This is a genomic window from Streptomyces sp. NBC_00425 (assembly GCF_036030735.1).
GTDB lineage: Bacteria > Actinomycetota > Actinomycetes > Streptomycetales > Streptomycetaceae > Streptomyces.
In genome coordinates this window covers 229,290-285,511 of sequence record NZ_CP107928.1, presented here as the reverse complement: position 1 = coordinate 285,511, position 56,222 = coordinate 229,290, and the positions used below count along the sequence as shown (strand labels likewise).

The 56,222-nt window shown below is 69.0% G+C and carries 50 protein-coding genes and 11 pseudogenes (2 of these 61 cut by a window edge); 30 read left to right on the top strand and 31 right to left on the bottom strand.

Translation table 11 applies throughout. The features are described 5' to 3' along the window. Window positions 1-303: the 5' portion of a WapI family immunity protein gene (locus OHS82_RS01205; protein WP_057575190.1), read on the bottom strand. It extends 183 nt beyond the left edge of the window; only the first 303 of its 486 coding nucleotides appear in the window; its start codon is at window positions 301-303; the stop codon falls past the left edge of the window. A gap of 241 nt (window positions 304-544) precedes the next feature. Between OHS82_RS01205 and OHS82_RS01200 the strand changes: the two genes are divergently transcribed. Next, window positions 545-1,264 carry an IS6 family transposase gene (locus OHS82_RS01200; protein WP_328433032.1) on the top strand — a complete coding sequence of 240 codons (720 nt, stop codon included), beginning with the start codon at window positions 545-547 and terminating at the stop codon, window positions 1,262-1,264. 202 nt (window positions 1,265-1,466) lie between these two features. On the opposite strand, the gene OHS82_RS01195 is transcribed toward OHS82_RS01200, so the two are convergent. Further along, window positions 1,467-4,436, bottom strand: a complete 2,970-nt coding sequence (locus OHS82_RS01195; RefSeq protein ID WP_328433031.1) for a tetratricopeptide repeat protein — start codon at window positions 4,434-4,436, stop codon at window positions 1,467-1,469. A gap of 212 nt (window positions 4,437-4,648) precedes the next feature. Here OHS82_RS01195 and OHS82_RS01190 point away from each other — a divergent pair, with 212 nt between their 5' ends. Continuing rightward, window positions 4,649-4,867: a hypothetical protein gene (locus tag OHS82_RS01190; RefSeq protein ID WP_157876285.1), complete on the top strand. Its 219-nt coding sequence runs from the start codon at window positions 4,649-4,651 to the stop codon at window positions 4,865-4,867. Between the two features lie 276 nt (window positions 4,868-5,143). After that, on the top strand, window positions 5,144-5,773 hold the full coding sequence (locus OHS82_RS01185) for a TetR/AcrR family transcriptional regulator (RefSeq protein WP_328433030.1): 630 nt from the start codon (window positions 5,144-5,146) through the stop codon (window positions 5,771-5,773). A gap of 715 nt (window positions 5,774-6,488) precedes the next feature. On the opposite strand, the gene OHS82_RS01175 is transcribed toward OHS82_RS01185, so the two are convergent. The 4 genes from OHS82_RS01175 to OHS82_RS01160 all read right to left on the bottom strand — a co-directional run bounded on the left by OHS82_RS01175 (window position 6,489) and on the right by OHS82_RS01160 (window position 11,777). Beyond that, window positions 6,489-7,985, bottom strand: coding sequence for a cellulase family glycosylhydrolase (locus OHS82_RS01175; protein WP_107105109.1), 1,497 nt, complete (start codon window positions 7,983-7,985; stop codon window positions 6,489-6,491). 191 nt (window positions 7,986-8,176) lie between these two features. Next, entirely contained in the window at window positions 8,177-9,337 is a 1,161-nt protein-coding gene (locus OHS82_RS01170; protein WP_328433029.1) for a cellulose-binding domain-containing protein, read from the bottom strand. Window positions 9,338-9,363: 26 nt separating this feature from the next. Continuing rightward, entirely contained in the window at window positions 9,364-10,536 is a 1,173-nt protein-coding gene (locus OHS82_RS01165) for a cellulose binding domain-containing protein (RefSeq protein ID WP_328433028.1), read from the bottom strand. A 737-nt stretch (window positions 10,537-11,273) separates the two neighbouring features. Further along, window positions 11,274-11,777 (bottom strand): N-acetyltransferase, encoded by a 504-nt coding sequence (locus OHS82_RS01160; RefSeq protein WP_328433027.1) that lies wholly within the window; start codon window positions 11,775-11,777, stop codon window positions 11,274-11,276. 361 nt (window positions 11,778-12,138) lie between these two features. Between OHS82_RS01160 and OHS82_RS01155 the strand changes: the two genes are divergently transcribed. Then, on the top strand, window positions 12,139-12,852 hold the full coding sequence (locus OHS82_RS01155; RefSeq protein WP_328433026.1) for a hypothetical protein: 714 nt from the start codon (window positions 12,139-12,141) through the stop codon (window positions 12,850-12,852). An 841-nt stretch (window positions 12,853-13,693) separates the two neighbouring features. Here OHS82_RS01155 and OHS82_RS01150 read toward each other — a convergent pair. The 8 genes from OHS82_RS01150 to OHS82_RS01115 all read right to left on the bottom strand — a co-directional run bounded on the left by OHS82_RS01150 (window position 13,694) and on the right by OHS82_RS01115 (window position 19,995). Next, window positions 13,694-14,431 (bottom strand): phosphatase PAP2 family protein, encoded by a 738-nt coding sequence (locus OHS82_RS01150; RefSeq protein ID WP_443061762.1) that lies wholly within the window; start codon window positions 14,429-14,431, stop codon window positions 13,694-13,696. Between the two features lie 13 nt (window positions 14,432-14,444). Continuing rightward, window positions 14,445-15,401, bottom strand: a complete 957-nt coding sequence (locus OHS82_RS01145) for a hypothetical protein (protein WP_328433025.1) — start codon at window positions 15,399-15,401, stop codon at window positions 14,445-14,447. Next, window positions 15,398-15,739: a PadR family transcriptional regulator gene (locus OHS82_RS01140; protein WP_057582360.1), complete on the bottom strand. Its 342-nt coding sequence runs from the start codon at window positions 15,737-15,739 to the stop codon at window positions 15,398-15,400. Before OHS82_RS01140 ends, OHS82_RS01145 begins: the two co-directional genes overlap by 4 nt. Before the next feature lie 577 nt (window positions 15,740-16,316). After that, window positions 16,317-16,793 (bottom strand): S26 family signal peptidase, encoded by a 477-nt coding sequence (locus tag OHS82_RS01135; protein WP_328433024.1) that lies wholly within the window; start codon window positions 16,791-16,793, stop codon window positions 16,317-16,319. Continuing rightward, entirely contained in the window at window positions 16,793-18,601 is a 1,809-nt protein-coding gene (locus OHS82_RS01130; protein ID WP_328433023.1) for an ABC transporter ATP-binding protein, read from the bottom strand. The genes OHS82_RS01135 and OHS82_RS01130 overlap by 1 nt, the downstream gene beginning before the upstream one ends. Before the next feature lie 4 nt (window positions 18,602-18,605). Further along, window positions 18,606-19,160: a TlpA family protein disulfide reductase gene (locus OHS82_RS01125; RefSeq protein WP_328433022.1), complete on the bottom strand. Its 555-nt coding sequence runs from the start codon at window positions 19,158-19,160 to the stop codon at window positions 18,606-18,608. Window positions 19,161-19,171: 11 nt separating this feature from the next. After that, entirely contained in the window at window positions 19,172-19,693 is a 522-nt protein-coding gene (locus OHS82_RS01120) for a MauE/DoxX family redox-associated membrane protein (protein WP_328433021.1), read from the bottom strand. A gap of 80 nt (window positions 19,694-19,773) precedes the next feature. Then, on the bottom strand, window positions 19,774-19,995 hold the full coding sequence (locus OHS82_RS01115) for a hypothetical protein (RefSeq protein WP_328433020.1): 222 nt from the start codon (window positions 19,993-19,995) through the stop codon (window positions 19,774-19,776). Between the two features lie 227 nt (window positions 19,996-20,222). Between OHS82_RS01115 and OHS82_RS01110 the strand changes: the two genes are divergently transcribed. Beyond that, window positions 20,223-24,053, top strand: coding sequence for an NACHT and WD repeat domain-containing protein (locus tag OHS82_RS01110; RefSeq protein ID WP_328433019.1), 3,831 nt, complete (start codon window positions 20,223-20,225; stop codon window positions 24,051-24,053). A 186-nt stretch (window positions 24,054-24,239) separates the two neighbouring features. On the opposite strand, the gene OHS82_RS01105 is transcribed toward OHS82_RS01110, so the two are convergent. Next, window positions 24,240-24,500, bottom strand: coding sequence for a hypothetical protein (locus tag OHS82_RS01105; protein WP_328433018.1), 261 nt, complete (start codon window positions 24,498-24,500; stop codon window positions 24,240-24,242). A 357-nt stretch (window positions 24,501-24,857) separates the two neighbouring features. Between OHS82_RS01105 and OHS82_RS01100 the strand changes: the two genes are divergently transcribed. Both OHS82_RS01100 and OHS82_RS01095 read left to right on the top strand, forming a co-directional pair. After that, the gene (locus tag OHS82_RS01100; protein WP_328433017.1) at window positions 24,858-25,577 is read left to right on the top strand and encodes a carbon-nitrogen hydrolase family protein; all 720 of its coding nucleotides are present in this window, start codon (window positions 24,858-24,860) and stop codon (window positions 25,575-25,577) included. A 60-nt stretch (window positions 25,578-25,637) separates the two neighbouring features. Continuing rightward, a pseudogene (locus tag OHS82_RS01095) lies at window positions 25,638-25,883 on the top strand (IS982 family transposase); the annotation flags it as partial. Between the two features lie 29 nt (window positions 25,884-25,912). On the opposite strand, the gene OHS82_RS01090 reads toward OHS82_RS01095, so the two are convergent. Next, window positions 25,913-26,557 carry a hypothetical protein gene (locus OHS82_RS01090; RefSeq protein WP_328433016.1) on the bottom strand — a complete coding sequence of 215 codons (645 nt, stop codon included), beginning with the start codon at window positions 26,555-26,557 and terminating at the stop codon, window positions 25,913-25,915. 503 nt (window positions 26,558-27,060) lie between these two features. Continuing rightward, window positions 27,061-27,264, bottom strand: a pseudogene (locus tag OHS82_RS43350) (IS982 family transposase); the annotation flags it as partial. A gap of 293 nt (window positions 27,265-27,557) precedes the next feature. Here OHS82_RS43350 and OHS82_RS43345 point away from each other — a divergent pair. After that, window positions 27,558-28,009, top strand: a pseudogene (locus tag OHS82_RS43345) (transposase); the annotation flags it as partial. A 182-nt stretch (window positions 28,010-28,191) separates the two neighbouring features. Here the strand turns inward: OHS82_RS43345 and OHS82_RS01080 are convergent. After that, window positions 28,192-29,061 (bottom strand): annotated as a pseudogene (locus OHS82_RS01080) (LysR family transcriptional regulator); the annotation flags it as partial. 98 nt (window positions 29,062-29,159) lie between these two features. Here OHS82_RS01080 and OHS82_RS01075 point away from each other — a divergent pair. Both OHS82_RS01075 and OHS82_RS43340 read left to right on the top strand, forming a co-directional pair. Further along, window positions 29,160-29,525 (top strand): YybH family protein, encoded by a 366-nt coding sequence (locus OHS82_RS01075; RefSeq protein WP_328433015.1) that lies wholly within the window; start codon window positions 29,160-29,162, stop codon window positions 29,523-29,525. 300 nt (window positions 29,526-29,825) lie between these two features. Continuing rightward, a pseudogene (locus OHS82_RS43340) lies at window positions 29,826-30,126 on the top strand (transposase); the annotation flags it as partial. Window positions 30,127-30,147: 21 nt separating this feature from the next. On the opposite strand, the gene OHS82_RS01065 reads toward OHS82_RS43340, so the two are convergent. Next, a complete protein-coding gene (locus OHS82_RS01065) occupies window positions 30,148-31,113 on the bottom strand; it encodes an NAD(P)-dependent alcohol dehydrogenase (protein ID WP_328433013.1) in 966 nt (321 codons plus the stop codon). A gap of 108 nt (window positions 31,114-31,221) precedes the next feature. Here OHS82_RS01065 and OHS82_RS01060 point away from each other — a divergent pair, with 108 nt between their 5' ends. Next, the gene (locus OHS82_RS01060; protein ID WP_328433012.1) at window positions 31,222-31,902 is read left to right on the top strand and encodes a TetR/AcrR family transcriptional regulator; all 681 of its coding nucleotides are present in this window, start codon (window positions 31,222-31,224) and stop codon (window positions 31,900-31,902) included. 77 nt (window positions 31,903-31,979) lie between these two features. After that, window positions 31,980-32,364, top strand: a pseudogene (locus tag OHS82_RS01055) (IS5 family transposase); the annotation flags it as partial. Between the two features lie 314 nt (window positions 32,365-32,678). Here the strand turns inward: OHS82_RS01055 and OHS82_RS01050 are convergent. Both OHS82_RS01050 and OHS82_RS01045 read right to left on the bottom strand, forming a co-directional pair. After that, window positions 32,679-32,864: a hypothetical protein gene (locus OHS82_RS01050; RefSeq protein WP_328433011.1), complete on the bottom strand. Its 186-nt coding sequence runs from the start codon at window positions 32,862-32,864 to the stop codon at window positions 32,679-32,681. A 276-nt stretch (window positions 32,865-33,140) separates the two neighbouring features. Further along, the gene (locus tag OHS82_RS01045) at window positions 33,141-33,716 is read right to left on the bottom strand and encodes a DUF4232 domain-containing protein (RefSeq protein ID WP_328433010.1); all 576 of its coding nucleotides are present in this window, start codon (window positions 33,714-33,716) and stop codon (window positions 33,141-33,143) included. A gap of 359 nt (window positions 33,717-34,075) precedes the next feature. Between OHS82_RS01045 and OHS82_RS01040 the strand changes: the two genes are divergently transcribed. Both OHS82_RS01040 and OHS82_RS43335 read left to right on the top strand, forming a co-directional pair. Further along, window positions 34,076-34,711 (top strand): hypothetical protein, encoded by a 636-nt coding sequence (locus OHS82_RS01040; protein ID WP_328433009.1) that lies wholly within the window; start codon window positions 34,076-34,078, stop codon window positions 34,709-34,711. Window positions 34,712-34,734: 23 nt separating this feature from the next. Next, entirely contained in the window at window positions 34,735-35,037 is a 303-nt protein-coding gene (locus tag OHS82_RS43335; RefSeq protein WP_443041117.1) for a hypothetical protein, read from the top strand. Between the two features lie 15 nt (window positions 35,038-35,052). On the opposite strand, the gene OHS82_RS01030 is transcribed toward OHS82_RS43335, so the two are convergent. Beyond that, window positions 35,053-35,448: a hypothetical protein gene (locus tag OHS82_RS01030; protein ID WP_328433008.1), complete on the bottom strand. Its 396-nt coding sequence runs from the start codon at window positions 35,446-35,448 to the stop codon at window positions 35,053-35,055. A 211-nt stretch (window positions 35,449-35,659) separates the two neighbouring features. Here OHS82_RS01030 and OHS82_RS01025 point away from each other — a divergent pair, with 211 nt between their 5' ends. Both OHS82_RS01025 and OHS82_RS01020 read left to right on the top strand, forming a co-directional pair. Continuing rightward, entirely contained in the window at window positions 35,660-36,547 is an 888-nt protein-coding gene (locus tag OHS82_RS01025) for a helix-turn-helix domain-containing protein (protein WP_328433007.1), read from the top strand. Window positions 36,548-36,637: 90 nt separating this feature from the next. Next, window positions 36,638-36,904: pseudogene (locus OHS82_RS01020) on the top strand (TSUP family transporter); the annotation flags it as partial. Window positions 36,905-37,091: 187 nt separating this feature from the next. Here OHS82_RS01020 and OHS82_RS01010 read toward each other — a convergent pair. The 3 genes and pseudogenes from OHS82_RS01010 to OHS82_RS01000 all read right to left on the bottom strand — a co-directional run bounded on the left by OHS82_RS01010 (window position 37,092) and on the right by OHS82_RS01000 (window position 39,369). Continuing rightward, window positions 37,092-38,023 (bottom strand): IS5 family transposase gene (locus tag OHS82_RS01010; RefSeq protein WP_328433006.1). Its coding sequence is split into 2 segments (ribosomal slippage): window positions 37,092-37,673 and window positions 37,676-38,023, totalling 930 coding nucleotides; the frame shifts between segments, so codons are not numbered across the junction. 131 nt (window positions 38,024-38,154) lie between these two features. After that, window positions 38,155-38,791 (bottom strand): annotated as a pseudogene (locus OHS82_RS01005) (transposase family protein); the annotation flags it as partial. Window positions 38,792-38,904: 113 nt separating this feature from the next. Beyond that, window positions 38,905-39,369 carry a hypothetical protein gene (locus OHS82_RS01000; RefSeq protein ID WP_328433005.1) on the bottom strand — a complete coding sequence of 155 codons (465 nt, stop codon included), beginning with the start codon at window positions 39,367-39,369 and terminating at the stop codon, window positions 38,905-38,907. 224 nt (window positions 39,370-39,593) lie between these two features. Here OHS82_RS01000 and OHS82_RS43330 point away from each other — a divergent pair. The 6 genes and pseudogenes from OHS82_RS43330 (at window position 39,594) to OHS82_RS00965 (ending at window position 43,449) form a co-directional block, all read left to right on the top strand. Continuing rightward, window positions 39,594-40,678, top strand: a protein-coding gene (locus OHS82_RS43330) for an IS630 family transposase (protein ID WP_443061761.1) whose coding sequence is annotated in 2 segments (ribosomal slippage) — window positions 39,594-40,119 and window positions 40,119-40,678 — 1,086 coding nt in all. Because the reading frame shifts where the segments join, the coding sequence is not laid out codon by codon here. Continuing rightward, window positions 40,679-40,972, top strand: a pseudogene (locus tag OHS82_RS00985) (IS5 family transposase); the annotation flags it as partial. A gap of 83 nt (window positions 40,973-41,055) precedes the next feature. Next, window positions 41,056-41,668, top strand: a pseudogene (locus OHS82_RS00980) (TetR/AcrR family transcriptional regulator). Window positions 41,669-41,715: 47 nt separating this feature from the next. Beyond that, window positions 41,716-42,132: a hypothetical protein gene (locus OHS82_RS00975; protein WP_328433003.1), complete on the top strand. Its 417-nt coding sequence runs from the start codon at window positions 41,716-41,718 to the stop codon at window positions 42,130-42,132. Then, on the top strand, window positions 42,129-42,620 hold the full coding sequence (locus OHS82_RS00970) for a MaoC family dehydratase (protein ID WP_328433002.1): 492 nt from the start codon (window positions 42,129-42,131) through the stop codon (window positions 42,618-42,620). The genes OHS82_RS00975 and OHS82_RS00970 overlap by 4 nt, the downstream gene beginning before the upstream one ends. Window positions 42,621-42,780: 160 nt before the next feature. Next, a complete protein-coding gene (locus OHS82_RS00965; protein WP_328433001.1) occupies window positions 42,781-43,449 on the top strand; it encodes a lysophospholipid acyltransferase family protein in 669 nt (222 codons plus the stop codon). A gap of 265 nt (window positions 43,450-43,714) precedes the next feature. Here the strand turns inward: OHS82_RS00965 and OHS82_RS00960 are convergent, their stop codons facing one another. From OHS82_RS00960 to OHS82_RS00950, 3 genes are all read right to left on the bottom strand, one after another. Continuing rightward, window positions 43,715-44,404, bottom strand: a complete 690-nt coding sequence (locus tag OHS82_RS00960) for a response regulator transcription factor (protein WP_328433000.1) — start codon at window positions 44,402-44,404, stop codon at window positions 43,715-43,717. Then, window positions 44,401-45,513, bottom strand: a complete 1,113-nt coding sequence (locus OHS82_RS00955; protein WP_328432999.1) for a sensor histidine kinase — start codon at window positions 45,511-45,513, stop codon at window positions 44,401-44,403. The genes OHS82_RS00960 and OHS82_RS00955 overlap by 4 nt, the downstream gene beginning before the upstream one ends. Before the next feature lie 178 nt (window positions 45,514-45,691). After that, window positions 45,692-46,285: a hypothetical protein gene (locus OHS82_RS00950; RefSeq protein ID WP_328432998.1), complete on the bottom strand. Its 594-nt coding sequence runs from the start codon at window positions 46,283-46,285 to the stop codon at window positions 45,692-45,694. A gap of 387 nt (window positions 46,286-46,672) precedes the next feature. On the opposite strand from OHS82_RS00950, the gene OHS82_RS00945 reads away from it, so the two are divergent. The 4 genes from OHS82_RS00945 (at window position 46,673) to OHS82_RS00930 (ending at window position 49,937) form a co-directional block, all read left to right on the top strand. Beyond that, the gene (locus tag OHS82_RS00945) at window positions 46,673-47,125 is read left to right on the top strand and encodes a GntR family transcriptional regulator (protein WP_328432997.1); all 453 of its coding nucleotides are present in this window, start codon (window positions 46,673-46,675) and stop codon (window positions 47,123-47,125) included. 4 nt (window positions 47,126-47,129) lie between these two features. Next, a complete protein-coding gene (locus OHS82_RS00940) occupies window positions 47,130-48,062 on the top strand; it encodes an ABC transporter ATP-binding protein (RefSeq protein ID WP_328436006.1) in 933 nt (310 codons plus the stop codon). Continuing rightward, entirely contained in the window at window positions 48,059-49,114 is a 1,056-nt protein-coding gene (locus OHS82_RS00935; RefSeq protein ID WP_328432996.1) for an ABC transporter permease, read from the top strand. Before OHS82_RS00940 ends, OHS82_RS00935 begins: the two co-directional genes overlap by 4 nt. A 364-nt stretch (window positions 49,115-49,478) precedes the next feature. Beyond that, on the top strand, window positions 49,479-49,937 hold the full coding sequence (locus OHS82_RS00930) for a S8 family serine peptidase (RefSeq protein WP_443061760.1): 459 nt from the start codon (window positions 49,479-49,481) through the stop codon (window positions 49,935-49,937). A gap of 157 nt (window positions 49,938-50,094) precedes the next feature. Here OHS82_RS00930 and OHS82_RS00925 read toward each other — a convergent pair whose 3' ends face one another. Beyond that, complete coding sequence (locus tag OHS82_RS00925) at window positions 50,095-50,460, bottom strand: STAS domain-containing protein (RefSeq protein WP_328432995.1); 366 nt, start codon at window positions 50,458-50,460, stop codon at window positions 50,095-50,097. A gap of 151 nt (window positions 50,461-50,611) precedes the next feature. Here OHS82_RS00925 and OHS82_RS00920 point away from each other — a divergent pair, with 151 nt between their 5' ends. Both OHS82_RS00920 and OHS82_RS00915 read left to right on the top strand, forming a co-directional pair. Further along, window positions 50,612-51,088 carry an ATP-binding protein gene (locus OHS82_RS00920; RefSeq protein ID WP_328432994.1) on the top strand — a complete coding sequence of 159 codons (477 nt, stop codon included), beginning with the start codon at window positions 50,612-50,614 and terminating at the stop codon, window positions 51,086-51,088. 246 nt (window positions 51,089-51,334) lie between these two features. Further along, window positions 51,335-51,647: pseudogene (locus OHS82_RS00915) on the top strand (membrane-associated oxidoreductase); the annotation flags it as partial. A gap of 70 nt (window positions 51,648-51,717) precedes the next feature. Here OHS82_RS00915 and OHS82_RS00910 read toward each other — a convergent pair. Next, window positions 51,718-53,535 carry a bifunctional sugar phosphate isomerase/epimerase/4-hydroxyphenylpyruvate dioxygenase family protein gene (locus OHS82_RS00910; RefSeq protein ID WP_328432993.1) on the bottom strand — a complete coding sequence of 606 codons (1,818 nt, stop codon included), beginning with the start codon at window positions 53,533-53,535 and terminating at the stop codon, window positions 51,718-51,720. A 98-nt stretch (window positions 53,536-53,633) separates the two neighbouring features. Beyond that, window positions 53,634-54,512, bottom strand: a complete 879-nt coding sequence (locus OHS82_RS00905) for a shikimate dehydrogenase (RefSeq protein WP_328436005.1) — start codon at window positions 54,510-54,512, stop codon at window positions 53,634-53,636. Between the two features lie 161 nt (window positions 54,513-54,673). Here OHS82_RS00905 and OHS82_RS00900 point away from each other — a divergent pair, with 161 nt between their 5' ends. Both OHS82_RS00900 and OHS82_RS00895 read left to right on the top strand, forming a co-directional pair. Further along, on the top strand, window positions 54,674-55,339 hold the full coding sequence (locus OHS82_RS00900; protein WP_328432992.1) for a TetR/AcrR family transcriptional regulator: 666 nt from the start codon (window positions 54,674-54,676) through the stop codon (window positions 55,337-55,339). 382 nt (window positions 55,340-55,721) lie between these two features. Continuing rightward, window positions 55,722-56,222, top strand: partial view of an MFS transporter gene (locus OHS82_RS00895; RefSeq protein WP_328432991.1) — the beginning only. The gene runs 843 nt beyond the window's last position; only the first 501 of its 1,344 coding nucleotides appear in the window; the start codon lies at window positions 55,722-55,724; its stop codon lies beyond the right edge, outside the window.

The following is a 56,222-nucleotide window of genomic DNA, read 5'->3' as shown; positions in this document are numbered from 1 at the left end:
TCGATCGGCGAGGCTGAAAGCCGCAACCGGCTCGATGAACCACGTGTCCGGCGACAACTCACCTCCGGCATCAGGTTCGGTGACAGGCACCGTCCCCGCGGCCACCGCGCGCAGCCACTCAGACACCTGGCGGGCCTCACTGGTGAGCAAACACGGATCGGCGAAAGACCAGCTTCCCTCAGGGGTCGTCACCGTGCCATCGATGACCAGCCAGTTGTCGTCGTACGAATCGCCCCGGACAGAGGCGAACTGATAACGCACCGGCCGGAGATCGACACTGCTGACGTGATCGTTCAGGAGCACCGGGACAGGATGCCACGCGCCGGCCGGCAGGACGGCTTGCGCCCTCCATCCCAGGCGCAGGCCAGTGCCGCCACGGGCTGCCCGCCGTTTCGGAGCCAAACCCGACCCCTGACAGACGATCTTCTCCATGGACTCCCGCCCGCAAGCAGCGTGAGCACCGCGAGAACGGATTCTCAGGCACTGTCACGTTGGCTGGCTGGTGGGATGGTCTTCGGGTCGATCAGGCTGGGAGGGGTGGTCCGTGGGGAGTGCGTCGCTGTCGTACAAGGGGCGCCGGTATCCGGTCGTGGTGATCTCCCACTGCGTGTGGCTGTACTTCCGCTTCCCGCTGTCGTTCCGCGAGGTCGAGGAGCTCATGCTCGAGCGCGGCGTGACCGTCTCTCATGAGACGGTGCGCCGGTGGTGCGGCAAGTTCGGGCAGCAGTACGCAGGCGCGCTGCGCCGCCGGCAGCCCCGGCCGGGTGACAAGTGGCACCTGGACGAGGTCTTCGTCAAGATCAATGGAGACCAGAAGTACCTGTGGCGGGCCGTCGATCAGGACGGCAACGTTTGGGACGTCCTGGTGCAGAACCGCCGGGACAAGGCCGCGGCCAGACGCTTCTTGCGGCGCCTGCTGGAGAAGACCCGAACGGTGCCGCGGGTGGTCGTCACCGACAACCTCCGCTCCTACGGCGCCGCCCGCCGCGAGGTCATGCCCTGCGTCGAGCACCGCGAGTCGAAGTACCTGAACAACCGGGCGGAGAACAGCCACCAGCCCACCAGGCAGCGCGAACGGGCGATGAAGGGCTTCCGCTCCGTGGGCGGGGCCCAGCGGTCCCTCTCCGCGTTCAGCGGTATCTCGCCCCACTTCCGACCCCGCCGCCACCTGATGCCCGCACACGACTACGGCGCCGAAATGACCGTCCGCTTCGCAATCTGGGAGCAGATCACCGGCGTCGCCAGCCTGCCCACCGCGCCCTGAGCACACAGCCGGAACCGGGCTCCACCACGCCACGACGTGCCATCAGACACCTATCCACCCCACAACGTGACAGCGCCGCAGACAGGCGTCTCGTGGACGCCGTACCAGAGGTCGGGACCATCCGCGCGGGTGCGGGGAGCAGAATTGTTTAAACGGGGCTATGAGTTGATGGGGGGAGGGTCTGACGGGCTGGCCGTCCGGTTCAGGGCCGCGTCGCCGGTGGGAGGTCCGAGGTGGTGGCCTCAGCCAGTTTGCGCTGGATGTGTGCGGTGGTGGGGTGCTGGGAGCCGAGGGCGGTCTCGGCCACTTTCAGCGCCTGCTTCTGGCGGGTCAGGCCCTCGGTCCGCTGTCCCAGGGCGAGGAAAGTCTGGGCGAGGTTGTTCAGCCGCACCGCGAGGTCGGGGTGTCGGTCTTTGTGAGCCGCCTCGGTGAGCTCCACGGCTCGCTGTGCAAGGGGCAGGGCCTCCTGGTGCTTGCCGAGTTGGTGCAGGGTGTAAACCAGGTTGCTCGCGTAGTTGGCGTTGACCGGGTGGTCCGGCCCGAAGGCCTTACTGGCCACCCTCAGCGCCTCCTCCTTCAAGGGCCGTGCTTCCTCATGCCGGCCGAGTGCGTCGAGGATGGTGGCCAGGTTGTTGGCGTGGATGGCGTAGTCGGGATGACGAACCCCGAGCGTTGCCTTGATGATGAGCAGGGCCTTCTTCTCGCGCTCAAGGGCTTCTTCAGGCCGACCGGTTCTGCGAAGGCTCTGGGCCAAGTTGCTCAGACGCAGGGCGGTGTCGGGATGGTTCTCGCCCAGAGTGGCGCGAGTGATGGCCAATGCTTCTTCGTCGAGCGGCAGGGCTTCGTCGTAGGCGCCCTGCCCGGTGTGGACACGTGCCAGATTGCCCAGCTGAACGGCGGTGCTGGGATGCCAGGCCCCGTATGCCCCCCTCATGATGCGCGCGGCCGCCTCGGCCCGAGGCATGGCCTCGCCGTACCGTCCGAGGTGGAGGAGGGTCTGGGCGAGGTTTCCCAGGCGCAGGGCGGTGTCCGGGTGGTCCTCGCCGAAGGCGGCCCGGGTGACGTCCAACGCCGTCTGTTCCAGTTGCAGGGCGTCGTCGTAGTCCGCCAGCGCCCCCAAGACGGCGGCGAGGTTGCCCATGAGCTGGGCAGTCTCGGGGTGGTCTTCGCCCAGGACGGTACGGGTGGCGTGCAGGGCCTGCGCGGCATGCTTCGCGGCTTTCGCGTACTGCCCCACGTGGTAAAGCGTTCCAGCGAGAGTGCTCTTGCACTGGGCCGTGTCGAGGTGATTTTCGCCCCGGGCGGCCCGGGTGATCTCTAGGGCGTCCTCGGCCAGGCGGATGGCCTCCTCGTACCGAGCAAGGCCGGCCAGGGCATGGGCAAGGTTGCCCAGGGGGCCCGCGGTGGCCGGGTGACGGGGCCCGTGTTCAGCCTCGGCGATCCTCAGCACCGCCCGGTGCAGTTGTTCGGCCTCCGCGTACCGGCCCGCCTCGTTGAGCGTCACCGCGAGGTTGCCCCGGTGCATGGCCGTGGTCGGATGGTGCTCTCCGTGGATCGTCTCGGCACAGCGCAGGGCCTGCTCCTGGAGTGCCAAAGCGGAGTCCAGACGACCGCGTGAGCTGAGGTAGACGCCCGTGCGCCCCAGCAGGTCCGCCAGCCTGGGGTGAGGCCGGCGGCGGAAGCGGCTTTGGTGTGCTGCCACGGCCGCCACATGAGGCTCCAACAGTTCCCAGCGCGTCCAGTGCGCCACGGCACCGGGGGCGCCCGATGGACTGGCCCCGTCGAGCCAGGCGATGGCGGTGTCGCACGGATGTGCCACGTCACCGCTCGCCAGGTCGGCTGGCGGATGGACCGGTGGAGGCGTGGTGGTGCGCAGGACGGACTGGAGCAGTCGGTGCACCGTGATGTCGTCGGCCGTGAGGGTGATCAGACTGTAGGCGGCCAGCAGTCCCAGCGCCCCGTCGACGCGTACGGGCGAAGGCAGGGCACCGGCCAGCACGTCGCGAGGCAGCCGAGCCGGGGCGCAGTAGGCAAGGACGCCCAGCAGTCTCTCAGCGTCCGGGTTGGCGCCCCGCAGCATGGTGAGGGTGAGTTTCCACAGGCGGGCGATGGTGCGCTGCTCCTCGTCGCCGGGGATGGGCTCGGCCAGCATGGTGGCGGGATCACCGCGCAGGTAGGACAGATAGGCGGCGGGCTTGACGCGGGTCTGAGCCAGGTAGGCGCCGGCCTGCTGGAGCGCGAGCGGCAGACCGCCCAGTTCCTCGGCCAGTTCCCTCAGCGCCTCGGTCACCTCTTCGTCCCGTAGCCCCGTAAGTTCTTGCAGCACGGTGACGGCGTGGTCCGGAAGGAGAGGGGTGAGGCTCACCGTCATGCCGCCTCCCGGCCAGGCCAGGTCGCGACGGGTGGTGACCACGATCTGCCCGGTGGTCAGGCTGCCGAGGAAGGGGCGCAGGTCGGACGGGCTCTCGGCGTTGTCGAAGACGACCAGCCATCCGGTACGGCCCTGCAGCCATGCCAACGCCCGGGCGGACGCCTCCAGGTCCGTCAGGGACTTGTCCGGTTTCAGGTCGAGGGCTTCGGCCAGCGCGGCCAGGCCTGCCCGGATGAGCTCGGGGCTTTCCGCGTCGACCCACCAGACCGGTCCCCGCCCGGCGGCCAGATGGCGCCGCGCGTGGTGCCACACCAGCGTCGTCTTGCCCACCCCGCCCATTCCCCGCACCGTCACGGCACTCAGGCCGGTGCCGGTCGAGGGAAGGTCGTTTAGGAGGTCGATCTCGTCTTCACGACCGACGAACACCCCGCTGTCCAATGCGCGCAGGTTGGTGACCGCCGCCGTCGCGCCCCCAGAAGGCAGGTGCTCGCCACCGCCCGGATGGGCGCGACGCGCGACGACCGATCGGTGTCGACTGGCCCACTGCGTCGGATTCAACAGGTGCCGATGGCGCGAGCCGACATCGATCCCCTCGTGGGCGAAGGCCTCGCGCAACACCGTGATCAGCTTCGTGAAACTGCGCTCCTGCTTGGGGAAACGACTGCCTTTGAGCCACTGTCCGACCGTGGTCGGCGTCAGACCCGCCGTCGACGCCAGCGAGCGCACCGACCGCCGCGTGAACAGACGCTCCTCGCAGAGATTTCCCAACAGACGCAGATCACGGAAGAACTCGTCCTCCACGCCGTCACGATGCCCAGTCGACATCCAGCCCCCGACCCCCGGTGTCCAACTGTCCAGAACCCCCTTCCGGACACGCTCGGCAGCCTAGGGGCCGACCAGCGCAATGTGTGTTGAAACTGTCCAACTCGCCTGATGGGGGTTCATGGACACCGCCCTGGACGGAGACCGTCGCACCACGGTCAAACGACCCACCTAGACATCCAGGGGGAAGCATGGCGACGGGAATGTGGCGCTCGATCCTGAACGGCGTCATCGAGATGCTCGGACGAGCCGGGGCGGCAGGGATGGTGATGTTCCTGCTCTTGTACGTCGGCGTGGTGCTGCCCGCGGTGTGGAGCGCCCGCCCATGTCGCCGCACCGCTGCGCGGCATGTTCTGACGGCACTGCTGAGCGCGCTGCACGCGATGCTGGGCGGATCTCGCTCGCGGTGACCGGTGGTGCGGCCGACGGTGTGACCGGACCCCCGAACACACCGTCGGCCTTCACGGCCACGGGCGCGGAAAGCCGACGTCACCCGCCCCGGTACCGCCAGTAGCGTCTTGCAGCTGTAGGGGAGGGGCCGCTTCGTATTCTCCGCCGGCAGCCCGTAGGCCCGCCGGGTGAGGGGTGACGGCGCGTTTCAACGCAAGCCGGAACCGGCTGCGGTCGGTGCCTGGAAGCCGGCCGACGGTATGAGTCTACTCAGAATTATTGTCAAGGGAGGTCCCATGGGACGCGGCCACATGCCGATCGGGCGCCGCGAGCGGGCCCAACAGGCCAAGCGCGAGCGCATCATGACCGCGGCCCGTGAACTGTTCGCCGAACACGGCGTCAACGGGGTCACGACACAGCAGATCGCCCACCGGGCCGACGTCGCGATCGGCACTCTTTACCTGTACGCGTCCACGAAGGCCGAGTTGCTGATCATGGTGCAGAACGAGAAGTTCGCCGCCGCCATCGACGTCGGCCTCGCCGCCGCGAACGCCGCCGTCGGGCAGGGCGTACTGGAGCCGGTCGTCGCTCTCCTCCGTCCCGTGGTGGCGTGCCTGAGGGAGCACACCGAGAACGGCCGCACATACCTGCACGAACTCGTCTTCGGTGACCCGGCCGAGCTCTACCGGCAAGCGGGTCTAGCCCTTGCCGGCCGCCTCGAGGACGGCATCACCGGCCTGCTCACCCGCAACGAGTACATCCATGCCGCCGACGCGGCGACGCTGGCGCGGGTGATCACCGCGATCATCCACATCACCGCCACCGCCACCGCCACCGTTTACCTGCACCGCAGCGATGAAGCCTTCCTCGCCGACATCCGCGACCAGATCCACGCCACTCTGGCACCCCACCACCGCGCGGCATGACCACTCGCTCCACGAGCCAACCATCGAACCCCCTGGAAAGGGGCACTCATGAGCGCGCACTACGACGTCATCGTCCTTGGTGCCGGCTCGAGCGGGTACGTCGCCGCGATCCGCGCCGCGTAACTCTGCAAGAACATCCAGTCCGGCAGTGCGGACAACAGCCGCAAACCCTGTCCATAACTTGGGCTCTGCCGCCCATCCAGCGGGCAAAGCAGAGGTGACCCACACCATGGCCGCCCACGTCGGTCACCACGGCCAGACCCGCGGCGCGAAGCCGCTCGGCGACCAGTGCTGATGTGCGCCGCTCCTCACCGGCAAGATCGGGATGCCGGTGGATGTCGCGGCGCATCCCGATCAGCTAATCGTCGATCTCGGCCGCAATCTTGTCGATCATCGCGTGGTCCAGCGCGGAAGACATGCGCCGGAGGCTACACGAGCCGATCTCCAACCCGGCCTCCAAGTTGAAAACGGCTCATTGCCAGGGGGCGGCACACGGCCGGGCCGGACTGCCGTGGTGGGGCGACCACGGGCCCGACCATGAGCGTCTGGCGGTACTCACCCGGGCTGCCGCCGAACGGCCCGTACATGTCCAGCTCCCTGCCGACCACCACCCCGGGGGTCGACCGTGTCGGGGCGCAGGCAGACACCGACCAAGCACGATCTCCGCACCGGCCGGTGCGCCGTCGACGACCCGGGCGAGAACCTGGGCACTCGGTTATGGGGTCGAGTAGGGGTCTTGGCTGATCAGGTGGGCCTTCAGACCCTCTCCGACGCCGGGCTCCGGGGTGCCCGCCCAGTCCTTGATGAGCACACCACCATTGCTGCAGCCCCAGGGGTTCCAGGTCCATGCGAGATAACTCATGTTGTGCGCGTCGGCCCAGTCCACCAACTGCTGCATGTAGTCGAAGCCGCAGTTGTCCTGGCCGAACTCACCGATGACGACCGGCACGTGCTGGGCGAGCGGCGCGACTTGGCTGTCCCAGCAGGACACTGTCGCACAGGCGTTGAAGCTGTACGAATGCCATGACGCGGCGATGTTGTTCAGCGGGTCGTTCGGCATGTGCGTCAGCCACTCGCGCATGTCGTTGGCCCACTCAAGTCCACCCAGCATGAGGACGTTGGTCGCGCCGGTGGCCCGGACCGCGTCGACCAGGTCCTGCATGCCCGCCGTCTCGTACGGGAGGCCCGTGCAGGTGCCGCCGTCGCGCCAGCACTGCCAGCCGACGGTCTTGTCCCAGCCGGCGGCGATCTCCGGGTACGGCTCGTTGAACAGATCGAGGACGACGGCGTCATTGCCCTTGAAGGTGTTGGCGACACCGGTCCAGAACTGGGGGGCGTACTGCGCGTCCGGCATGGGTTTCTGGCAGGTCGCGGTGGCGTCCTTGCAGTGCCAGTCCGGCCCGTTGGTATAGGCGCCCCGCGTCCAGTGCAGGTCGAGGATCGGGGTGATGCCATTGGCGACCAGCAGGTTGACGTAATCTTTGACGCCCTGCTGGTAAGCGGCCCCCTTGGGCGAGCCGTTGAGGCCGAGCCAGCATTCCTCGTTCAACGGCACACGCACCGCGTGGATGTTCCAGGTCTTCATCGCGTCGACGGAAGCCTGGTCGACCGGGCCGCCGTCCCACAGTCCCTTGCCCTGAACACAAGCGTATTCACCGCTGGAGCGGTCCACGCCCAGCAGTCGGTACGGCTTGCCGCTCGCGGTGACGATCCTGTTGCCGGAAACCTTCAGCTCCGGCGCCGGACCGCTGGGACCGCCGGTCGCAGTGGTGGTGGGGCTGGGGGTCGGGGATGTCACCGAGCCGGTACAGGTCACGCCGTTGAGCGCAACCGATGCGGGTTGCGGATTGGCGCCCTTCCACGCACCGTTGAACCCGATGGACGCCGACCCGCTCGTGTCCAGCGTCCCGTTCCAGTCGAGGTTGGTGGCGGACACGTGGGTTCCGGACTGTGCCCAGGTGGCACTCCAGCCGTTGGTGACCTTCTGGTCGGAGTTCGGGAAGTCGAACGTCGCGGTCCACCCTCGCACGGGGGAGCCGAGATTGGTGATGGCCAGGTCCGCGGTGAACCCTCCCGGCCATTCGCTCTGCACCTTGTACGCGACCGAGCAGCCGGTGACGGCTGCCGATGCGGGCAGGGTGGCGATGACAAGGCCACCCAGGATCAGTGCACCGGCGGCGCCGGTGGCTATCAAGGTGTGACGACGTTTCACCTGATCTCCTTGTTGCGTATGGGATCGATGAGCTTGATACCCATCTGATCGACGGACGGGTGAGCCAGGGCCCAGGCCGTGGGCCTGCAGCTGACCGGTCCACCAGGCGGGTGCTGCGCGCCGTACGGATCAAGGAATCGACAACTGTCGCGCGTTCAGATCCGGTCGTCCCGGCACATTCCATGCGGGCGTCAGCAGCCGATCGGTGAGGAGCCCAGGGCCACGTCGTCGAACCAGAGAGTGTCGTCCCCGGTGCTGTAGCTCTCCCAGCCCAGGCGCAGGCCGGTGGGGCGGGGAGGGGTCCTGCGGGCGAGCCACTGCCCGTCGACGTTCTGGGTCGGCACCCCGTCCACGCGCAGTCCGGCGATCTCCTGGTCGTCGACCCAGGTGCGCATGGACTGGGCGGTGGTGTCGATCTGGTACCGCAGGCACAGCCACCGACCGGTCGCCAGCGGGGTGCTGAGCGCGAGACCCGCCGGGCTCTGTTCCGGCAGCGTCGCGTCGTCGCTCTCGCGGTTCCACTGCAACGCGCCGTTCTGCCCGCCGACGCGCAGCGCCTTGCTGCCCTGTGAGGCGTCCGGCATGGACACGAAGGTGACGTGGTTGATGGGCAGGGCGGTGGTGTGCCGGACCCGCATCCGCACGTACACCACGGGCCCGACGGAGGACAGATCGCGGGTGGAGGCTGCGAAGACGTGGTTGCAGTAGCCGGCGCCGCCGTCGACGCGCAGCGACCTGGTGCCGCTGTAGGCGACGGACGTGTCGACGCTGACCTTCCCCGTTCCCTGGCAGTCGGGTGCCGTGGTCTGCCAGGCGCCCGAGGGCACGGTGCCGGCTTGGTCCTCGAAGTCGGAGCAGATCGTCGCCCCGGCCCCGGCGCATTCGGCCGGCGCCGTGGATGTCGCCGTCGGCGTCGGCGTGGGAGTCGCGGTTCCGCCGCACGGAGCGCCGTTGAGGGCAAAGCCGGTGGGGGCGGGGTCGGCGGTGCGCCAGGTGCCCTGGAGGCCGAAGTCCACGGACCCGCCGGCGCCGAGCACGGCATTGTGCGCGGCGTTCACGGCGGTCACCGCGCTGCCCGACTGGGTGACCTGCGCGTTCCAGGCGGACGTGACCTGCTGGTCGCCGCCGTAGGCCCACTCCAGCCGCCAGCCGTTCAGGGCGGCGCCGAGATTCGTGACGCGGATCTGGGCGGTGAAGCCGCCGGACCACTCGTTGGTGGTGTACGTGACCGTGCAGCCCGTCGCCGCGCCCTGTGCGCGCGACGTCGCGATGACGGGAAGGGCAACCGCCACCACGGTCAGAACCAATGCCCACAGAGGCAGCCGGTGGCGGGGCACGCGTAATGAATTCATGGCCGTGATCACTCTCTCGACGGGAGTCAGGACGCGGTGCAGAGGAGTGTGCCAAGGTCTCGGTCGTCGCCGTTGAGCGTCATTCCCCAGGTCGTCGACGCGCCCGGCGCCAGGGAGCCGTTGTAGGAGGCGTTGTGCACGGTGGTGGCGGGGCGGGACGGATCCACCACCGCGTTCCAGCGGTTCGCCACGGTCACACCGCCCGGCATGGTGTGGTGCACCGACCAGCTGGTGACCGGCCGGGACCCCCTGTTGGTGACCGTGACGTCGGTCTGGTACCCGCCCTGCCATGAGCCGGTCAGCTTCCACTGCGCCGTGCAGGCGGTGTCGCCGGAGGGGCTCGGCGCGGGAGTGGGAGGCGGTGTCCCTCCAGAGGTGTCAGTGGTGTAGGGGACGGCGGTGTAGTCCTGCGAGCAGCCTCCCGCGCAGCCCGACGGCAGCGAGAAGGAGTACGTACGGCCGCCGCCCAGCCAAGCGTCGGCGGCGTCGCGGATCCGTACGGTGAAGTCGCTTCCGCCGGAGGCCGTCGCGCCGATGACATAGGACTGCCCCATGTCGCTGTTCATGGTGGCGTCGGTCCAGGTGCCGTTCGCCAGGTACTGGATGCCGTGGACGCCGTTGGGCAAATGGGAGACGGCGATGGCGGGCCAGTACCGCTGGGCTCCCCTGAGAAAGCCGATACGGATGTCGCCGCTGTAGTCCGGGGCCGTGACGAAGCTCCAGGAGACATGACGGTTGTTCCAGCGGTCCGGGTACATCGCCCCCACGGGGGTGCCGCCGATCCGGAAGCGGTTGAGGGAATCGGTCGCCAGGTCGAGGTGGTTCGGGTCGTCCCGGCACCAGGCGTTGGAATCGGCACAGCTGTCCGCGACGAGCATGGTCAGGGTGGCCCCGTTGTACTTGTCGGCCACCCAGGAGCCGTTGCGGCAGAAGGGCTGGCCAGGGGCGCCGTCGTTGGTGCCGGAGCAGTAGTCCCCGATGGTGACCTTGACCCAGCGGCCGCAGTTGCGGCCGTTGTCGAAGGCACCCTTGATCGGTTCTCTTGAGTCCGGCACCGGGCGCGGGTAGGAGCCCGAGTAGTCGCCGGGTGTGTTGAACACGTTGAGCGCCACGAAGTCCTGGCTGTCCAGTTCGCGCTGCGGCAGACCACAGCCGCCGTAGGGGCTCCCGAGCCCGTCGAAGTGGGTCGCGTTGCCCAAGACCTCAGTGGCGGCGGCGCTCGCCACGGGCGGCTGGGCGGCCGCGGCCACGACGGGTAACGCGGCACAGCAAAGCGCTGCCAGCAACACAGCAATGCGCTTTCGGGCGGGCGAGCGGTGGATCGAAAGAAGCTGCATGGGGGGATCCGCCTTCTTCGTGACGGGGCGCCGTGACGTTCGCGCGGGACCCCTCTCGGAGTGAGCGCTGGAGCACCAGACTGTGGGAGCGCTCCCACAGTCTCCGTATCCGGGACTGTAGAAGAGGGCCATGACCCTGACAAGGGGTCGCGCCCGACTGAGCAGCGGGCCGGGGCCGGCGGCCCGCGAGTGGAGGCCGTGCTCAGTGCATCCGACTCCAGTCATCTGCACAGCCGACTTCGAAGACTGGTAACTGTCACAAACGTTCCTTTGCGCGAGCAATATCAATCACGGGTCGCCGGTACCGCGCCGGACCTGAATTCGTTCGCAGACCCCGTTCTCACTCAAGAGCGGGACGGGCCCGCCTCTGAGGCCTGCATTGTGCATAAGTCCGGGCCCATGACGGACCCTCAGCAGCCTTCCCCAACCCACCGGTCGGACGCCTACGACGTCGGAACAGCACGCCTGTCCGAAGGGTGCCGCACCGCCCGCCTCGCCTGCCGCCCGCCTCGCCTGCCGCTCGCGCGGCCCACGCGCGGAAACCGCCGCAGTCCCCCGATCGACCGACAGCCTTCGGGATCGGTAGGGGCACCTACCGCTTACGTGTCGGGATGCTGCGGCAGGGCGAGCCAGTCCGACCAGGAGATCTCACGGCCGAGGAAGCGTGGCTGCTCGAACGGCCAGTCGGCGGCGATCCACTGCGGCACCAGCGCGTCGAGGGCCTGCTCGACCTTGCCGCCCACCAGCTCGTCCACCACCCACCAGGAGATCTCGCCGTCCGCGCCGACTCTCTCCGGCGGGTCGATGTAGACACAGCCGAGCAGAACTGTCTCCGCCGCGTCGAACAGCGCGTAGTTGAAGGACTGGTGCGCGGCGATCTCCTTCTCGTGCCGCAAAAGGTCGGCCTGGTCGGCCTCGTAGGTCATGGTGGCCGCGGGCCAGCCCCAGGCCGGGCCGAAGATGGTCCACAGCCGCTGGCGCGAACCCATCACAGCCGGATAGTCGAGCGGGGTGTCCGCCTCCCGGATCGGCCGCAGGTGATGACCACCGCCTGGCAGCGGTACCAGGGAGGGGTGGACGAAGTCATCGGGAAGCCAGCTCATGGCGCTCGACCGTAGCAGCGCGCGGCCGTCCGCTCCCCTGGATTTTCCCCGCACACCGCCAGGCTCTGCTCTCATGCCGAGCAGGGCCCGCGATCCGAGACTCCCGTTCACGGATGCGACGTCTCACCTCAGCGCGCTGGACGCGTACGCACATCTGCGATGCTGGGTGGATGAGCAAGTTGTGGCAAGGACACGTCATCGATGGCACGCGCATCGTGGTCCCGGCGTCCGGTGTGACGCCGAGGCACGTGCTGTGCGCGGTCGGCGTGGGCCTGGATCCCGAGGTCATCAGCCGGGCGGTCGAGGAGGCGGGTGCGGGGGACTTCACGCTCGAGGAGTTCCAGCGGGAGCCTGACCCCGGATGCGTGAGGCGTTCGACGTTGCGGTGGCGTCCCGCCGGGCCACCGGCGTCGACGAGTTCGGCGACGACGACTGGGCCGCGGTGGACGCACACGACTCGGTCGCCTATGTCCTGTCACCGCCGGTCTCCCAGGCCACCGGCCTCGACGTGTCCCGCCGGGCGCTGGCCGTCACCGCTGCCCTGCTGGCCAACGGAGCAACCGCGGTGAAGAACGAGTCCAGCGGGGTGGCCTGCGGCCGGGAGCGGTGGCTGGCCCTGGCGAGCGAGGCGGCCGCCGCCGAGACCGCGGACGACCTGGTCGGCACCCTCGTCCGGGCGTGGGTCGTGCCCGTGATCCACGACGGGGAGGTCTACTACAGCTGTGGCATGCACCTGCTGGGCGAGGCCGACGTGGAGCTGGCCCCCGGAAGCACCGCGGTGCCCGAGCCGGAGCTGCTGTGGGAGTGGGTGACCACCATGGAGATCGCGTCGTACTACCTGCTGACCGAGCAGCCGGACCACGGCGTCCAGAACGGCGAGGGCTTCCGCATCGCGCAGGACGCCACGCGCTGGATCATGAACCGTGTGGAGTGCGAACGGTTCGAGGACGACGACTTCTTCCACAACCCGTACGGATACTGGCGCCTGACCCCGGCTGCCCGCGACCCACGGAAGGGGACGAGGCTCAAGAGCCGCAACCCCCGCACGACCTTGGGAACGCGACGGAAGGGGTGAGAGCGGGGAAGGAGTGGAGAACTCCGGACCACGGGCCGAACGCCGCGCCCCTCTCCGGCGTCTCAGTACCGATCGCGGTCCCGCCCACCTGGGCGACCGCACATGACGCGAAGGTGCGATGGGCCAGGTGGGTGTCGGTGGTGGGTGTCAGTGACGGCACATCAGAGCTGGGTGATTTCGATGGTCGGGCGTTGAGGAAGTGCGTAGTCACTGTCGTGGGGCGGTTTCTCTAGCCGTGCGGCTGTCATGGGGCGATTGGCTTCCTTCACGTGAAGTAGCAGCGATTGGTCAGCAGTTCGGGCAACAGTTGGCGATCTTGAGTGCTGCGGATGTTCACCAGAAATGAAGCCACCCGGCGGCGGACCGAGCGGTCTGCGCTTTGACCGGTGATCAGAGCTGGGGGATCGGCGTCAGGTCCACGAGCGCGCTCGTCGCTTGGTGGCTGTCGTCGGTTGCGAGCATCACGGCGTTGTGGCGGGTGGGAATCCGCGCGTCGGGAGAAACGACTGCATCAGCTTCGACAGCGCCGCATCGGCCTGTTCCCGCCAGGATTGGACCCACTCTGCGTCAAGCCGCTCACCCGGCACGTTTCGCCCTCGAATGCAACGGACGCATCGCTCGTCGCGGGTCTCCCGGTGATGTGGTCGGTCCCCGGGCGGGCAAGGGCTCCGGCCTCAGAATGGTGCCAGGACGGCCCGCAGGACGCCGGGCACGTCGGCCGGGTCGACCCCAAGCGTCGTTGCAGTCACTGTGTGCGCTGGGGGCATCGCAGACCTGGTGACCGGCCTATCGGAGGACACGCCCGGGCGGGAGCGTATCCCCGCTCGGGCGTCGACGGTCGCTACGACTGGGCGGTGGCATCGGATCGCCGCTTTGCCGGGATGCGCCGGTTCCCGCCCGGAGCCGGCCACATGGTCAGCCCAGTGCGGGAGGTGTGTGGCGTGCGGTGTGTGCGGGCCGCCCGACTGCGGCGTACGCCTTCATATGTGCGGCCCTGGTCTGGCGTCGCCGCGGAGACCAGTGACCTGGTGAGGGTGTCGTTGCGTGCGCCGGAAACGAGGGCAATGGCCAATGCCACCGTCAGGGTGATGACGGGCAGCGCACGGGTGCTCCGCGTGGCGGCCGGCGCGGCGGTCGGCGGCAGTAGCCAGGTTGCGAGGCCGTAACAGACACAGGCCAGCAGTGTGGCCCCCAGCACTTCGCTGGGCCGGTGGCCGCCCATGGTCGCGCTGGCGGCGGCGATGCAGGAGAGCCAAAGCACACCGGCCATGGCGACGTACGGGCGGGTGCGGGGGGACACCACGAGGACGGCGGCGAGAGTCAGCGCAGCGGGGATGGCGGTGTGCCCGCTGGGAAAACCCTGACCAAGGAGATTCTCGGGCGCGCCCACCAGATCGGGGCGGGGCAGGGTCGATTTGAGCACCTCCTTGCCTCCGGTCGTGAGAATGACGACGCCGAGCGCCGCGCACCCCGGCCACCAGCACCGCCGCACCAGGGTGAGGACCACGATGACGGCCAGGCCCACCATGACGGTGGGCTTGGCGCTCAATTCCATCGGCGGCAGGGCTCGGCCGCCCACCAGGGGTCCGCTCCTATTCGGGGAGTTCCTGCCCCTGTCGGCGCTGGGCGGTGATCGCCAGGGCGGGGAGGGGCGCGATCAGCAGGAGGAGAACGACCACGTCCGGAAGGGACTGCATGAACGCGTCCGGCCGGACGACGATCGCCTGCGTGCGGACGATCGCAACCGCCGAGACGGGGATCAGCCACCGGTGGTCGCCGGTGGCTGCCGTCGCCACCCACGCGCCGAGCAGCGCGGCGACCTCGAGGGCGAACAAGCCGCGCTGGAAAGCCGGACTGACAGAGATGATGTGCAGGCCACCGGCCACGAACATGGCGAGCAGGACAGGGGCCAGCCAACGGAACGAGCGGCGTCGCAGACGACTGGGACGGCAGAGGGCCAGCGCGGCGCACGCGGCGCACAGTGCCCCCGAGAGCGCCAGGTCTCGGGCCGTCAGCGGGGCGCCCAACCCGTAGTAGCTCAAGCCCGCCTTGCCCTCGCTGCCGAAGAGGGTGCGGCCGTGGGACGTAGCGCCGGCCCAGATCATGGCTGCCGCGGCCGGCAGCGCGACCCATGCCCTGCCACGTAGTAGAGCGATCAGGCAGCCCAGCGGGAGCAGCCCGTAGGGCAGCAGCCGTATCCGTGTGGGTCCTTTGGCCCACGGGTACCAGCCGGAGAAGTGGAAGGCGATGGCGTGCTGTCCGGGGTCGATGTGCAGTGCCCAGTGCCATACATCCTGCAAGTACGGAACCAGCGCCAGCGCGGCGAGGGCCAGGGCGGCCAGATGGATGCCGTCCAGCCACCACGGCCGAGTGGTGTCGTCAACGGTGGCACGGGCGCGGGCCTGCACCCCGGCGCACACCAAGGCGGCAACTTCCCGCGGCGGGGGCCAGGAACGGCCGGGATATGCCTCGGCCAGGCAGGCCAGCAACTCCTTGCCCTGCCGGGAACGGTAGGACGTGGGATAGGCAGCAAGCAGCAGGCGATTCATGCCGGGGCCGCTCCGGCGTCCCGCGCGCGTCCGATGACGACGGCCGCCGCCTGCTGCATCCGCAGCGCTTCCCGGCCGAGAGCCTCGGTGCCGTCCTCGGTGAGCCGGTAGTAGCGCCGCGCCCGCCCGTCCACGATCTCCTCATGGCCGGCGGCCACCAGCCCGGCCCCCTCCATCCGCTCCAGTGCGCCGTAGAGCGTGGCGACAGCGATCCGGAGCCGACCGTCGGTGGCCTGCTCGGCAGCCTTGATGATGCCGTAACCGTGCAACGGTCCGTCCATGAGCGCAGCAAGGATGAAGTACTGAGATTCCGTCAAAGGCGGCTTCCGTCTGGTCATGCATCAAGAATATATCGAGCTACGGAATATATCCGCCAGACTTGAGTGATCATCGACAGCGCCTCCACGCCCACGGCGAGCGTCACCCTCTCCCGGCCGGCGGGTGCGACGGCTGTCTCCTCGACGCCCCGTGCGTCGTTGACGGATGCCCACCGCGACCTGGTCCGGGTGGCATGTCTCCCACCGCGACCGCCGGACCCGACTCGCCTCCGTTGAATCTTCCATGGACCAAAACCGGTTGACCCGGACCGACCGGGCGCAGCCGGCGAGGCAGCGTTCACCGCCATGAGGTACCTGACCGAGATCCGCCCGGTGCTGGTGGACTGGTCAGGCTGACTCGAACCCCTGCGCGAGGCCACACGCACCGACATCCTGGCCGTCCGCGACCAGTTGGAGGGCTCGAAGCGGCACCACACCATCAGCGTGATGCGGTCGCTGATCCGGCACGGCAAGAACAAGGGCACCATCTTCCAGGCGAGTACCCCATGTGGGACCGGGCTCTCGCCCTCCTCAACCGGGACCTGGAGGTCACCCGGTCGCGAAGGGGTCTGCCGCACGACCGGGTGACAAGGGAGTTCTATCGGCGCTCCTCCCTCAACTTTCGCATGACCTTGCCCTCGACCGCATTGAGTGACAGAAATCCGTACGAGCGGGAGTCGATGCTGCTTTCCCTGTTGTCTCCCAACACGAGCAGCAGTCCGGCCGGCACGGTTCGGGGCACTTGACGGGTACCCCATGCTGCGAAGCGGATGTCCTCCGGAACCATGTCACCCGGAAGGGCAGCCACCCGCTTGATGACAGGGAGGTGAGTGGCGGCGGCCCCGGGCGACACCCGGTGGCCCGTGACCGTGTTCAGTACGGCGACGTCTCCCGTGCGCAGTTTCGACGTACGCACGCGGCGAGTGATCACCTTCTCCCCGTCGCGGTAGGTCGGGCTCATGCTGGGGCCCAGCACCCGCACAATCGTGATGTTGCGGCGTATCCAGCGCAGCAGGCACAGAGCGGCCACGGCGATCACCGTGAGCAGTCCGACGAACGTCCGCAGTGCGAGCATCACGGCACCTCCGCGGGTTCGTCCCGGTAGCCCCGGGCCTGAGCTTCGAACATCGCGGCGTATCGCCCACCGTGTGCGACGAGTTGATCGTGGTTGCCGCGTTCGATCACCTGACCGCCGTCCATCACCAGCAGCAGGTCCGCGTCGCGCAGCGACCCCAGGCGGTGAGATATCAGCACGCTGGTGCGTCCCTGCCGGTACCGGGTCAGCTGGCGGTGGATCTCGGCCTCGGCCTCGGCGTCGAGACCCGAGCTCGGTTCGTCGAGGATCAGCAGATCGCGGTCGCTGCGAAGGTACGCCCGGGCGATGGCGAGGCGCTGCCACTGACCGCCCGACAGCGTGACCCCTCGTGTGGCGTGTGCATCGTCGCCCTGAAAGAATATGCGTGACAGCAACGTCTCGTATCCTGACGGCAGTTCGGTGACGAAGTCGTGCGCGCCTGCCTCGATCGCCGCCTCGGTGATGCGCTTCGCGGATGCCCTGGCCAGATCCCCCAACGCGATGTTCTCCGAGACGCTCAGGTCGTACTTCATGAAGTCCTGGAAGACGGCGCCGATGCGGTGGCGCAACTGGGAGGGGTCCAGTTGTCGGATGTCGACGCCGTCCCAGAGAATCGTCCCGCGCTCGGCGTCGTACATCCGGCACAGAAGTTTGATGACGGTGCTCTTGCCGGCGCCATTGCGTCCGACCAGTCCCAGCACCTGGCCCCGGTCCACAGTGAAGCTGACCCCACGGAGTGCCCACGGATGTTCCTCGGAGTAGCGAAACCAGACGTCATGGAATTCGATTCCGTGCGTCAACGGGGCCACAGAGGCGGGGATTTGGGGGACCGGAAGGTCGGGGCCGCTGTCGACCACGGCGAGGAAGTGCTGGAACATCAAGAGCTGATGATGCGAGCGGGCGATGTCGCGCATCATGCCCGCGCCCGCCGACTGTACGCCGACCACTGAGCCGATCAGCAGTGATACGTCGCCTAGGGTGATGTGCCCGTTGGAGGCTGTGACCACAGCCCATAGGACGGCCAGCCCGGAACATCCGGCTGTGACGAGTCCTGCCAGCGACTGGGCCACGAGCTCACGCCGGTCGAGGCGCGCCCGTTCCGCGTTGCCCTTGAGGCGCTCGGAGGTCATACGCCCGCGCAGGTGTCCGCCGATGTCGAAGAGCCGGATCTCCTTCGCGGCCTGCAGGTTGGTGAGCAGTTCCCGGTAGAAGAACTCCCGCCGTTCCGTGGGTCCCAGCCTCCAGTGCGTATCGGCCCGGCGCTTGGCCAGCCAGAGCTCGACGCCCAGTACGGGAGCCACGGAGACGGAGACGACCACGGGCAACCACCAGGCAAGCAGAGCCAGAGAGCCGAGGAAGCCGAGCGCCATCACGACAGCCCTGATGACGGAGAGTACCGCCGAGACCACCACCCCCGGAGTCGTCCCGCCGTGCTGCTGCGCGAGCCTCAGCCGGTCGAGGAAGAGAGGATCCTCGAACCGTCCCATTCCGATGAATCGGCCGGTGGCTTCGTAGAGCTGTTGCTGGGCCAGTAGGCCCACCCGACGCTCCACCTCCTTGTTGACGTACTGCGTCGTGTGCGGCAGCAGGCCGCCGACGATCCCGACGCTCGCGAGGGCCAGGGCGAGACGGACGACAGCATCGCGGTCGACGCCGCCGTTGCGGGCGATGAGATCCAGCACGAGTTTCGTGAGCCACGTGGTCAGGACCGGGACAAGGGCGCCCAGGATATTGAGCACCATGAGAGCGCAGGTGTACGTTCTGCTGGCCTGCCATGTCAGGCGCAATGCCCGAACTGTGCCGTGCACCTCTTCACCTCCTCGTGGCGACCGGAGCCAGGCTCTCGACGCCTGGGCCGGAGGCGCGGACCACCCCGTCGGCGCCGATCACCGCGAGGGCTGGGTAAGCCTTGACGCCCAGGGCTCGGGCCACCGGCCCCTGGCGTCCCTCGACGATCACCGTGGCGATCGGGTCGAGCAGCAAAAGCTCCTCCGTGAAGTCGCCGTGCGTCCCCACCAGGATCACCAGGACCCTGTCACGGTCGAAGCTCTGGGACTTGACGAGGGAGACGAATTCGGGAATTCGCTCGTGGCACGACGAACAGCCGTATGCGAACACCCCTGTCAGAACCGGACCGACAGACAGGAACTGCTCGGAAATCGGTTCATGGCGTACGGTGACCCCCTCGAAGGCGTCCACCTGCTCGCCCTCGGTGCGCATGACGCTCGGCATGTCGCCCTTCGAGGCCGTCGAAGTCCGCTGCTTGGCATTCATTTCGCGCAGTCGTCGCACGATGCCCACAGTGAGAATGATGTTGAAAATGGACAGTGCTCCGAAGAGAATCGTCAGCACGACGACGAACGCCATGATGTCTCCCGTCACTCGATCGGTCGGAACAGTTGTGAGATGTCGTCCGTGTACAGGGTCATGCATGCGATCGCTGCCCCTGCCACCAGTGCGGTGATCGCTGCTTTGAGTTCGATGCTCGTGCCCGGGCCGGACAGTGCAGCAGTCAAGCCGGCAGCCGCCCCGACGAGAAGCACGGCATTGCGCAGGAGATGAGCCGGCCCCACGGGTACGGCCGAGGCTCCGAAGCAGCGGCACGCTACCTCGCTGCCTTTTGCGACGGCGGCTCCGATCACGGCCGTGAAGGCGGTAAGAAGCCCGAGAGATACGAGGAATCCGAAGACGATGGTGTCGTCGAAGATCAATAGCGTGACGGAAGCCGTCTCGAAGGCAATCACCCCAGGGGCGACAATGCGGGCTGGAAGCCGGGGAGCCAGCTCGTGCGCGGTGGTGACGAAATCGGAGAAGTTCCGCCGGCTCCGGATCTTTCCAGCAGTGGACAGTAGAAAAACCATGCCTATCAAGGCGCGGCAACAGATCAGCAAGTAACCCATTGAGTTCACCTTTGAGGGCGATAGACCGCGCCTCGCTCGACTGCCGAGGCGCGGTCCTTCACCCAGTGCGTGCGTATCGGTCAGCAGTTGTCGGAAGCAGTGCAACCGGTCGACGTGGTGAACCGGTAGCCGTCGTCACACCGCCAGTACGAGATCTCCTTCCACCACCAGAACGGGCAGTGGGGGTCGCAGACGGTCTGCTCGATCCAGCAGGCCTGGGCTCCCTGCGACTGCGCATGGGCGCCGGTGTTGGGGGCGACCACGCTCAACAGGCGGTCACCGAGCGTTGAAATGCCACGCATGCTTTCTCCCTCGTTACCTCGGAGCGCGGGCCCGGGGAGGCCTCGGCTTCGATCGATGCGCCCGTCCGATGGGGCGCTGGAGAAGAGCTTTGGCCGCCGGCCGATTGTCTGGCAGACCCCTTTCACCACCTCAGACAATCGCCGGCCCCGCTTGAAGGGGTGTTGGGGAAGGTGAGGAGCAGGGGTTAGCGTCGAGTGAGGCAGGTAGTTGCGGATACGGGGGAGCCATGGGACGTCGGGAACGGCCGCTGGATCCGACGGCGGGGCCGGTCGCGCAGTTCGCATGTGAGTTACGCAAGTTGCGGCAGGAGGCGGGCGGCGTCACCTACCGGGTGATGGCGGCCAAAGCGCACTACTCTGCGGCGACGCTGGCGCAGGCTGCGGCCGGAGACCGGCTGCCGTCGCTGTCCATCGTCCTGGCTTACGTCGGAGCGTGCGGTGGGGATCGTGCGGAGTGGGAACAGCGCTGGCATGAGACTGCGCGGGAAGTGTCCGAGCAGGCCCGCGAGGCCGAGGACGGTAGCGAGCCTCCGTACCGGGGCCTGGCCCGCTTCGGCATCGACGATCACGAGTGGTTCTTCGGCCGGGACCAGCTCGTCGACCAGCTGATGGACCTGGTCGGCCGTAAACAGCTGGTGACGGTGACAGGGCCCTCCGGCAGCGGCAAGTCCTCTGTGCTACGCGCCGGACTGATCGCCCGAATGCAGCGGACCGCATCCCGGCAGGAACAGCCTGCCGTGATCCGCGTCCTCACTCCAGGGCCGAACCCAGCCCGCACGCATGCCGGGATCCTGGATCCCGAAACGGCCCCCGCCCGCACCGTCATCGTGGTGGACCAGCTGGAGGAGGTCTTCACGCTCTGCGCCGATCCGGCCGAGCGGGCCCGCTTCCTCGACCTGCTGTGCGCCCTGCGATCCGCTCCGGGCATCCGCGTCGTGGTCGCCATCCGGGCCGACTTCTACGGTCACCTCACCCGCCACCGCCGTATCGCCGAGGCAGCCCAGGACGCCACGCTGCTGGTCGCGCCCATGAACCACAGGGAACTACGGGAGGCCATCGTCCGGCCTGCCGCACTGGGCGGGCTCGTCGTGGAACGCGCCCTGACCGCCCGGATCATCAGAGACGTCGCGGACGAAGCCGGTGGCCTGCCGTTGATGTCTCACGCCCTGCTGGAAACCTGGCGTCGGCGCAGCGGCCGGGTCCTGACCGAGGCAGCCTACGATGCCGCCGGCGGCATCCGGGGGGCGATCACCCGCACGGCGGAGGACTTCTACGGACGCCTCACCCCCGAACAGGCCGAGACCGCCCGGCGGATCCTGCTCCGACTGGTGACGCCCGGCCAGGGGAACCAGGACACTCGCCGTCCGGCGGACCGCGGCGAGATCACGACCCTGGGCCCCGCAGCCGCGTCCGACGCTGACCTGGTCCTCGACCGTCTGGCCCGCGACCGTCTGGTCACCATCGACAGGGACACGGTCCACCTTTCCCACGAAGCCGTCCTGTCCGCCTGGCCCCGGCTTCGCGCATGGATCGAAGAGGATCGCGACCGCCTGCGCACCCAGCTCCACCTGACTGAGGCCACCCACACCTGGCAGACACTCGGCAAGGACCCCGGCTCCCTCTACCGGGGAGTACGTCTGTCCGTCGCCGAGGCGCACTGTGCCGGCCCCGGCCGGCGGGACGATCTCACCCCGGCGGAACGGGAGTTCCTCACCGCCAGCCTTGCCGCACGCGCGCGGGACCGTCGCCAGCGGCACACCCGCACGGCCGCCCTGTCCGTCCTCGTCGTCCTCAGCCTCGTAGCCGCCCTCACCGCATGGCAGCAGAACCGTTCCGGTGAACGCGGTCGTCAGGAAGCCGAGGCACGTCGCGTCGCCGCCGTCGCCGACAGCCTGCGTCCGTCCGACCCGCAAACAGCGATGCGCCTCAGTCTCGCCGCATGGCAGGTCGCCGACCTGCCCGAGACCCGCTCCGCCCTGCTCGCCGCCGCGAGCGAGCAGGAGCAGGACGTCTTCACCGACCCCGACAGCAGCCCCGCGACCATGCGGCGGCTGAGCGCCGACGGAAGCACGTTGATCAGCATTGGAGCGGACCATGTGACGCACTGGGACGTGTCCACCCACCGACGCCTCAGCGTCCTGCCGGGCCTGGGCCGGAGCCTGGATGGCGCGGCCTCGCCACGAACCGACGCCGGGTGGCTCCCGGTCTTCGTGGACAACCGGGTGGCCGTACGCGATCTCGCCACAGGACGCTCCTCCGGCCTGCCGCTGGCAGACGCCGACAACGGTGTGGAAATGAGCCCGAGCGGTCGCCTCCTCACCGTGTACGACAGGAACGACACCCAACTGGCGATCCAGCTCTGGGATCCGCAAACCCGGCGCAAACGCCTGCAGATCGAACTGGAGGTGACTGGTCGACGTGCCGACCGCACCGACGTGACCTGGGAGAACCTTTCGGCTCTCCACCGTACATACAGCACAGAGCGCCGTGGCGGCCATGACCATGAAGTCCCAGGCGTCCCCGACGCGATACTGAGCGCCGACGACCGCTACCTCGCCGTATGTGTCCCGGGACAGAGGCTGCAGCTGTGGGACGTCGCGAAGAAGCGCCGGCTGACGACCCCCTGGCTGCCCCGAGTCACCGAGCGTCAATGCGCCCGGGAGCAGATCGAGTTCAGCGCGGACAGCAGCCACCTCGCCATTGCCGACGACACAGGTTTCCGCACCTGGAGCATCATGACGGGCCGGGAGCTGCCGAAAGTCGTGCACTCAGGGCTGAGCATCGTGGAACTGGGCGAGGGCGGCTCGTTCATGGCCGCCGCGGACGGTTCGGAGATCCTCGTGTGGCGGCTGGCCGCTCCGCAGTACCCGGTGTACCGTCACCGGCTCTCCGGAGAGACCGTCAAGGAGATCAGACTGGACACCCGAGCGGGAATCCTGCGCTACGTCGGCGGCCCGGCGGAGTCCTGGGGACCGTCGGTGCACACCCTCACTCTCGGTCCGGCCGGGTCCACCCGCTGGACCGACGTACCTTCCCTCGCAAGCACCTTCGGCCCGGATGGTGCCACGATGGCCACAGCGGTGCCGGACCCCGACAGCAAACGCATCCAATTCCGTGTCGTCGACACACGGACAGGAAAAACCCTGGCCGGACCACCCTCCGTGACATGCCCCGTGTCTGACGCAGGCACGCTCGCCAGCTGCCAGGTCCTCATGGACCTCGACTCCACGGGCGAAATGCTCGCCTACGGAGTCAGGCGCTTCGATCCCGCAACCGGACCGCCAGGAAGTCTCGCAACGTATGACGTGTCCCGCCGACGGATCACAACGGTTCTGGGCGCCGACGAACTCGGCGCGAGCCCACCGTCGTACGTGACCTTCGGGCCGCAGGATCACTCACTGTTGCTGTCCGACATACCAGGCTACGGTTCCGCACCCGCGCGTATCTGGGACCTCCGCCGCCGCACGACGACTCGCACGATCCCCGGCGCCGCTGGGCGAGCGGTGCTGCATCCCGACGGTGACCTGGTCGTGTCCCAGCAAGGGCGCGCGTACCAACTGCCGTCCGGTACCGGCCTACCGGCAGCCCAAGGCCCCGGCGTGACCAGCGCGGCCGCGTTCAGCCCCGACGGGAGGTACCTGGCAGCCGGCGACTCGTCCGGCCGCGTGGTGCTGTGGGAAGGCCATCTCACACGAAGACTCGGCGTACTCGCCTCCGGCACGACACACTCGCAGTACGTCTCAGCGCTCGCCTACTCTCCCGACAGCCGAATGCTCGCCGTCGCCGCAGACGAAGGCACCCTACAACTGTGGGACACCGCCTCACACCAGCCGATCGGAACGCCCCTGCCCACACCCGGCGACACCATCAACGCCCTGTCCTTCAACGCCGACGGCAGCAGGCTCTACGCCTCGGGCGCCCGCACGCCGCTCCAGACGTACGACATCGCTTTGGACACAGCCGCCGAAAGAGTCTGCCGCCGCGTCACCAAAGGCCTGACGCCACTCGAGTGGCGCCTCCATCTTCCAGGTGTTCCGTATCAGCAGACCTGCCCCTGACGGCTTGAGGTGAACCCACTTGCGCCATGGACGGACCCGCACGTCGGTGCCGGCACGGGGCGGACGCGGGCACGGGGCGGACTATCGCCACGACTTGTGACGCTCAGGCGGTGGGCGGATTTTGACAGGGACATCCAGTCGTCGTCCTCGACGGTCTCCACCTCGAGCAGAACGTCGAAGCGGACCCTAGTGGCCACTGCAATTGGCGGAGATGTCCTCCAGCAGCGCCTGAAGTTGGGCTTCGTCCGACTTTATTCCATTTTCCAAAGCTTCAATTTCCTCCCTCAATTGTTGAGCCTTTATTGGATCCGTTTCATGCATGAGCTTGAGCTTGAGTGCCGAGAGCTTTTTTCTCTCTTCCTTTAGTTCCTTTTTGCCTAGCTCGGCATCGTGCCGCATCTGGGCGCAGATGTCAGTGCTGGAACCAGCGTGAGGTGTCGTTGCCATAGCGGCCTCTCTCCCACATAGGGGCGGACGGCAGGTGGTGGCGGTCCGCTATTTCCAGCGTCGCACCGCCGTGTAGTCCACGCATCTGGGGGAGTTGGGATACTGTTCCACCAGCGGGACCCGCCTCAATAGGAACGGCGAGGCTGTCGTGGCGCAGGACGTCCGCGAGCCCGATGGCGTTGGCACCGGGCGGCATTGACCCTGAAAAACTCGTCCCGGTTGGTCAGCGTCGGTGTTCGGTCGGAAGCGGTTCGGCATTCGGCTGGAGGGTGTGTCCTTTCGCCACGGCGATGAGAAAGAAGTGACGGCCCGGGCCCGGGGTTCCGCCCGCGGCGGGCAGGCGGGATGATGGCGGGCATGATCGTCGCAGCTGCGCAGTTCGCCCCGGCCGCCGGGGATATCGAGAGCAACGTCCGTACGGTGTCTGATCTGATCCGGCGGGCCGGCGCTGAGGGTGCGCGGGTCGTCGTCTTCCCCGAGCTGGCCCTGAGCGGCTACGAGCCGACCCTCATCCGTGCGACCCCGGCCGCTTGTCTCGCTGAGGGAGACGCCCGGCTCGATCCAGTACGGGAGGCATGCCGGACGACGGGGGCGGCGGCCGTGGTCAACGGGCCGGTGCTCATGGCCGGGGCGGAGGGCCGGCCGGGTATTACCTCGCTGGTCATCGGCCCGGACGGCGCGCTCCTCACCCGCTACGACAAGAGGCATCTGTACGGCTTCGAGGCCGAGGTCTTCGCCCCAGGTACCGCTGACGGGCGCTTCACCCTCGATGATGTCCGTTTCGTGCTCGCCACCTGCTACGACAACCGCTTCCCCGACATCGCCGAGCGGGCCGCCTCAGACGGCTGCGCCGTCTATCTGGCGAGTTCGGCGCTGGATGCCGAGAACGACTCGTTCGAGAAGGTGTATCCGGTGCGGGCCAGGGACTTCGGGCTGTACGTGGTGCTGGCCGACCTCATCGGCCCGAGCGAGGTGGGCCCATGCGCGGGCCGCAGCGGTGTGTGGGGCCCGGACGGCGAGCGGATCGCCGACGCGGGCCCCGACCGGGAGGGGTTCGCCCTTGCCGAGGTGGGCTGACGAGTCCGCCGGGTGAGCCACACGCGCAGGCGCTTGGGGGGGCCGGGAGCGCCGGCTGGCCTGCTACGGCCCTCCTGCCGCGACTGCGGCACACCACGGCCGGGAGAAGCCCTGCTCAAGACGGTGCGTCAGCTGATCGGGTCGGTCAGTGACACCCTCAAGGGGGAGCTCGATCCGGAGCAGCACGTCGGACGCACCTTCGAGGGTGTCGGAGTCCGGGTGGCCCAACGGATCCTGGCGATGACCTGCGCGATCTGGCACAACAGCGCCATCGGCGCACCCGTCACCCGCTCGCTGATCGCCTGAGACCACTGAGCCACCTCGGAACTGCTCGCCTAGACCTTCTGGAGCCGCAGCTGCATCTGGCAGCCGCCGGAGCGCCCGTCGGTGTCGATGCCGATGGTCACCGGGCTACCCGCGAACGCCGTGTGGTTCTGGTCCGAGGGAAGGGAGTTCACGCACTGGCTGCCGTCGCCGTCCGCGAAGTACCTCACCTCCAAGATGACGTCGGAGCGGCCCGAGACGGCGAAGGTGAGATTGCAGCCGCCCGGCCTGCCGTCGGTGTCGACCCGGACCTGGGGCCCAAAGGTCTTGAACCGCTGGATCGGCATCTGAAAGGTGCCCGGGTTTCCGCACTGTCCCGCGTCGCCACCGGCAGTGGCCCGGAAGGCATAGGAGATGGACGCGCCCGACAGTGTGTTGTCCGGGTCGAAGATGCCGAAGGACAGCTGACAGCCGCCCGAGCGGTTGTCGGTGTCGAACCGGATCGACCGGGTGAAGTCCGGGTTGCGGCCCCACTGCTGCCCCGCCAGCCCCCCGCATTGCCCGGCATCGCCGTCCGGGTTGAACCGGATACCGATCTCCGCCACGGCGGCGGCAGTGGTGCTCTCCGCTGCCTGCGCCGTCGAACCGGCCAGACCGGCGATGAGCGAGCCGGCGGCAAAGACACCGGACAGCGCTCTCAGGCGTGAATTCGTCATGCTGTTTCCCCTCCAGGGCATCGTGGGCACACGTCGGCCACAAGGTGGCGTGAGTGAACGCGATGGCCGCGTGAACCTCGGCGGCGCCTGGTCAGTGGCGCCGCGTCTCCTGCATTGCGTTGTGGTTCAGCACGCGACAAGAGCCCCCCGTTGTCGCGCCGCCCCAGTATGAGATGCGCGAGGTCAGGCGCGCACTGTCGGTAATGGGCCAATCTGCGGAGCGTGAGCACCGAACAGGTCAAACCGGTCGGCCGGTACACTCGCTCCGCACTATCTCCGCAGCTCAGGCCGCGCAGGTGACGCACAACCAACTCTCGCAGGGCGGAGCCATATTCGTCCGGCACAGTCCGCCCACCACCAGAGCCGCCCGGAGAAAGGGCTTGCATTGATCTTGACGATGCGACACGGCCACCTCCAGGGGCGGTCGACCGGCTCAGGAGAGGCCGCTACGCCTGAAATCACCCCCAACTCCACTTCTGCCAAGGCCACTTGGCGGGCCCCGACACCCCACGCAGGTCGGCTTGGGTGAAGCGCAGCCGGCGGGCCTCGCAGTGGAAGCCCGGAGTGGCCTGTGCTGCGGCCAGGGTGACCAGTTCCGCGTCGGCCGGCCGGGGCGGTCGCCCACGCCGGCGCGGAGTCTTCAGGCGGTCGTCGACGTGGACGTAGAGTGCCGTCCTGAATGTGTGCTCAAGATCGAATCGGCGCAGGAATGCCTGCCGGTGCCGGTGCTGTGGTGGGTGGCGTCGTCACCTTGGTGTCGATCGGGACCGGGCCTTCCCTGCGCGAACATCGGGTTCTCCAGCCCGGCAGCGGCTCCGTTCAGCAGCGCCTGACGGAACGCGCCGTCGAGTCGCGCCTCGAGCCCCGTGACGCTGATCGCAAACGAGGCCGAGGGTGTGGATCGCGTTGCCCCTTACGCTCCGCGACCACAACGCCGTAGTCGCACCCTCGCCGACGCCATGGCCGCCCCCCCCAGCGCAGTTGACGAGTCGTGGAGTGGATCGCAGAAGCGTTCAGGCCCGTCCGCGCCGCCCCCATCGGGGAGGCCGCCCTGGAGCGGTTCGTGGAATTGACCGACGCCTTGGGAGGGAAGTACCCGGCGATCGTCCGGCTTTGGGAGGCGGCCTGAGCGGAGTTCGTGCCCTTCCCCCGGTTCGACGTGGAGATCCGCAAGATCGTCTGTACCACCTACGCGATCGAGAGCGTCAACGCGCGGATCCGCAAAGCCGTCCGGGTCCGAGGGCACTTCCCGACCGGCCAGGCTGCCCTCAAGCGCGTCTACCTGGCTGTCATGAGCCTGGACCCGACGACGGCACGGTTGCGGAGCGCCCTGGCGGCGACGGCCGCGCAGTGGTTCCGGGACCGGACGCTTGCGCTGGACCTTGCGCTGGACGGCCGCTCCGAGCCTTCGACATTGCCTTCGACGGCCGGTTCACCGCCGGGCGACGCTGAAGAAATCCGACCTACTTCCGCCGTTCACTGCACAGACCTGGTGCAGGCCCGCGAGTTCGCGAAAACGGAAGGCCATTCGGCGGCAACCCGAGGGTCTGTTGCCTCACATGTGGGGGATGGCCCTGGGGTCGCCGCGAAGCCGCTGAGTCGGCCTCTACTGGTGCAGCCCCAGAAAGTCCCGTGAAGGCTTGTCGGCTGTGCATGAGCAGTTCGCGTACCGAGGGGTTGTGTGCGCTCTTCCAGATGAGGGCGAGCAACGCCGGTGTTTCGACATCGTCGATGGTGCGGGCGGTGAGCCGGTCGCGGTAGCTCGCGGCCATCGACTCGCTGAGGATGGCGACGCCGAGCCCGCGGGCGGCGAGGTCTGCAATGGCATCCGCGGCGCTGGCTTGCAGCGCGATCGAGGGCTGGAGGCTCTGTGCGGCGCAAGCCTGGTCAAATACGGCGCGCAGGCCGGTGCCGGGTGGCATGCACACGATGGGGTAGGCGATCAGGTCGCGTAGGGTGACCCGGCGTTGTTTCGCCAACGGGTGCCCGCCCGGGACTGCCGCGATGAGCCGTTCGCTGATGATTGTCAGCGCGTCCAGCCCGTCGGGGGTGGCCGCTGCGGTCCCGATGAGCGCCAAGTCGACGGCGCCGGTACGTACCCCTTCGGCAAGCCGGTCGGAGCTGTCCTCCAGCAGCGAGATCTCCACACCGGGATGCGCCTCGTGAAATACGGCGAGGGCTTCGAAGAGCGGGGCGAGGGTGCAGCCGATGACCATCCCGACGGTGAGCCGGCCCCGGATCAGGTCGGTCACCTCGCCCACTGCCTGGCCGACTGCCTCAGCTGCGGCGAGTGCGGCGCGGGCGTGTTCGAGTGCGGCCGTTCCCGCGACGGTGAGGGTGACGGTTCGGGCCGACCGGTCGAACAGTTCGGCGCCGAGTTCCCGTTCGAGCTGGCGGATCTGGGCGCTGACGCCGGACTGACTGATGTGCACCCGCTCGGCCGCACGGGTGAAGTTCTGCTCGCTGGCGACGGCGACGAAGTATTCCAGCTGCCTTAGTTCCATGCTTGCGAATTCTAGTTTGCAGAAGATCCATCTGTTGGACTTCTGATTGCCGGGCGATCACGCTGAGAAGTGCCGGAGCCCGACGTCAGGAGGAACCCATGCCGGAGCACGAGAAAGCGATGCGGCCCGAGGACATCACCCGCTTGTTCGTCGAGCGGTCCAATGCCGGTGACGCGACCGGGGTCGCCGCGCTGTACGAGGAGGACGCCGTGATGGCCTACCCGCCCGGCGAGCTGACGGTGGGGCGGGATGCGATCCGCGCGCTATGGGAAAAGGTGCTGGCCAACGGTCCCCGCTTCGAGCCGGAACAGCCGCTGCCGACGTTGATCAGCGGAGACATCGCTCTCACCTCGACCCCACCCAAGGACGGGGCCGGCGCGCGGGCGCAGGTCGTCAGGCGTCAGTCCGACGGAAGCTGGCTGCGCCTGCTCGACCAGCCCGAGTTCGTCCCGCCCGCCCGCTGATCCCGTCGCCTCCGAAAGTTCGCAGGACGGAGGCTGTTGAGTGGGCTCTTGAGGGGCCATCGCTGACGCGATGGCCCCTCAAGAGCGTGGTGATTCCAGGGGCCGCTCCAGCAGGGCCCGCGCGGAGTTCCGCACGGCGCATCGCGGCCTTCTCATCGAGCCCGAAGACCTCCGCCGGATGGAGTGGGTCAGGGCCCTTGACGATGGCCCACCCGAGGCGGCACCCGGGTCACTGGCCTGCCCTTCACCAGCCACCGAAAATTCATGAGGGCATCGTGCCAGGTGGCATCTCACCCGTTGCCGGACCGGGTGCGGGCCGACAGAGCGTACGACTCGCGCCGCAACCGGGCCTACCTGCGCAGACGCGGGATCAAGGCGACCATCCCGGTCCCCGCCGACCGGGTCCGCAACTGCCAGAAGCTCGGCTCCCGAGGCGGTCGGCCGCCGAAGTTCGACAGAACCGACCACCGCGAGCGGCATGCCGTCGAGTGCGGGAATTGACCGCCTCAAGCGCCACCGGGCCGTGGCCACGAGATACGACAAGCTCGCCGTCCGCTACGAGGCGACCGTGTTGGTCGAAGTCCTCAACGAGTGGCTGTGACCAGCACTTTCCCAACAAACCCTAGTCGACCCTGACCACGTACTTGCCCCGCACCCCGCCCGCCTCCAGCGCCCGGTGTGCGGCCGCTGTCTCTTCCAGCGGGAAGACCGTGTCCACCGCCGGTCGCAGCTTCCCCTCTGTCACCTGGCGGGCGAGGTCGTCGAAGAGCGCACGTTCGGGGTTGCCGCTGAAGAAGCGCACCCGGCCGCGTCCGTGGACGGCGCTGGCTGCGATGTAGCCCAGCGAGGCGGCGGGCCGCGTCAGGTCGAAGGCGATGGTGACCATGCGTCCGCCTGGCTTCAGCATCCGCCGTACGGTACGCAGGTCGGTGCCCGCCGTGTCGAGGACCACGTCGAACAGCCCCAGTTCCGCAGGGGACACGTTCCGGTGGTCGGCGGCGTGGTGGGCACCGAGCGTACGGACGAAGTCGAGGTTGGCAGCGCGGGCCAGGGCCGTGACCTCGGCGCCGTACGCCTGTCCAAGCTGGACGGCGGCGTTGCCGACGCCGCCCGCCGCGCCCCGTACGAGCAGCCGTTCGCCGGGGCTCAGTGCGGCCTTGTCGCGGAGAGCCGTGACGGCCGTGGTGGCCACTGGCAGTGCGGCGGCGGCCACGAGGTCCAGCCCGTCCGGGACCCGGCCGAGCCGCTCGGGCCGTACCGTCACGTACTCGGCGGCGCTGCCGAATCCGGAGTTGCGGCCCAGGGCGCCCCACACCCGGTCGCCGACCGCTACGCCAGTCGCGCCGGTGCCGAGTGCGGCGATTTCGCCAGTGAAGTCCAGCCCGATGCGCTGCGGGAATTTTCGGCCGGTGATGAGGCGGAGCCGACCGGAACGGGCGGCCAGTTCGGCGCCGTTCACGCTGAACGCGTGCACGCGTACGAGGACCTCGCCGGGTGCCGGTCCGGGGCGGGGCACCCGGCCCACGTACAGCACCTCGGGGCCGCCGAAGCGGTCGAACAGTACGGCTCTCATCGTGCGGTCGTCCATCGTTGTGTTCTCACCTTCGCCACAGTGGCCGTGCGGGGGGATCGTGGCGCCGAGCGTAGGCTGGCAAGCGGACGAGATCGTCCAGTTGACCGGAGGTGAGAGACAGTGGTGGGGGAATCCTCTCGGATCGCGGGGCAGGACAGTCTGCGGGCGGACGCCCGGCGCAACCGGCGGCGCATCCTCTCGGCTGCCCGCGTGGTTTTCGCCGAGCACGGCATCGACGCGCCCATGGCGACCGTGGCCCGGCGGGCGGGGGTCGGCGTGGCGACGCTGTACCGGCGTTTCCCGACGCGGGACGCCCTGGTGCGGGCCACGTTCGCGCACCAGACGGACGCCTGTGCTCAGGCGCTCACCGAGGCGCTGGCCGACCCCGATCCGTGGCAGGGCTTCCAGCGGCTGGTCGAGACGGTCTGCGAACTACAACGGGAGGAACGGGGCTTCCCGGCCGCGTTCGTCTCGGCCTTTCCGGACACCACGCGAGAACACGCGCGAGTATGTGAACAGGCCGAGCGGGACTTCATGGCCCTGGTCCGCAGGGCTCAGGCGGCGGGCGCGCTGCGGGCCGACTTCCACCCCTCCGACCTTGCCGTGGCCCTGTTGTCCCACTGCGGTCTGGTCACCGCATTGCCGGGTGACCGTGCGGCGTCCCGGCGTCTGGTGGCGTACTTGCTCCAGTCGTTCCGCGCCGAGGCGGCCCACGGAGCGCTGCCGGCGCCGAGCGCACTGTCGCTGCGCAGTCTTCCGCTCGCGGCCGACGGCTCCCAGGGACAGCAACCCTCCAGGGCCTGATACAAAGCGGCGCCTGCCGCGTAGCCCGCTCTTCAGTCGACCGTGCCATTTTCGCAACAGGCCCTATGATCACCGAGCGGACCGGACTGCCCCTTTCTGTCGGAATCTCCGGCGCGAACCTGCACGACAGTCAGGCCCTCGAACCGCTCGTGCGCGGCATCCCGCCCATCCGCTCGCGCCGCGGACCTCGCCGCCGACGGCCCGCCAAGCTCCACGCCGACAAGGGCTATGACTGCAGCCACCTGCGACGGTGGTTGTCCGGCCGAGGCATCCAGCACCGCATCGCCCGCAGAGGCATCGAGACTTCGCAACGGCTCGGCCGCCACTGTTGGACCATCGAACGCACCATGTCCTGGCTCGCCGGATGTCGACGCCTGCACCGCCGCTACGAACGCAAAGCCGACCACTTCCTGGCCCTTCACCAGGATCGCCTGCACCCTCATCTGCTACCGCACACTCACCAAACAGGGACGGATACGGCCGGCTGGATTCGACCTCCTGCGACGCCAAGTCCTCCTCGTGGACTGAGCACCGCCACTCGCCGTTACCGGACCACAAGAAGTGGATCAGAAGCGTGGCAATTCCCCAGCGGCGGCCACTTGGCGGGGAGCGATCTGGCCGCCGGTGGTCTTCCGATATGAACTCCAAGGCGACCGGGACGGGTTGCTGGTACTGAGTGGCGAACGGGGCCTGCCGGGCGTGACCGCGACGACGCGGGTGGTGCCGGCTCGTCGGTAATGCCCCGGGCAAGCCGGACAGGACGCACCGCCGACCGGTCATCGCTGACCACCGGTCGGCGGTTGCACCGGCGATCCGGTCTCCGGCTGCTCGGCTCCGGCCACACCGGTGCCAACGCCGTCGTCATCGCGCGGAAACCGGCTCCCCAGTGCCTGCAGAACCCGGTTCGACAGGCCCGCACAGGCATCACGGCGGAACGCCGCGTACGGATCGACCTTGGACATGCGCGGCATCCAGCGACCCCTCACCACACGAAGCGCACCGATCCTCCTGCCGCAAGGCACCAAGCGGTGTCGAAGGACGGTGATATCACTCTCCGACAACACCGGGTGCTGTCCCGTCTGAGCGACGAGTGGTGTCAGATCCCAGGCTCTGGTCCACTTCGTGTGATGTGGTCACACTGAGTGAAGTACAAGTACTCGCGCGAAGTGCCTCGTGAACGTGCAGGTCAGGGCGTTGCGATCGTCGTGCAGGCTGCTCGATGTGTGGGGACGGTGGGGTCAGGAAGGCTTGACTGCCGAGACCGGGGTGACGGTCACCTTGTTGTCGCACTCGGCCCACACCCCGTCGTTCAGGGCGACCTGGTGCTTCCCGGAGTGAGGCAGTCCGATGACCATCGTCGGATACGTCACCGGGTCCTTGCCCGACACGCAGTAGCCGTCGGCTTCCCCGTGGACCTGGACGAAGGTCAGCTTCACCCAGGCCTTGCCGTGCGGCCGGATCGTCACGGTGGCCGCCCCGCCGGTGCGGGTGACCTTGAGCGGGGTGTTGTGGGCGGGGGAGCCGTTCCCGGCGCCCGCGACCGTCGGATGGCCCTTCAGGACGCACGTCCTGCGGGAGACGTTGGTGAACTGCACGACCGCCGCCCCGGTCCCGGTCCCGACGGGCCGGTGCACGGCCTGCCGGGCGCTGACCTGGAGGGCGGAGGCCGGGCAGGTGGGCGGCGGGGTGGAGGTGGTGGTGCTCGCCGCCATGGCGGTGCCGGGCAGGATGCCGGTCACCGCGGCCGCGACGGCTGTGACCGCCGTCGTCGCCAGAGCCGCCCTGCGAATGCCGTTGCTGTTGCTGTGCCGCATGCTGTCGTCCCCCTGAGTCGTCTCGTCCGCGGGTTTCGGTCGTCGGTTGTTTCCCGCGGTACGCGTGGTCGTGATACGTGAGTGCAGACAGGGCGGGAGAGCGGCAGGGTTCCGTGCGGCAACTACTTGTGACGGAACGGTGACGGCCATCTGCAGTCGTTCGTGCAGATAGTCGTCCTCGGGATACGCGGGAGGCATGGCGGGCGGTACGGCCTCCACGCCGTACCCGGCCTTCTCCGCGACAGGGCACGAGGCGGCGTTGCCGACTTGGTGCAGCAGTTTCCAGCCAGCTCAGCCCGGCGGGAGCGAAGGTTCTGCCAGAAGATCGAGTGGGTAACAGACCATACTCAGGGGGAGTAATGAATCACCGCTCAAACCGTGTACTCGGCATCACTGTCGCCACGTTGATCGGCCTCGTCGGTTGCGGCAGCAACAAGCCTGCCAGCAAGCCTGCGCCTGAGTCCCGCTCGACCGCTATGCCTGCGTATGTGGCCGCCTACCGCGCCGGATACACCGTGGGCAAGGCGGTCTATGACTCTTCGGGCAAGGGTGCGGCCGTGCACGAAACCGTGTGGGGCGGCTGCACGCGGCGGGCCCTGCGGGCCGGCAGTGCTGCCGAGGTGGATCGTGGCGCCTGGGTTCAGGGTTGCCTCAACGGCGTCGCCAACGCCCCTGAGCAGATACCCACCGGTCCTGTGACCACACGGACCCCGGACGCGAAGCTCCTGGAGCAATTCCGTACCTGGGCTCGCGCCAAGGGCGAAGGACAGCAAGTCGACCACACCCGCGCGCTGATCGAAGTCCAACTGACCGAACACGACTATGACGTTGAAATAAGCACGGACTACCCGGCAGGATCCGGAAAGTCTGAATCTGAAACGCTCGCCCACAGCTTCGTTGAGTGGTGGGACGGTGACCATGGCCGGGATGGCATCGCCAGGAACATTCTGATCCTCGGGGCAGATGGCAAAAAGTTGACCGCGCAACGCATCTGACTTCTATGTGGTGCGGACCGGGTGTGCCTGGCGGCAGCTGCCGACGGCACTTCGCGCCGTGGCCGACGGTGTACTGGTACTTCACGTGGTGGCACGACGATGGGACGGTCGAACGCATCCATGACGCCCTGCGCGAGGCTGGGGTGCGGCCCCGTCGGCACGAGGCTCCGCTCGTGGAGCTGCGCCGTGCCGGCCTCGCGGTCGACTCCACCATCGTCCGAGCAGACCAGCACGCCGCCGGGGCCTGTCCAAAGCCGGCCCTGGCCGCGAGCTGGTCGACCGCCACCATCTACCCCGCCGCCATCTTCATCTGGTCAGCGAGATGATTTGAAGGAAACGGCCTAGCAGTGGGGCAGCAGGTTGACGTCGTACCTGAACCCGTACGGGTCGAGGTTCACGTCGCTCACCCACACGTTCCGGTTGCCCGTGTCGTCGTCCGTGCGGAGCCACACCGAGCTCGTATGGCCGTTGCCCGTGTAGGTGACGCTGTACGTGTAGCAGTAGAAGTAGCTCCGGCCCGCGTACAACGTGCCGGCGTGCGACTCGTTGTGCCAGTCGGGGGTCCAGTGGCTCCACTGGTCGACCACCGTGTTCAGGTAGACCAGTGAGGCAGCCTGACGCGCTGCCGCCGGGGCCGCCGATTCTGGCTGGGAGGCCGCCGCTTGGGAGGCGCCGGCGAGCAGTCCGGCCGTCGCCAGCAAGGCGAGGAGTCCGCTTCGATTTGTTCGCGTGGGCATGGGTCCATCTCCTCCTGTTTGTTGCCGCGGTGTCGAGGCCCGTCCTGCCGACGGCCGGTCATCGCCGTCAACGCAGAGTGAGCCTCAGCCCTCCCGCCGGCAGTTGCAGGCTTCTCATCGGCTGCCCGGATGACCGAGCAGGCCCTAGCCTTCGGCACCGACCGCCGGGAGTCTTGTACGAAGGCGCAATCACAGCGGAGGAACGTCAGCAGTGACCGAACCGTTCGACCAGCCCGGCGAGTACACCGGACATCCCGCCGCATCCTTGCGCGGCATCGTCGTCGGCTATCGAGGCCACCGAATGGAGGGCGCGAGGCCCGCGCGGGTCACCCTTCCCTCGGCGACCGTCACCCTGCTCCTGGCGTGGGGTCAGCCGCTGACCATCCACAGCGGTCCCGAACAGCCGGTGCCGTCCGCTTCGTGGCCGGCGATGATCGCAGGGTTGCAGACCACGTCCACGCTCGCGGGCTTCGACGGATCCGGGTATGCCCTCGAGGTCGACCTCACGCCGCTGGGCGCCTACCAGCTTTTGCACATTCCCCTGCAGCACCTGGCGAAGACAGTGATCGACCCGGACCACATCATGGGATCCGGCTGGACTGCAAACGCCACCGAACAACTGGCCGCCGCACCGCACTGGCCCCGCCGCTGGCAGATTCTCGACGCCCTGCTCACCCGGCGGCTCCGAGGCGGGACGCCTCCTTCGCCTGCTGCGGTCAAGGCTTGGGCTCTGCTGCGTGATCGTGGCGGCGCCGTGTCCTTACGCGAGCTGATGCTGGCTACCGGCCTCGGTCAGCGCCGCATACAGGGGCTGCTGCGCGAGCACATCGGGTTGCCTGCTCAAACGCTCTCCCGCATCATCAGGTTCCACCGGACCCTGACCATGGCATCGAACAGCCTGGACTCGCTCGCCGACCTGGCCAGCCTGGCGGGATACCACGACCAATCCCACATGAACCGAGACTTCCGAGCCCTCTCCAGCCAGACACCACGAGAACTGCTCGACATCATGCGCCGAACACCACCCCGGCGCAGCGTCGGGCACATCCAGTCCTTCAGCGACTTCGGGTCCCGCGAGCCAGCCAGCCGTCCTACATGACTGCTTCTGCCTCGCCAAAAGGCCGGGACGGGTCCGGGAGTTGTCGCGCGGCGATGTGCCGTGTCCCGGTCGTCGCCGGTGCCCGTGTCGACGTCGCTGGCCCTGGCCGTCGGCGTGGCCGGGGGCATCTACGGAATCGGGGGTGGCTCGGTGCTCGGCCCGATCCTCGTCGGCCGCGGCGCACCGGTCGCCACCGTCGCACCCGCCGCCCTGGCCTCCACCTTCGTCACCTCCATCGTCGGCGCGGCCACCTACGCGCTGCTCTCCCTCGCCACCACCGGCGACGTAACCCCCACCTGGCTGCTGGGCCTTTCCTGCGGCGCCGGCGGTCTCCTCGGCGGCTACCTCGGCGCACGCCACTCGGGAGGGTCCGTGCCCTACGACCGCACCATCCGCCTCGGCATCGACTTCGACACCACGCGTCACCGCCGTGCACAAGGCTCTGGGTGATCAGGGCTTCGGCGTCCTCGCCGAGATCGACGTCAAGGCCACCCTCAAGGCCAAGCTCGGCCACGACGTGGAGGACTAGGCACTGTTTCTCGGATCATGTGCGGAGCCAGATCATGAGGGCTGCGAGGGTGACGGTGCCGAGGTAGACGTAGGCCCGCTTCTCGTAGCGTGTGGCGACGGCGCGGAAGCTCTTGAGGCGGTTGATGGCGCGTTCGACGGTGTTGCGTTTCTTGTACCGCTCGCTGTCGAAGCCGGTGGGGCGGCCGCCTCGGGAGCCGCGGTTGCGCCGGTGCTTTTGCTGGTCCAGGCGTTCGGGGATGGTGTGCGGGATGCCGCGTCGTCGCAGGTAGCGGCGGTTTCTGCGGGCGGTGTAGGCCTTGTCTGCCAGGACGCGGTCGGGCCGGGTGCGAGGCCGTCCGACGCCGATACGGGGTACGGAAACCTGCTCCAGGACCCGCTCGAGTTGAGGGCCGTCACCGTAGTGCCCTGGCGTCAGCAGGAGGGCGAGAGGCCTGCATCGTCCGTCGGCGGCAAGATGGATTTTGGTGGTGAAGCCTCCGCGGGAACGTCCCAGGCACTCGCCGATCTGACTACCTCCTCCAGCCGGGCGGCCAGTTTTCCAAGCACCGGATCGGCCTGGTTCGTCCCCCGGTCGACCCCCTTTTGAGGATCCCCGGCCGGGGACGTCTTCCTCGCGCCGGCGGCATGCTGGTGAGCGCGCACAGCAGTTGAGTCCACCGACACATCCCAGTCGATTCGGCCTGCGGCGTCCTCGGCGGCCTGAACGCGAGACAGCAGCATCGCCCACGTTCCATCAGCTGACCAGCGGCGATGCCGTTTATAGACGGTCTCCCAAGGCCCGAACCGCTCCGGCAGGTCCCGCCACTGCACACCCGTCCGCACCCGGTACAGCACACCGTTGATCACCCGCCGGTGATCGCTCCACCGGCCCCCACGCGCACCACCACGAGGTAACAACGACTCCAGCCGATCCCACTCTGCGTTCGTCAGATCCCCACGACCCATACAGCCAGCCTGACCCCAACACCCCACCCACGTCAGGAGATTCGAGAAACAGCGCCTAGCCAAGCGCCGCCCGCCGGGCGGTGAACTCACCCTCGCCGAGCGGACCGAGAACCAGGCCCTGTCCGCAGCCCTGGTGCCCGTGCCGCGGCCAGAGCCCGGTTGACGGTCTTTTCGGTAGGGGTGAGTTCCCGCAGGGGCCTGCGTTTGATGCGCGTGGTCAGCCAGGGGCCACCGCCCTGGTAGGCGAGATCGGCCAGGATGGGAACGCCATGGCGCTCGCAGATGCGGATGATCCGGTGGGTGCGGGCGGCGGTCAGGTCGTGGGAGCGGCCCGGCAGCGCGGGCGAGAGCCACAGCAGCCGGCCGTCCGGATCGGTGACCACCTGCACGTTCACCCCGTGCCGGCGGCGCTTGTGGGAGTAGTCGGGCCCGTTCGTCGCCGACCCGGTCGCACTCGGCGAGCGTGCCGTCCAGGAGGACGAAGTCCGGATCCTGATCGCGTAGGACCTTCAGCAGGCCCGGTGCGCGGTCGGCGAGGAGGTCGATGACCGCGCTCGCTGGTGTGGCGTGGGCGGTGGACTCGCTGATCTCGAAGCCGGCAGCGACCTTCGCCAGGGTGGTGTGCTCGCGCAGGTACACCAGTGCCACTATCGCGCGCTGGGACGGACGGAGCTTGCAGCGGAGGTCACCCTCACGTGTGACGATGAGCCTGGTGACCCACTCCACGAGCGCATGTGGCAGGTCGAGTGCGGCAGGATAGATGACCAACGAGGCCCCTGAGCAGCGTGGTTGAGACGTCAGACATCTCGATCAACTGCCCAGGGGCCTCGCTCGTTGCGCTTCACGGACCGTCACCCGATCGGTGGCCCGCTTGAAGAAGCTCACTGACCGCCACACCACTGCACGCCTGGTGGCCTGCATGCCGGCTCGCCCCACCAGCGGCCCGGATCCCCGACGAGACCGGCGCACGGGCCACCGGGGTGCACGCCGGGCAGGAACGCGGCTCGGCCGCCGTCATCGAGGCGGTAGGTGTCACGTCGGGGGAGGGGCGGGCGGGTGCAGCCCCGTCCGTGGATCTGGCCGTCGGAGTGCTTCCAGAACGGGCAGCACGGCGTGAGCGGCGGGACCTGCTCGCCGGCCTCCAACGGTGCCGTGCGCTGTGCCTTGGCCCGTGCGCGATGGTGCGCGCTTCGGCACAGGCCGTCGGCGGCGAGCAAGCTGGGCGCGGCCCAGACGACAAGGATCCCGAGCAGCCACTCGTGGTTGGCGAGGAGCCAGGCCGCGGTCACCACTTCGGTGAAGGCCAGGGTGCGGCAGGTGCGGGCGAGGGCGAGGTGTGGGGTCACGGATGGCTCCCGGTGGGTGGGCTGTTCCTTTGCGGATGCCCCGTCCCGCCCCCGTCAGCCCCGCCGGCCCGCGCAGGCGCCGATCGCCGGCACTCGGCTCCTGGACCAGGTCGCCGCCGAACATCCCCGCAGCCGTAAAGCGTGGGTCGACGGCGGCTACTGACCTTTGCGACGTAATGTCGTTGGGGGCTGACGATGTGTGATCGTTGCGGTATGCCGGTGGTGTGAGGTATCCGCAGGGTGGTGGGCTGACGCCTGAACGGCAGGCGTTTCGTGAGCGGATCCGGCTGGAGGCCGCGGAGCAGTTTGCTGCTGGTGTCTCCAACGCGGAGGTCGCCAAGGACTTACGGGTGAGTGTGCGCTCGGTGCAGCGTTGGCGCCGGGCCTACCACGATGCGGGCGCTGAGGGGCTGCGGTCCGCCGGACCGGTCTCCGTGCCCAAGCTCAGTGAGGCCCTGTTCGCAGTACTCGAAGAGGAGTTGGCCAAGGGGCCGGTCGCGCACGGCTGGCCGGACCAGACCTGGACGCTGGCAAGGGTCAAAACGCTGATCGGACGCCGGTTCCACAAGAGCATGACGCTGTCGGCGATCGCGCGGATGTTGCACCGGCACGGCTTCAGCCACCAGGTCCCGGCCCGCCGAGCCGTTGAGCGAGACGAGGCGGCCGTGGCGGGCTGGGTGAAGGAGACCTGGCCGGAGGTGGAAGGTCCGTGGCGGCGCTCGATGTCTGGCTGTGCTTCGAAGACGAGGCCGGCTTCTCGATGACGCCGCCCACCGCACGCACGTGGGCCCGGCGCGGATGCACCCCCGTCATCCGAGTGCGCGGACGCTCCCAGCGACGCTTCTCCGTTGCTGCCCTGGCCTGCTACAAGCAGGGCGAACGCTCACGGCTGATCTACCGGCCCAAGCGGCACACGGATCACAAGCGGGGTGGCAGACGCAGTTTCACCTGGACCGACTACCGTGACCTGCTCATCGCCGCCCACCAGCAGCTCGGCGCCCCGATCGTGCTCGTGTGGGACAACCTCAACGTCCACAAAGACCGCCGGCTGCGGGAGTTCGTCGACACCCACGAGTGGATCACCTGCTACTTTCTGCCGGCCTACGCGCCGGACCTCAATCCCGTCGAGGGCATCTGGTCCCTGCTGCGGCGCAGCAGCCAGGTCAACACCGCCTTCACCGACCCCGAACACCTCATCAGCACGCTCCGACACGGTCTCCGCAAGATCCAGTACCGCAGCAACCTCATCGACGGATGCCTCGCCGAAACCGGCCTCACCTCGACGACACCACGACAACAACGTCAGTAACGCCGGCGCCTCGTCGAGCACGCAGCCACCCGCGGCATCGACATGGAAATCACGCAACGCACGCCCGGCACCAGGGGATTGACCCCGATCCCGAAACGGCGAGTGGTCGAGCGGACCTACGGCCGGCTCATGCTCCACCGCCGCCTGGCCCGCGGCTACGAAACCCTCCCCACCCGCTCCGAAGCCCTGACCCATATCGCTGTGGCAGACGTGATGGCCCGCCGTCTCACCAGTGAGAACACCATCTCCTGGCGCGACCCGACACCGCAGATCGAACAGCAGATCCCGGGATGAACCAACGGGAAAATACGACCTCCCAGTCCGCGCAGACGAGTTGTCGCTAGACGCTGTCTACGAAGGTCTGGTAGACACTGTCTATGGATGTTGAAGGGCCCCTGCGGGAACGACTGGTCGATGCCGGCGTAGAGCTGGCGCTGTCCGAGGGCACCGCTTCGGTTGGTCTTCGGGAGATCGCCCGCCGGGCAGGCGTGTCGCACGGTGCGCCGCGGCGCTACTTTCCGACACACCGGGGCGCTGCGGTCGGCGATCGCGCACAGAGGCTTCGAGGAGCTGGGCGTGCGGTCCGCGGCAGCCACGGCCGGGACTGCCGTGCCGCGTGCTGAGTTGGCGGCGCTGGCGCGGGTGTATGTCACCTACGCACTGGAACATCGCGGCATGTTCGAGTTGATGTTCCGTCACGACCTGCTCGACAGCGGTGAGCAGAGTGGAGCTCCGGACGAGCCTCGGCTGCGGGCGGCGACGCTCCCGATGTTCCAGCGCGTCACCGAGCTCGTCGCTCGGTGCCGGGCACAGGCGTTGGAGCCTTCGGCGGCCGTCACTGCGGCCGCCCTGCGGGCGAACCTGCACGGCATCGTCCAACTGTGGTCCTGGGGCAGCCTGCAACTCGCCCTCGGCGGCGACGGTTCCGACAGTCACGACCGGCTGATCGAAGCTGCGCTGGCCGCCCATCCGGGGCCCGTGGTCTCATGACCGGGCGACTGCGACGCTCCTCCCGCCTCGTCAGCGTGGCCGGCGCGGTGACCGTCGCACTGGGCGGCACCGTTCTGCTGGTGGCGCAGCCCAGCCTGCAGCGTTCGCTCGCCGCGAGCCCGGCACAGATCCAGTGGACCAGTACCGGGTTTCCCGCATCTGCGACTGCTTGTGTCGGTCTGCTCGGCTTCGTCGCCGTCATGGTGACCGCCACCGCCACCGCCACCGCCACCGCCACCGCCACCGCAATGGTCGTGGGCGACGCGCCACGCGAGTACGCCGGAGCCGTCGTCGGCTTGAAAAGGACCGCGAGGAACATCGGCCCGACCTCTCGGCGTAGCCATCGCAGCGCAGGCGCTGCTGCCTCCCTGCGAACCATCTTGCTGCTCATGGCCGCGGTCGTGGCCCGCGGCCTCCTCCCCTCAGGACTTTTGCCCAGAGCTCGTAAACATGGAGCAACATGAATGGACACCAGGGCATGGACGGATTCACGGTCCCCATCGACGACCGGTACTTCGAGGACTACACAGCGGGTGCGACGTATGAGTACGGCAGCGTTGCGGTCACCGAGGAGGAGATCGTCGGCTTCAGCTCGCGTTACGACCCTCAGTCCTTCCATATCGATCCCGTCGCCGCGCGGCAGGGTCCCTTCGGCGGGCTGGTCGCCAGCGGCTGGCACACCGTCGCACTGATGATGCAACTGTTCGCCAGGCACTATCTGTCGAAGGTCGCGAGTCTGGGCAGCCCCGGGGTGGACGAACTGCGCTGGCTCAAGCCCGTGCGCCCCGGCGACCGGCTCCGCCTACGCCTTCGAACCCTCGACACCCGGCTGTCGAGCTCCGATCCGCGACGCGGCATCGTGCGCACGCTCGCCGAGCTTCTCGATCAGGGCGGCGAGCCGGTGCTGCGGGTGACGGTTGTGAACCTGCTGAGCGCCCGGGCCGGCGCATGACTGGTGGCACTCCGTCATCGCGCGGCCAGTTGGAGGCGCTCGGTACCGCGTACGTCCGGCATGCGCTGGAATGCCGTGCCATGTTCCAGTTTGCCGCCGCGGGCGAACGAGGGTCGCGCCAACGCGCGATGCGCACGAGCCATAGAGGAACGAGGCATTGATGTATGAGCACTTGAAGCGGCTGACCGGACCGGTGCTGCGTACCGCGGCGCGGCTCGAAGTCGTGGGCCTGGAGAATGTGCCGCAGTCGAACGGCGTCATACTCGCGTCCAACCACCTGTCCATCGTGGACTCCACCTTCCTACCGCTGGTGCTGGACCGACAGGTGACCTTCATGGCGAAGGCGGAGTACTTTGGGGGAGGCCCCTGGCCGACCCGGATCGTCTCGTCCTTCATGCGGGGCAGTGGGCAGGTGCCAGTCGACCGCGAGAACCAACGTGCGGCGGTAGCCTCGCTCGACGCGTGCCTTCGGGTGGTGAAGGACGGCGGTGTCTTCTGCATCTACCCCGAGGGCACACGCTCCCCGGACGGCCGGCTCTACCGGGCCAAGACAGGCGTGGCGTGGCTGGCTCTCAAGTCCGGCGCGCCCGTGGTGCCGGTGGCCATGAGCGGTACCGACCGCGTCCTGCCGCCCGGGCGGGTGCTTCCGCGTCCGGCCAAGGTCAAGGTCGCCTTCGGTAAGCCCGTCGACCTCTCCCTGTACGAGAGCTCCGCCGCTGACGCCGGTGCCCGAAGGGCCGTCTCCGACCTGATCATGCAGTGCATAGCGGAGGTCTCCGGCCAGGAGTACGTGCCCGTCTACGCGGCGAGGGCGAAGGAGCAGGGCTGACCCGGCCCTGGCCACACCTACACTCCCGGCACGCTCGGCCCGTTGTCGTTCGAGTCGGACCCGTCCGTGTCGCTTCCCCCGCGAGTGTGAGTGGGACGTGCTCGCCCGCAGCGGGTTCGTTGGCGCTGCCGGTGATCTGTGGACCGTCGGCTGCCCGACGCGCGGGTCAGCCCAGAGCGGACACTCCCGGTCGGGGCTGACCCGTGACCCGGAGACGCGTCAAAGGGGCAATGAGTTGATCGTGAAGCTCAGAAGGACTGGCCCGTCACCCGTTCCGCCGGGCCGGATCCTCCTCGGCGTGTATCCCATGCCGGTGCGCGTACACAATGGCCTGCGGACGGTCGCGGCTGCCGGTCTTGGCGAAGATCTGATGGATATGTGTCTTCACCGTGGAGCGGCTCAGGTACAGCCGGGCGGCGATCTCCGCGTTGGACAGACCCTGCGCGACCAGGCCGAGCACCTGGGCCTCGCGTTCGGTGAGGCCGTCGGGGAGGGCCGCGTTCTTCACAGTGTGGCCCGGGTCGTTGCGGCGGCTGGCGTGGATCAGGCGGGCGGCGGCAAGAGGGTCGAGCATGGTGTGGCCGCAGGCGGCGGCCTCGATGGCGCGGTGGATGTCCGCGGCGGAGGCATTCTTGGTCAGGTAGCCGGTGGCGCTGGCCTCGAGTGCGGCGAGGATGGAGTCGTCGTCGGTATAGGTGGTGAGTACCACGACGGCCGTGGCCGGACGCTCGGCCCTGAGCCGGCGCGTGGCCTCGACACCGTCGGTGCCGGGCATGTGAAGATCCATCAAGACCACGTCGGCCTCGTGCCGGGCAGCGAGATCGACGGCCTGAGCGCCGTCCGCGGCCAGTCCGGCGATGTGCACCCCGTCGACGGCGCCGAGGATGGTGGCCAGGCCCTCGCGCACGACCCGATGGTCGTCGGCGATGATCACGGAGATCGGTGTGGGGCTCATCGGTCATTCCCGTCGCTGAGGTTGCCCGGGTTGCCCCGTCGGTAGGGGATACGTGCGGCGACTCGCCATCCGCCGTCGGGCGTGGGGCCCGCCTGGAGATCGCCGCCCGCCTGCTTGACGCGTTCCCTCATGCCCTGGAGCCCCAACCCACTGCCGCTCGCGCGCAGCGCCGCAGACGTGGCAGGGCCCGGGGCGGGTCTCGTATTGCCGACCTGTACGGTCACGTCCCGCGTACCGAAGCCGACCCGCACGCTCACGCGCGTGCCAGGGGCATGTTTGGCGGCGTTGGTCAGTGCTTCCTGGGCGAGCCGGTAGAGCGCGAGCGCGATTTCGGCATCGAACTCCTGCCGGCCACCGTCCAGTTCGAGCTCTGCCTGATGGAGTTCGCAGAGCCGTTCGAGCTGCCCCGCCAGCGGCGTGGCCTCGCCCCGCAGCGCGCGGACGGCCTGGCGTGCCTCGTCCAGGCCCGTGCTGACCAGCTCGTGGCCGAGCTCGATCTGTGTGATGAGCTTCTCGCGCTGTACGTCGGTGCGGGCGAGAGTGTCGATCGCGGTGAGCTGGATCGACAGGGCGCCGAGGGTGTGGGCGAGCACGTTGTGCAGCTCGCGGCCCAGACGGTTGCGCTCACCGGCGAGTTTCGCCTCGGCCCGCGCGAGCTCGGTACGCCGGCGTTCCGTGGCGACCAGGGTGCTGTGTCGGGCACGCTGGTCGATCTCGCGTCGCCTGGCACCAGCCACCAGCCCGGCGAGAACCACCGCGGCGGTGCCCAACAGGCGCCCGGGAAACGGTCCGTGAGGGATCGCCGCGATGCAGTAGGCGACGGGACCGGCGGTGCACATCACGAGGGCGTCGACCGGATCGAACGCGACGGCGGCCATGCTCGCCGCGACGCCGGTGAAGATCAACCCATTGGCATCAGTGACCGCGAGCACCGCCCCGGCCGCGCACATCACCGCGGCGGCCACGTGAGTACCTCGGGTGCCGACGATCAGGACGAGCCAAGCCAGCGCGGCGACGGCCAAGGCGACGGGCGCCACGATCCCCGGGGCGGCGGGGAACGTGACGACGTTGATCCAGATCGACACGCCCAGCCCCACCAGCATGGCCATGGCCCGCGCCCGTGGGTCGGGAATCATGCCACTCAGCCCGATCCCGGGGTGGTCCACGGCCGGACTGAACCTTGTGGTGATACTCATCGGTCCGCATTATCCCAGGACGGCGTGCCTGAAGAACGCTCCCGCAGCGCACGGACAGCGCCGACGATCAGGCCGAGGAGCGGTATGAGGATCACCGTGCACCGCCCGTCGCATACGCTGCGCCCAGGACCGGGCCGGCCTGGGCCAGACGCGCGCGGCCTCGCACCCACAGCCCCAGGCTGCGGAACAGGCTCATGCTCACGGACAGGAAGACGAAGCCGTTCGTCAGACCGGCGGCGCTCAGGTGATGGGTGGTCAGGAACACGCCGAGCCCCACCGGAAAGATGTGCTGGGCGCCGTAGGCGAAGCCGAACCGGGCGGTGGTTACAGCGATCCAGACCGCCGCGTAACCGGCCCCCGAGCAGCTGACGGCCGCGGGGCCGCCTGGGGTGGGCGAGGTGCGCTGCCACGGCCAACCGCGTCGCCAATCCGTTTGGTGGTCGACGGACACCAGCAGCGGGCAGACCGAGAACAGCCCGAGCGCCGCCCCCGCCAGGGCGCCGGCGCCCTGTAGAAGCAGATCGTTCCCGCCGGTGGGGAGCGAGGTGAAGAAGAACGGCACGATAACGGCGACGCCGACGACCGGCCGGCCCACCCGGAACCAGCCGATCTTTCGGCGGCCGAGATCAGACTCCAGCACCACGGCCAGGATCGCCAGCTGCATGATCACGATGTTCGCTGTCATGCACCCACCCTCGCCGCGGCGTCCGGCCCTGCCATCGGCCTCCAGGCTGGTCACCGGGTGGAGATGCAAGGGCGGGGGGTGGAGACCGCGGTGCACTCCCACCGCCGAGGGCCGCTCCCGGCCTCGATCACCTGACGGTCATGTCGGCAGGCCCTCGCCCGCGAAGAAGCCGAACAGCGCGCGACCCGCAAGTGTCTGAGCGGGCGGTCCGATCCCGGACAGCCTCCTGCCAAGTGAATCCTCTTGCTGGACATGCCTTGTTCCCCTGTCCGCTGATGTCCCAAAAAGACGGCCGGCGCGCCTCCCACCCGCTTCTGCTCGTCCCCGGTCGGCATTGACAACCGTCCTCGCATCCCTCCACCATCATTTCACTAATCAAGTAGTGGAATGATGGTGGTGATCGTGGAGTACCGCATCGACAGGCGGAGCGGGGTCCCCGCCTTCCAGCAGATCGTGCAGCAGACCAAGCAAGCCCTCCGGCTGGGCGTACTCGTGCCGGGTGACCGGCTGCCCACCGCCAAGGAGGTCGCCGAGACCAGCACGGTCAACCCGAACACCACCCTCAAGGCGTACCGCGAGCTGGAGCGCGAGGGCCTGGTCGAACCGCGACCGGGCCAGGGCACCTTCGTACGCCGCACGCTGGGCCGCCCCGAGACGGGCACCGACTCGCCGCTGTACGCGGAGCTGGTGGCGTGGATGTCGAAGGCGGCCGGGGCCGGTCTGGAGCAGGAGGACGTGGCCGCGCTGGTCACGTCGGCGATGGAGAAGCAGTACGCCGCCGGGAACGTTGCGGCAACGGGGCCCACGGGGGCCACGACAACCAGGAGCACAGGTGAGTGAAGGTATGTACGCGGGGGAACCGGCGATCGAGGCGTACGGGCTGGGGATGCGCTACCGGCGGGGCTGGGCGTTGCGGGACTGCTCCTTCCGGCTCCCGGCGGGACGGATCTGCGGCCTGGTGGGACCCAACGGGGCGGGCAAGACCACGCTGCTGAGCATCGCGGCCCATATCCTGCAGCCGACGAACGGCTCGATCAGCCTGTTCGGTGGGGCTCCGGGCTCGGTGGAGTCCGGTCGGCGCACAGCGTTCCTGGCCCAGGAGAAGCCCCTGTTCCGCCGCTTCACGGTGGCGGAGACCCTGCGTCTGGGCCGGGAGCTGAACCCCGGCTGGGACCAGCGCGCCGCGGAGGACATCGTCCGCGCGGGCAACGTGCCCTTCGACGCGAAGATCGGCACCCTCTCCGGAGGCCAGCGCACCCGCGTCGCGATCGCCCTCGCCTTCGGAAAGCGCCCCGACCTGCTGATGCTCGACGAGCCGATGTCGGACCTCGACCCGGTCGTGCGCCACGAGATCATGGGCACCCTCCTCGCCGAGGCCGCCGAGCGCGGCACCACCGTGCTGATGTCCACCCACGTCCTCGCCGAACTGGAGAACGTGTGCGACTACCTCGTCGTCGTCTCCGGCGGCGGAGTGCGCCTCGCCGGTGACGTGGACGAGCTGATGTCCGTGCACACCCTGGTCACGGGCGCCATGGAGGGTGACGGCATGCCTCCCGCCCTCGGGCACCACACCCTCGTCGAGTCCCGGACCAGCGGACGGCAGTTCACCGCGCTCATCCGCCCCGAGGGCCCGGTCACCGGCCCCTGGGACGTAAACGCCCCGAACATGGAGGAACTCCTGCTCGCCTATCTCCGCTCATCCGACGCACCACCGCTGATCACCCCCACCGCCCAGGTCCACGGCCAGGGGTTCGGCACCGGGGCGGTGGCGGCATGAGCACCTTCACCCACAGCTCGACCAGCACCTCGACCGGCTCCACGAGCGACGGCAAGAACGGGACCATGAACGCGACCACCACGGAGGCCAACCGGCGCCCCCGACTCAGCGGTATGACCTGGCTGGTCTGGCGCCAACACCGGGCCGCGTTCTGGACGATCCTCGCCGCCACCGCGCTCTCCGTGGCCTGGATCGTCTACCAGCGCGGCCAGCTGGTCGACTTCCTCGACGGTTACGGCTATCCCGGCAAGAGCCTCGACGAGGCGGGCGGCAGGTTCCAGCAGTACAACGACGCGTTCTCCTTCGTCTCCGTGGGTCTCCAGGCGATACCCATCCTGCTCGGCGTCTTCCTCGGCGCCCCGCTCATCGCGGGCGACCTGGAGAGCGGCACCGCCAAGCTGGTCGCCGCCCAGTCCATGAGCCGGACCCGCTGGCTCGCCACGAAGCTGGCACTGGCCGGACTGGTGGTCGTGGTGAGCGCGGGTGTGTTGTCGGCGGTGTTCGGCTGGTGGTGGAACCCCGTCAAGTCCGAGGCCACGGTCATGGACTGGACCTCGAGCGCCGCGTTCAACACGACGGGCCCGGTGCCTGTGGCCCTCAGCCTCTTCTCCGTCTTCGGCGGGGTGGCGATCGGTGTGGTGCTACGGCGCACGCTGACGGCCATGGTGGTCACCTTCGGTTTCACCGTCGTCCTCCAGCTCGTGTGGGGCTACTTCCTGCTGTCGCTCGGCAACGTCGTCACGGTCACGACGAACAAGGGTGTCACGGGCGAGGACGCGTCCCCCTCGCTCCCCCACGGCGCCTACCAAATCGACGAGTCGTATGTCACCGGCAGCGGGGATCTGGTGGGCTGGGGCACCTGTTCGACGTCGCCGACCGACGCGGCACGGCAGATGTGCCTGGACAAGGCCGATGTCGTTGGCTGGTCGGTGCAGTACCTCCCGATATCGCAGATGAACGCCATGCAGTGGTTCGGGGCGTCGATTCTGTTCGCCCTGACCGCCGGTGTCGTGGCGTTCCTCTTCTTCTGGGGTCGTAAGCGGCTCGTCTGAGTCCGTACGCCCCGCGCCCCTTCGCGAAGGGGCGCCTCTTTCCCCCTCTGTTTCGTTGTCCCGTCCGCCGGGCTGCTCCGGCCCAGCACGCTGTCCGCCGCCGGAGCCCGGGTCAGCCGCGACCTGCCCAGCGTCAACGGGGACGCGCTGAAGGCCCGTAAGTCCGAGGGCGCCGACCTGTGGGAGACGCAGACGCTCACCGGCAGCGGGGGGGACGGCGCGGAAGAGGTCGGCCGCCGCCGACCGGGTCGAGAGGATCTGGCTCGATGGGAAGGTCGAGGCGGCCCTCGACCGGAGCACCGCGCAGATCGGTGCCCCCGAGGCCTGGGCGGCGGGGTACGACGGCACGGGCGTCAAGGTCGCCGTGCTGGACACCGGAGTCGACGGCACGCACCCGGATCCGAAGGGCCGTATCGACGCGGCGAAGAACTTCTCCGAGGCGGCTGACACGGTCGACCGGGTGGGTCACGGCACGCATGTGGCGTCCACGGTCGCGGGGTCCGGCGCGCACTCCGGGGGCACGTACAAGGGGGTCGCGCCGGGCGCACGGCTGATCAGCGGCAAGGTGCTCGACGACGGCGGCTACGGCGAGGAGTCCGGGGTCATCGCCGGCGCGCAGTGGGCCGTCGCGCAGGGTGCCGACGTGGTCAACCTCAGCCTGGGCGGCCCCGACAGCCCCGGTGACGACCCCCTCGAACAGGCGGTGAACGAGCTGTCCGCCTCCTCCGGCGCCCTCTTCGTGATCGCCGCCGGCAACGAGGGCCCGAGCGCCGGAACCGTCGGATCGCCGCGGGATTCGGGATTCCCGCGCGAGGTGTCGTAGCACACCGACACCGGACTGCTTGAGGTCGCGGAATCGGTGATCACCTGGGCGCGGGGGCGCGAGCGGTTGCCGGAGTCGGTGAGTCGGGTACTGGACGCTGCCGTGCGCGGACACGGGTGCCAGGACGGCTCCCTGGGCTCGCCCGGGTAGCACCCGCTCAGGGGCGCAATGCCTGTTCCAGGGTCGGGTGGCAGGCGATGATCGCGTCAACGCCGACCAGCTCGAGGACACGCAGAACGGGCTCCTGGGCCGCGGCGATCCGCACCCAGCCGTCGGTGGCGGTGGCGGCGTGGTGGGCGGCGACGAAGACGTTGATGCCGCTGGAATCCATGAACGAGACGCCGCTGAGGTCCACCACCAGTCGCGCGGGCACCGTGCCGTCGCAGGACAGCAGGGCGCTGCGAAGCCTGTCCTTGCCGTCGTGGTCGATCTCGCCCCGCACGCTCACCACACGGACCCCGTCGACGATGCGCTCTTCGATCAAGAGCTCCGGCCGGCCCGCTGTGTCGTTGTCGCTCACCATGTCCTCGACGGTTCTAGGCGCGCCCGCGTTCGGGCCTGCGGGGATGAGTCTGCCCCGCCCGCCCGGACCGATGCACAGGCGTCGGTGCCGGACAGCATGGCGCAGGCATGTATACGGAGAGGGCGGGTAGCCGGGCGTGCGTGAATGGAGCATGAGGGCGGCACCAGGGGGACCCCATGCCGACGGAAACGGCGATAGCGGGCAGGTCGAGCACCTGATCCGCGCAGGTTACGCGCTCAGCGGAGGCGCCGGCTGCATCGCCGAGGCCCGTCGGCACGCTCTCGCCTTCCTGAACCAGGCCCAAGCCGACTACCCCGTGCTGGTGTCCGCCCGCGCGCGCGATCTGACCCAGCTGGTGGTCAGTGAGCTGGTCACCAACGCCTGCAAATACGCCCCCGGCCCGGTCCTGGTCGAGCTGGGCATCAACGTCCACGTCGTGGACGTCATTGTGTGGGACAGCGACCCGGTCGTGCCCGCGGCCCGCGCCGCCGACCCTGACCGAGTCGGCCAGCACGGCCTGGAGATCGTGAAGGTCGTCAGCCAGGTCCTGTTCGTCGAGCCGCAGTCCGTCGGCAAACGCATCACCGCCCGCATCCCCCTTGAAGCGGCCGGCAGCAGCCCCCACTGACGAACACGCCCGCCCGCCAGGCAAGCCCGAATCCGCACGCCGACGACCGAGCACCGGGCGGCCTAGTGTTGCGTGGCCTGCAGGGCCGTCCCCGTATCCGTACAGGTCACTACGCTGTTCTGCCGTGGTCGGATCGCTAACATCCCCGTTGCGGCTGCTCTGCCCATGTCCCTTGGATGGAGTGAGGGAGAGAGGGATGGGCGGGGCGGCCGCGGCCAGGGTCGGGGCGCGCTCAGCCGGTTGCGCCTCCAGGACGCTGCCGTCGGCTACGGCTTCCGTCCGCCGCGCGCCGCCGTCCGGCTGCTGTCCCTGCTCGCCGCCGACTTGATCGTGTACGCCGCGGGCACCCTCCGCCGCCGCTCAAGGCGGACGAGGCACCCGAGTTCGACCTCGTCTTCTACACCCTGGACCTGCTGCTGCCGGTGATCTCGTTCGGGCAGGAGGGCGCGTTCGCGCCGAGCGGCGGGGATCGGACGATGTCGTACCTCCTCGTCGTCACCGCTGGATCCTGGCCACGACGGTCGTCTCGGGCGTGACCCGGACGGTCAGCCGCCAGTGAGCCGTCCGCCGCGCGGCGGAAGGGCAGCCGTCGGCCGGCGGCGGGTCGGCGGCGGGTCGGCGGCGGCCGGTCAGCGGGCGGTGTGCTGTGCGGCGAGCCGCACCGGCGCGTTGGCGGCGCCGTAACCCCGGTAGCCGCCGTCGCGCTGGACGAGTTCGAAGAAGACGCGGCCCACCGTGCGGGTGTAGCAGTGCCGGAAGGTACCGTGCGCGTCCTGGTCGTAGAGGATGCCGAGGTTCCGGTAGGTCTCCAGCTCTCCGTCGGCGAACTCGAAGCGGGCGGCGAGGTCGTCGTAGTAGTTCGCGGGGATCGGCAGCAGATGTCCGCCGGCCGCGGTGAAGCGGCGGGCGGCGGCGACCACGTCGTCGGTGGCCAGCGCGATGTGGCGGGCGTGCGCGGTGTCGTCGCCGGGGGCGGCACCGACGGTGAGGGGGAAGCGTACGGCGCCGTCGCCGCTGGTCACGGCCCGGCTGCGGAGCAGCCCGTAGGGGTCGGCGACGTCGACGCTCTCCTGCGCGTCGAGTCCGAGGACGCCTCGGTGGAAGAGGACGGCCTCGTCGAACTGGTGCCAGGGCTGGGTGAGCGCCACATGGTCGACGTACAGGGCGCCGGCGGGTGCCGGGGTGTGCGGGTCGTCCTCGAAGTCGGCGCGCCAGTCGGGCAGGGCAGGGCGGTGTGTGGCGCACAGGAAGAGTTCGGTGCCGTCGGGGGCGGCGACGGCGTCGAGCGGGGCGTCCGCGGCGGCGCGGCGGCGGGGCAGGACGGGGGCGAGGAGGGCCTCGGCGCGGCGGGCGGCGGCGGCCGGGTCCGGGGACTCCAGGCCGATCGCGGCGAGGGTGGTGCCGTCGACGGGTGTCCCCCCGCGCGAGCGGAGCCGGGAGTGGGGCAGGGCGGTCGGTCCGGTGTTGACGAGGATCCGGGCGTCTCCCTGCTCCCACAGGTCGACGGGCTTGCGCCGGTGGCGGGCGGTGCGGGCGAAGCCGAGGCGGCCGAGGAGAGCGCCGACGGGTTCCGCGTCGGGGGTGACGAGCTCGGTGAAGGCGATCCCGGTGGGTGTGACCGGGGCGGGGAGGGCGGCGACACCGACTTCCTCCTGGAGCAGCAGCAGGGAGCGGCGGGCGTCGACGGCGGTGGGGCCGGCCTCGGCCTGGCGGAGGACGTCGTTGAAGACCTCTAGCGAGAGCGGGCCGTCGTATCCCGTACGCAATACACGGCGTACGAGATCCACCACATCGAATCCGCCCTGCCCCGGGAAGCAACGGTGATGGCGGCTCCACTGGAGCACGTCCATGCCGAGCAGCGGGGCGTCGGCCAGCTGAAGGAAGAAGATCTTCTCGCCGGGGATGTCCTCGATGTCCTTGGGGTCGGAGCCGCGGGACAGGATGTGGAAGCTGTCCAGACAGGTGCCGAGGGCGGGATGGCCGGCGGTGTCGACGATGCGCCAGGCGTGGTCGTACGTGCTGACGTGCCGTCCCCATGCGAGCGCCTCGTAGGCGACCCGGACACCGAAGTCCTGGGCGAGGTCGGCGAGCCGGGCGAGCTGCTCGGCGGCGAGGGCGTCGTCGTCCTCGGCGAGCGAAGAGACGCTGGAGCAGACCAGGACGGTGTCCGCGCCGAGCCGGCCCATCAGCTCGAACTTGTGGCGGGCGCGGCGCAGGTTCCGGGCGAACTCGGTCTCGGGGACGGCCTCGACGTCGCGCATCGGCTGGTACAGGTCGACGGTCAGCCCGAGATCCGCGCAGCGGGCGCGGACGTCCTCGGGGGTGAGGGGGCTCGCGAGCAGGTCGTTCTCGAAGATCTCGACGCCGTCGAAGCCGGCGCGGGCGGCGGCCGCGAGCTTCTCGGTGAGGGATCCGCTCAGGGAGACGGTGGCGATGGACGTACGCACCTGGGCACCTCGTGGTTCATTCTGGTCGCTTCGCGGGGCGGCGGGGCGGCGGCTGCCGGGAGGCAGAGGGCAGGGAGGCTGAGGCAGAGAGGTCGTGGCTACTTGGGGGCGGGGAGGGCGTCGGCCAGTTCGGCGATGTCGGCGAGCATGCGGGCGCTGTCGGGTTCCCGGCCGGTGAACAGGCGGAACGCGTCCGCTGCCTGGAAGGCGGCCATGCCGCCGCCGTCGAGGGTGGCGCAGCCGAGGGCACGGGCGGTGTGCAGCAGTTCGGTCTCCAGGGGACGGTAGACGACCTCGGCGACCCACAGCTGCGGCCGCAGCAGCGCGGCGGAGAGGGGCAGGCCGGGGTGGGCGGCCATGCCGGTGGGGGTGGCGTGGACGATGCCGTCGGCGTGTGCGAGCATCCCGGGCAGCCGGTCGAGTCCCGACGCGGCGGCCCGGCCCTCGCCGAAGTGACGGTTCAGGGCGGCGGCGAGCCGCTCGGCCCGCTCGGGCAGCGCGTCCACGACGGTGACCCGCCCGGTGCCGAGGGTGAGCGTGGCGTGCGCGACGGCCGCGCCCGCGCCGCCCGCGCCCAGCTGCACGACCCGCTCCAGCGGGACGTCCGGCAGCCCGCGGGCGAACGACGCGGCGAAGCCGGTGACGTCGGTGTTGTGACCGACGGCCCGGCCCCCGTCCTCGAAGACGACCGTGTTGACCGCGCCGAGCGCCTCGGCCTGCGGGGACAGCGCGTCGAGGTGCTCGATGACCAGCTGCTTGCACGGGTGGGTGATGTTCAGCCCGTCGAAGCCCAGGTCACGGGCGGCCCTCACCAGGTCGCCGACCGCCTGCGGCGCGGCCCCGAGGACGTCGAGGTCGATCAGCCGGTAGACATAGCGCAGCCCCTGCCGGTCGGCCTCCCTTTCATGCAGTGCCGGGCTGAGCGAGGGACCGATCCCGGAACCGATCAGACCCACGAGATACGAGTCCTTGGTCACGTCCTTGATCACGGGGGACCTCCTGAGCGGCCGGTTAATGTACGAACTGGTGAGTTAGTCATAGCATCCTTGCGGGCCGGCGGGGAAGCCCCTCACGCCTCACGGGACGGGAACGGCTCCTAGAATCGCTGCACCGCAGCCACGCCGCCCGAAGGAACCCGATGACCAGCGTCGACGAACCGGCACGATCCAACGGGCGCACGCGCGACGCCGCCCGGACCCAGGCCGAGATCCTGGACGTGGCGACCCGCGAGTTCGCCCGCGTCGGCTACGCCGGCGCCCGCGTCGACGACATCGCCGCCCGCACCAGCACCACCAAGCGGATGATCTACTACTACTTCGGCGGCAAGGAGCAGCTGTTCACCGCCGTCCTGGAGCGCGCCTACGGCGTGATCCGCGAAGCCGAGCAGCAGCTCGACGTCGAGCACCTGGACCCGGTGGCGGCGATCCGACGCCTGGCCGAGCTGACCTTCGACCATCACGAGCAGCACCCGGATTTCATCCGCCTGGTCAGCATCGAGAACATCCACGAGGCCGAGCACATCGCCGCCTCCGAGGAACTCGGCCGGATCGGCTCACCCGCGCTCGACGTCATCCGCCGCATCCTCGCCGCCGGCCGGGAGTCCGGGCTGTTCACCGCCGAGGTGGACGCCGTGGACCTGCACGCGATGATCAGCTCGTTCTGTTTCTTCCGGGTGGCCAACCGGTACACCTTCGGGGCGCTGTTCGGGCGTGACCTGGTGGATCCGGCGCAGCGGGAGCACTACCGGGCCATGCTCGGGGACATGGTGATCGCCTATTTGACGGCGGAGCGGGCGGGGGGCTGAGGGCGGCCCGCCGACCGCGGACCGACGGAACCCGGCGGTGGCCTGCGGACCGTCGACGGCTGACGGTCCGCAGGCGAGGGACGGCGATCGGTCGACGGCCGTATGCGTTCAGCAGACGGCGGTCGAAACGACAGTCGACGGACGGCAGTCGCCGATAGCCCGCATACGGCAGATCGCATACCGTCGCCCCTCCCTTCCGCCGAGACCTATTGACAGCGGCGAAACAACGGCGCAACATCACTGGCCAACCGCTACTAACTATCCAGTGGGTTAATTAGCCGGACGATCGACCCGGCGCAGCCGCCCCGCACCCCAGGGATCCGGCCCTTCTCCCCTTTTGTCCCACTCCTGCGTACGTTGGAGTCCCCCGAAGGAGCACGCCGTGTCCGTCCCCACCGCAGCACCCCCCGGCCAGCCGAAGAAAGCCGCCACCGCGGCGTGGATCGGGAGCGCCCTGGAGTACTACGACTTCTTCATCTACGGCAGCGCGGCCGCGCTGATCTTCCCGAAGGTCTTCTTCGACGAGTCGGACCCGGCCACCGCGACCCTGCTGTCGCTGGCCACCTTCGGCGTCGCCTACGCGGCCCGGCCGGTCGGAGCGCTCTTCCTCGGGCACTTCGGTGACCGTCTGGGCCGTAAGAAGATCATGGTGTTCACGCTCATCCTGATGGGCGTGTCGACGTTCCTGATCGGCTGTCTGCCCACCCGCGCCCAGGTCGGCACCCTCGCCCCGGTCCTGCTGGTCCTGTGCCGTGTGCTGCAGGGGGTGTCCGCCGCCGGCGAGCAGGCCAGCGCCAACTCCATGACGCTCGAACACGCGCCACCGCACCGGCGCGGCTTCTTCACCAGCTTCACCCTGAGCGGTACCCAGGGCGGGCAGCTG

Coding starts and splice junctions, on each gene's coding strand:
- OHS82_RS01190 (WP_157876285.1), top strand. CDS start 4,649: ATGGCGACGGGAATGTGGCGCTCGATCCTGAACGGCGTCATCGAGATG.
- OHS82_RS01185 (WP_328433030.1), top strand. CDS start 5,144: ATGGGACGCGGCCACATGCCGATCGGGCGCCGCGAGCGGGCCCAACAG.
- OHS82_RS01170 (WP_328433029.1), bottom strand. CDS start 9,337: ATGAATTCATTACGCGTGCCCCGCCACCGGCTGCCTCTGTGGGCATTG.
- OHS82_RS01160 (WP_328433027.1), bottom strand. CDS start 11,777: ATGAGCTGGCTTCCCGATGACTTCGTCCACCCCTCCCTGGTACCGCTG.
- OHS82_RS01155 (WP_328433026.1), top strand. CDS start 12,139: ATGCGTGAGGCGTTCGACGTTGCGGTGGCGTCCCGCCGGGCCACCGGC.
- OHS82_RS01145 (WP_328433025.1), bottom strand. CDS start 15,401: ATGAATCGCCTGCTGCTTGCTGCCTATCCCACGTCCTACCGTTCCCGG.
- OHS82_RS01140 (WP_057582360.1), bottom strand. CDS start 15,739: ATGACCAGACGGAAGCCGCCTTTGACGGAATCTCAGTACTTCATCCTT.
- OHS82_RS01135 (WP_328433024.1), bottom strand. CDS start 16,793: ATGCTCGCACTGCGGACGTTCGTCGGACTGCTCACGGTGATCGCCGTG.
- OHS82_RS01125 (WP_328433022.1), bottom strand. CDS start 19,160: ATGGCGTTCGTCGTCGTGCTGACGATTCTCTTCGGAGCACTGTCCATT.
- OHS82_RS01120 (WP_328433021.1), bottom strand. CDS start 19,693: ATGGGTTACTTGCTGATCTGTTGCCGCGCCTTGATAGGCATGGTTTTT.
- OHS82_RS01115 (WP_328433020.1), bottom strand. CDS start 19,995: ATGCGTGGCATTTCAACGCTCGGTGACCGCCTGTTGAGCGTGGTCGCC.
- OHS82_RS01110 (WP_328433019.1), top strand. CDS start 20,223: ATGGGACGTCGGGAACGGCCGCTGGATCCGACGGCGGGGCCGGTCGCG.
- OHS82_RS01105 (WP_328433018.1), bottom strand. CDS start 24,500: ATGGCAACGACACCTCACGCTGGTTCCAGCACTGACATCTGCGCCCAG.
- OHS82_RS01100 (WP_328433017.1), top strand. CDS start 24,858: ATGATCGTCGCAGCTGCGCAGTTCGCCCCGGCCGCCGGGGATATCGAG.
- OHS82_RS01090 (WP_328433016.1), bottom strand. CDS start 26,557: ATGACGAATTCACGCCTGAGAGCGCTGTCCGGTGTCTTTGCCGCCGGC.
- OHS82_RS01075 (WP_328433015.1), top strand. CDS start 29,160: ATGCCGGAGCACGAGAAAGCGATGCGGCCCGAGGACATCACCCGCTTG.
- OHS82_RS01065 (WP_328433013.1), bottom strand. CDS start 31,113: ATGGACGACCGCACGATGAGAGCCGTACTGTTCGACCGCTTCGGCGGC.
- OHS82_RS01050 (WP_328433011.1), bottom strand. CDS start 32,864: ATGTCCAAGGTCGATCCGTACGCGGCGTTCCGCCGTGATGCCTGTGCG.
- OHS82_RS01045 (WP_328433010.1), bottom strand. CDS start 33,716: ATGCGGCACAGCAACAGCAACGGCATTCGCAGGGCGGCTCTGGCGACG.
- OHS82_RS01040 (WP_328433009.1), top strand. CDS start 34,076: ATGAATCACCGCTCAAACCGTGTACTCGGCATCACTGTCGCCACGTTG.
- OHS82_RS01030 (WP_328433008.1), bottom strand. CDS start 35,448: ATGCCCACGCGAACAAATCGAAGCGGACTCCTCGCCTTGCTGGCGACG.
- OHS82_RS00970 (WP_328433002.1), top strand. CDS start 42,129: ATGAATGGACACCAGGGCATGGACGGATTCACGGTCCCCATCGACGAC.
- OHS82_RS00965 (WP_328433001.1), top strand. CDS start 42,781: ATGTATGAGCACTTGAAGCGGCTGACCGGACCGGTGCTGCGTACCGCG.
- OHS82_RS00960 (WP_328433000.1), bottom strand. CDS start 44,404: ATGAGCCCCACACCGATCTCCGTGATCATCGCCGACGACCATCGGGTC.
- OHS82_RS00955 (WP_328432999.1), bottom strand. CDS start 45,513: ATGGCCATGCTGGTGGGGCTGGGCGTGTCGATCTGGATCAACGTCGTC.
- OHS82_RS00950 (WP_328432998.1), bottom strand. CDS start 46,285: ATGACAGCGAACATCGTGATCATGCAGCTGGCGATCCTGGCCGTGGTG.
- OHS82_RS00945 (WP_328432997.1), top strand. CDS start 46,673: ATGATGGTGGTGATCGTGGAGTACCGCATCGACAGGCGGAGCGGGGTC.
- OHS82_RS00940 (WP_328436006.1), top strand. CDS start 47,130: ATGTACGCGGGGGAACCGGCGATCGAGGCGTACGGGCTGGGGATGCGC.
- OHS82_RS00935 (WP_328432996.1), top strand. CDS start 48,059: ATGAGCACCTTCACCCACAGCTCGACCAGCACCTCGACCGGCTCCACG.
- OHS82_RS00925 (WP_328432995.1), bottom strand. CDS start 50,460: ATGGTGAGCGACAACGACACAGCGGGCCGGCCGGAGCTCTTGATCGAA.
- OHS82_RS00920 (WP_328432994.1), top strand. CDS start 50,612: ATGAGGGCGGCACCAGGGGGACCCCATGCCGACGGAAACGGCGATAGC.
- OHS82_RS00900 (WP_328432992.1), top strand. CDS start 54,674: ATGACCAGCGTCGACGAACCGGCACGATCCAACGGGCGCACGCGCGAC.